The 57671-nt window shown below is 39.4% G+C and carries 62 protein-coding genes and 1 tRNA gene (2 of these 63 only partly in view); 34 read left to right on the plus strand and 29 right to left on the minus strand.

Translation table 11 applies throughout. The features are described from left to right. Positions 1-500, minus strand: partial view of an adenosylhomocysteinase gene (ahcY, locus tag C3F34_RS12415; protein WP_044739944.1) — the 5' end (the start) only. It extends 883 nt beyond the left edge of the window; the window shows 500 of its 1383 coding nt (coding positions 1-500); the start codon lies at positions 498-500; its stop codon lies beyond the left edge, outside the window. A 247-nt stretch (positions 501-747) separates the two neighbouring features. Here ahcY and C3F34_RS12420 point away from each other — a divergent pair, with 247 nt between their 5' ends. The 3 genes from C3F34_RS12420 to C3F34_RS12430 all read left to right on the plus strand — a co-directional run bounded on the left by C3F34_RS12420 (position 748) and on the right by C3F34_RS12430 (position 5857). Next, the gene (locus C3F34_RS12420) at positions 748-4140 is read left to right on the plus strand and encodes an SIR2 family protein (protein WP_104441718.1); all 3393 of its coding nucleotides are present in this window, start codon (positions 748-750) and stop codon (positions 4138-4140) included. Positions 4141-4204: 64 nt separating this feature from the next. Beyond that, a complete protein-coding gene (locus C3F34_RS12425) occupies positions 4205-4744 on the plus strand; it encodes a cysteine peptidase family C39 domain-containing protein (RefSeq protein WP_104441719.1) in 540 nt (179 codons plus the stop codon). A gap of 156 nt (positions 4745-4900) precedes the next feature. Continuing rightward, positions 4901-5857, plus strand: coding sequence for a DUF4424 family protein (locus tag C3F34_RS12430; RefSeq protein WP_104441720.1), 957 nt, complete (start codon positions 4901-4903; stop codon positions 5855-5857). Positions 5858-5917: 60 nt separating this feature from the next. On the opposite strand, the gene C3F34_RS12435 is transcribed toward C3F34_RS12430, so the two are convergent. The 4 genes from C3F34_RS12435 to C3F34_RS12450 form a co-directional block, all read right to left on the minus strand. Beyond that, a complete protein-coding gene (locus tag C3F34_RS12435; protein ID WP_104441721.1) occupies positions 5918-6430 on the minus strand; it encodes a tetratricopeptide repeat protein in 513 nt (170 codons plus the stop codon). An 86-nt stretch (positions 6431-6516) separates the two neighbouring features. Beyond that, entirely contained in the window at positions 6517-6855 is a 339-nt protein-coding gene (locus C3F34_RS12440; RefSeq protein ID WP_104441722.1) for a DUF3325 domain-containing protein, read from the minus strand. Next, positions 6852-8537, minus strand: a complete 1686-nt coding sequence (locus C3F34_RS12445) for a PepSY-associated TM helix domain-containing protein (RefSeq protein ID WP_044739950.1) — start codon at positions 8535-8537, stop codon at positions 6852-6854. Before C3F34_RS12445 ends, C3F34_RS12440 begins: the two co-directional genes overlap by 4 nt. 1 nt (position 8538) lies before the next feature. Beyond that, positions 8539-8889, minus strand: coding sequence for a hypothetical protein (locus C3F34_RS12450; RefSeq protein WP_044739951.1), 351 nt, complete (start codon positions 8887-8889; stop codon positions 8539-8541). Positions 8890-9152: 263 nt separating this feature from the next. On the opposite strand from C3F34_RS12450, the gene C3F34_RS12455 reads away from it, so the two are divergent. After that, complete coding sequence (locus C3F34_RS12455) at positions 9153-9464, plus strand: NGG1p interacting factor 3 protein, NIF3 (RefSeq protein ID WP_044739952.1); 312 nt, start codon at positions 9153-9155, stop codon at positions 9462-9464. 255 nt (positions 9465-9719) lie between these two features. Here C3F34_RS12455 and C3F34_RS12460 read toward each other — a convergent pair whose 3' ends face one another. Both C3F34_RS12460 and C3F34_RS12465 read right to left on the minus strand, forming a co-directional pair. Then, positions 9720-10502 carry a nitroreductase family protein gene (locus tag C3F34_RS12460; protein ID WP_104441723.1) on the minus strand — a complete coding sequence of 261 codons (783 nt, stop codon included), beginning with the start codon at positions 10500-10502 and terminating at the stop codon, positions 9720-9722. A gap of 114 nt (positions 10503-10616) precedes the next feature. Then, positions 10617-11417, minus strand: coding sequence for an enoyl-CoA hydratase (locus C3F34_RS12465; RefSeq protein WP_104441724.1), 801 nt, complete (start codon positions 11415-11417; stop codon positions 10617-10619). A 104-nt stretch (positions 11418-11521) separates the two neighbouring features. Between C3F34_RS12465 and C3F34_RS12470 the strand changes: the two genes are divergently transcribed. After that, positions 11522-12091, plus strand: coding sequence for a nicotinate-nicotinamide nucleotide adenylyltransferase (locus C3F34_RS12470; RefSeq protein WP_104441725.1), 570 nt, complete (start codon positions 11522-11524; stop codon positions 12089-12091). A gap of 113 nt (positions 12092-12204) precedes the next feature. Then, entirely contained in the window at positions 12205-12723 is a 519-nt protein-coding gene (locus tag C3F34_RS12475) for a YceI family protein (RefSeq protein ID WP_228155295.1), read from the plus strand. Between the two features lies 1 nt (position 12724). Here the strand turns inward: C3F34_RS12475 and C3F34_RS12480 are convergent, their stop codons facing one another. Beyond that, positions 12725-13615: a LysR family transcriptional regulator ArgP gene (locus C3F34_RS12480; protein WP_104441727.1), complete on the minus strand. Its 891-nt coding sequence runs from the start codon at positions 13613-13615 to the stop codon at positions 12725-12727. 141 nt (positions 13616-13756) lie between these two features. Between C3F34_RS12480 and C3F34_RS12485 the strand changes: the two genes are divergently transcribed. Beyond that, positions 13757-14362, plus strand: coding sequence for a LysE/ArgO family amino acid transporter (locus tag C3F34_RS12485; RefSeq protein ID WP_104441728.1), 606 nt, complete (start codon positions 13757-13759; stop codon positions 14360-14362). Between the two features lie 46 nt (positions 14363-14408). Here C3F34_RS12485 and C3F34_RS12490 read toward each other — a convergent pair whose 3' ends face one another. The 6 genes from C3F34_RS12490 to dapD all read right to left on the minus strand — a co-directional run bounded on the left by C3F34_RS12490 (position 14409) and on the right by dapD (position 18381). Next, a complete protein-coding gene (locus tag C3F34_RS12490; protein WP_104441729.1) occupies positions 14409-14867 on the minus strand; it encodes a peroxiredoxin in 459 nt (152 codons plus the stop codon). A 3-nt stretch (positions 14868-14870) separates the two neighbouring features. Next, positions 14871-15569 (minus strand): diphthine--ammonia ligase, encoded by a 699-nt coding sequence (locus tag C3F34_RS12495; protein WP_104441730.1) that lies wholly within the window; start codon positions 15567-15569, stop codon positions 14871-14873. A 72-nt stretch (positions 15570-15641) separates the two neighbouring features. After that, entirely contained in the window at positions 15642-16052 is a 411-nt protein-coding gene (locus C3F34_RS12500) for a hypothetical protein (RefSeq protein WP_104441731.1), read from the minus strand. Positions 16053-16068: 16 nt separating this feature from the next. After that, positions 16069-16737, minus strand: a complete 669-nt coding sequence (gene queC / locus C3F34_RS12505) for a 7-cyano-7-deazaguanine synthase QueC (RefSeq protein ID WP_044739960.1) — start codon at positions 16735-16737, stop codon at positions 16069-16071. A gap of 29 nt (positions 16738-16766) precedes the next feature. Then, positions 16767-17477, minus strand: a complete 711-nt coding sequence (queE, locus tag C3F34_RS12510) for a 7-carboxy-7-deazaguanine synthase QueE (protein ID WP_044739961.1) — start codon at positions 17475-17477, stop codon at positions 16767-16769. 82 nt (positions 17478-17559) lie between these two features. Next, positions 17560-18381, minus strand: coding sequence for a 2,3,4,5-tetrahydropyridine-2,6-dicarboxylate N-succinyltransferase (gene dapD, locus C3F34_RS12515; RefSeq protein ID WP_016166858.1), 822 nt, complete (start codon positions 18379-18381; stop codon positions 17560-17562). A gap of 291 nt (positions 18382-18672) precedes the next feature. Between dapD and carO the strand changes: the two genes are divergently transcribed. Continuing rightward, positions 18673-19380, plus strand: a complete 708-nt coding sequence (gene carO, locus C3F34_RS12520; protein WP_044739962.1) for an ornithine uptake porin CarO — start codon at positions 18673-18675, stop codon at positions 19378-19380. A 64-nt stretch (positions 19381-19444) separates the two neighbouring features. Here carO and C3F34_RS12525 read toward each other — a convergent pair whose 3' ends face one another. From C3F34_RS12525 to C3F34_RS12555, 7 genes are all read right to left on the minus strand, one after another. After that, positions 19445-20653, minus strand: coding sequence for an OmpP1/FadL family transporter (locus tag C3F34_RS12525; RefSeq protein WP_158654357.1), 1209 nt, complete (start codon positions 20651-20653; stop codon positions 19445-19447). Between the two features lie 191 nt (positions 20654-20844). Continuing rightward, positions 20845-21768, minus strand: a complete 924-nt coding sequence (locus C3F34_RS12530) for a CysB family HTH-type transcriptional regulator (protein ID WP_016166855.1) — start codon at positions 21766-21768, stop codon at positions 20845-20847. A gap of 50 nt (positions 21769-21818) precedes the next feature. Beyond that, a complete protein-coding gene (locus C3F34_RS12535) occupies positions 21819-22880 on the minus strand; it encodes a sulfate/molybdate ABC transporter ATP-binding protein (protein WP_044739964.1) in 1062 nt (353 codons plus the stop codon). A gap of 14 nt (positions 22881-22894) precedes the next feature. Beyond that, positions 22895-23776 (minus strand): sulfate ABC transporter permease subunit CysW, encoded by an 882-nt coding sequence (gene cysW, locus C3F34_RS12540; RefSeq protein ID WP_044739965.1) that lies wholly within the window; start codon positions 23774-23776, stop codon positions 22895-22897. After that, entirely contained in the window at positions 23773-24606 is an 834-nt protein-coding gene (gene cysT / locus C3F34_RS12545) for a sulfate ABC transporter permease subunit CysT (protein ID WP_016166852.1), read from the minus strand. Before cysT ends, cysW begins: the two co-directional genes overlap by 4 nt. A gap of 75 nt (positions 24607-24681) precedes the next feature. Continuing rightward, on the minus strand, positions 24682-25287 hold the full coding sequence (locus tag C3F34_RS12550; protein WP_044739966.1) for an alpha/beta hydrolase: 606 nt from the start codon (positions 25285-25287) through the stop codon (positions 24682-24684). A gap of 30 nt (positions 25288-25317) precedes the next feature. Beyond that, complete coding sequence (locus C3F34_RS12555) at positions 25318-26325, minus strand: sulfate ABC transporter substrate-binding protein (RefSeq protein ID WP_016166850.1); 1008 nt, start codon at positions 26323-26325, stop codon at positions 25318-25320. A 159-nt stretch (positions 26326-26484) separates the two neighbouring features. Here C3F34_RS12555 and pabC point away from each other — a divergent pair, with 159 nt between their 5' ends. The 4 genes from pabC (at position 26485) to C3F34_RS12575 (ending at position 29487) form a co-directional block, all read left to right on the plus strand. Then, positions 26485-27297, plus strand: coding sequence for an aminodeoxychorismate lyase (gene pabC, locus C3F34_RS12560; RefSeq protein ID WP_104441733.1), 813 nt, complete (start codon positions 26485-26487; stop codon positions 27295-27297). Between the two features lie 7 nt (positions 27298-27304). After that, positions 27305-28369 carry an endolytic transglycosylase MltG gene (mltG, locus tag C3F34_RS12565; protein WP_104441734.1) on the plus strand — a complete coding sequence of 355 codons (1065 nt, stop codon included), beginning with the start codon at positions 27305-27307 and terminating at the stop codon, positions 28367-28369. Positions 28370-28372: 3 nt separating this feature from the next. Then, positions 28373-28972 carry a dTMP kinase gene (gene tmk / locus C3F34_RS12570; protein WP_016166847.1) on the plus strand — a complete coding sequence of 200 codons (600 nt, stop codon included), beginning with the start codon at positions 28373-28375 and terminating at the stop codon, positions 28970-28972. 89 nt (positions 28973-29061) lie between these two features. Continuing rightward, entirely contained in the window at positions 29062-29487 is a 426-nt protein-coding gene (locus C3F34_RS12575) for a PaaI family thioesterase (RefSeq protein WP_104441735.1), read from the plus strand. An 83-nt stretch (positions 29488-29570) separates the two neighbouring features. On the opposite strand, the gene nadB is transcribed toward C3F34_RS12575, so the two are convergent. After that, the gene (nadB, locus tag C3F34_RS12580) at positions 29571-31211 is read right to left on the minus strand and encodes an L-aspartate oxidase (protein WP_171284970.1); all 1641 of its coding nucleotides are present in this window, start codon (positions 31209-31211) and stop codon (positions 29571-29573) included. A 229-nt stretch (positions 31212-31440) separates the two neighbouring features. Here nadB and C3F34_RS12585 point away from each other — a divergent pair, with 229 nt between their 5' ends. The 11 genes from C3F34_RS12585 (at position 31441) to C3F34_RS12635 (ending at position 40741) form a co-directional block, all read left to right on the plus strand. Next, positions 31441-32820 carry a Do family serine endopeptidase gene (locus C3F34_RS12585; RefSeq protein WP_104441737.1) on the plus strand — a complete coding sequence of 460 codons (1380 nt, stop codon included), beginning with the start codon at positions 31441-31443 and terminating at the stop codon, positions 32818-32820. A 161-nt stretch (positions 32821-32981) separates the two neighbouring features. After that, positions 32982-33434, plus strand: a complete 453-nt coding sequence (locus C3F34_RS12590; RefSeq protein WP_044739978.1) for an acyl-CoA thioesterase — start codon at positions 32982-32984, stop codon at positions 33432-33434. Between the two features lie 172 nt (positions 33435-33606). Continuing rightward, positions 33607-35424: a translation elongation factor 4 gene (gene lepA, locus C3F34_RS12595; RefSeq protein WP_104441738.1), complete on the plus strand. Its 1818-nt coding sequence runs from the start codon at positions 33607-33609 to the stop codon at positions 35422-35424. A 21-nt stretch (positions 35425-35445) separates the two neighbouring features. Continuing rightward, on the plus strand, positions 35446-36273 hold the full coding sequence (gene lepB / locus C3F34_RS12600) for a signal peptidase I (protein ID WP_104441739.1): 828 nt from the start codon (positions 35446-35448) through the stop codon (positions 36271-36273). A gap of 23 nt (positions 36274-36296) precedes the next feature. Continuing rightward, positions 36297-36671 carry a DUF4845 domain-containing protein gene (locus C3F34_RS12605; protein WP_044739971.1) on the plus strand — a complete coding sequence of 125 codons (375 nt, stop codon included), beginning with the start codon at positions 36297-36299 and terminating at the stop codon, positions 36669-36671. Then, entirely contained in the window at positions 36643-37335 is a 693-nt protein-coding gene (gene rnc / locus C3F34_RS12610; RefSeq protein WP_016166839.1) for a ribonuclease III, read from the plus strand. The genes C3F34_RS12605 and rnc overlap by 29 nt, the downstream gene beginning before the upstream one ends. A 6-nt stretch (positions 37336-37341) precedes the next feature. Beyond that, positions 37342-38370: a GTPase Era gene (gene era / locus C3F34_RS12615; RefSeq protein ID WP_016166838.1), complete on the plus strand. Its 1029-nt coding sequence runs from the start codon at positions 37342-37344 to the stop codon at positions 38368-38370. Positions 38371-38404: 34 nt separating this feature from the next. Beyond that, on the plus strand, positions 38405-38602 hold the full coding sequence (locus tag C3F34_RS12620; RefSeq protein ID WP_104441740.1) for an NF038104 family lipoprotein: 198 nt from the start codon (positions 38405-38407) through the stop codon (positions 38600-38602). Positions 38603-38612: 10 nt separating this feature from the next. Then, entirely contained in the window at positions 38613-39323 is a 711-nt protein-coding gene (gene recO / locus C3F34_RS12625) for a DNA repair protein RecO (RefSeq protein ID WP_016166836.1), read from the plus strand. Positions 39324-39336: 13 nt separating this feature from the next. Next, a complete protein-coding gene (gene pdxJ / locus C3F34_RS12630; protein ID WP_104441741.1) occupies positions 39337-40062 on the plus strand; it encodes a pyridoxine 5'-phosphate synthase in 726 nt (241 codons plus the stop codon). A gap of 22 nt (positions 40063-40084) precedes the next feature. Next, positions 40085-40741, plus strand: coding sequence for a tRNA-(ms[2]io[6]A)-hydroxylase (locus C3F34_RS12635; protein ID WP_026440877.1), 657 nt, complete (start codon positions 40085-40087; stop codon positions 40739-40741). A gap of 57 nt (positions 40742-40798) precedes the next feature. Here the strand turns inward: C3F34_RS12635 and C3F34_RS12640 are convergent, their stop codons facing one another. Next, positions 40799-41713 carry a hypothetical protein gene (locus C3F34_RS12640; protein ID WP_104441742.1) on the minus strand — a complete coding sequence of 305 codons (915 nt, stop codon included), beginning with the start codon at positions 41711-41713 and terminating at the stop codon, positions 40799-40801. A gap of 232 nt (positions 41714-41945) precedes the next feature. Then, positions 41946-42021 (minus strand) — tRNA-Asn (locus C3F34_RS12645). A 247-nt stretch (positions 42022-42268) separates the two neighbouring features. Here C3F34_RS12645 and C3F34_RS12650 point away from each other — a divergent pair. Beyond that, on the plus strand, positions 42269-42715 hold the full coding sequence (locus C3F34_RS12650; protein WP_104441743.1) for a hypothetical protein: 447 nt from the start codon (positions 42269-42271) through the stop codon (positions 42713-42715). Between the two features lie 44 nt (positions 42716-42759). On the opposite strand, the gene C3F34_RS12655 is transcribed toward C3F34_RS12650, so the two are convergent. Both C3F34_RS12655 and C3F34_RS12660 read right to left on the minus strand, forming a co-directional pair. Next, entirely contained in the window at positions 42760-43194 is a 435-nt protein-coding gene (locus C3F34_RS12655) for a PaaI family thioesterase (RefSeq protein WP_044740236.1), read from the minus strand. Between the two features lie 97 nt (positions 43195-43291). After that, on the minus strand, positions 43292-43537 hold the full coding sequence (locus C3F34_RS12660; protein WP_016166830.1) for a hypothetical protein: 246 nt from the start codon (positions 43535-43537) through the stop codon (positions 43292-43294). Positions 43538-43741: 204 nt separating this feature from the next. Between C3F34_RS12660 and C3F34_RS12665 the strand changes: the two genes are divergently transcribed. Next, entirely contained in the window at positions 43742-44158 is a 417-nt protein-coding gene (locus tag C3F34_RS12665) for a GFA family protein (protein WP_104442350.1), read from the plus strand. Positions 44159-44241: 83 nt separating this feature from the next. Here C3F34_RS12665 and C3F34_RS12670 read toward each other — a convergent pair whose 3' ends face one another. Next, positions 44242-45477, minus strand: a complete 1236-nt coding sequence (locus C3F34_RS12670) for a pyridoxal phosphate-dependent aminotransferase (protein ID WP_016166828.1) — start codon at positions 45475-45477, stop codon at positions 44242-44244. Between the two features lie 220 nt (positions 45478-45697). Here C3F34_RS12670 and C3F34_RS12675 point away from each other — a divergent pair, with 220 nt between their 5' ends. Continuing rightward, on the plus strand, positions 45698-45877 hold the full coding sequence (locus C3F34_RS12675) for a hypothetical protein (RefSeq protein WP_016166827.1): 180 nt from the start codon (positions 45698-45700) through the stop codon (positions 45875-45877). A gap of 40 nt (positions 45878-45917) precedes the next feature. On the opposite strand, the gene C3F34_RS12680 is transcribed toward C3F34_RS12675, so the two are convergent. Both C3F34_RS12680 and C3F34_RS12685 read right to left on the minus strand, forming a co-directional pair. After that, positions 45918-47360 (minus strand): sensor domain-containing diguanylate cyclase, encoded by a 1443-nt coding sequence (locus C3F34_RS12680; protein WP_044740239.1) that lies wholly within the window; start codon positions 47358-47360, stop codon positions 45918-45920. A 179-nt stretch (positions 47361-47539) separates the two neighbouring features. Beyond that, positions 47540-48331, minus strand: coding sequence for a hypothetical protein (locus tag C3F34_RS12685; RefSeq protein WP_104441744.1), 792 nt, complete (start codon positions 48329-48331; stop codon positions 47540-47542). A 538-nt stretch (positions 48332-48869) separates the two neighbouring features. Between C3F34_RS12685 and uvrB the strand changes: the two genes are divergently transcribed. The 8 genes from uvrB to cgtA form a co-directional block, all read left to right on the plus strand. Continuing rightward, entirely contained in the window at positions 48870-50915 is a 2046-nt protein-coding gene (gene uvrB / locus C3F34_RS12695) for an excinuclease ABC subunit UvrB (RefSeq protein WP_044740314.1), read from the plus strand. A 123-nt stretch (positions 50916-51038) separates the two neighbouring features. Beyond that, the gene (locus C3F34_RS12700) at positions 51039-51635 is read left to right on the plus strand and encodes a lipocalin family protein (RefSeq protein WP_104441746.1); all 597 of its coding nucleotides are present in this window, start codon (positions 51039-51041) and stop codon (positions 51633-51635) included. A 141-nt stretch (positions 51636-51776) separates the two neighbouring features. Then, complete coding sequence (rarD, locus tag C3F34_RS12705) at positions 51777-52712, plus strand: EamA family transporter RarD (RefSeq protein WP_104441747.1); 936 nt, start codon at positions 51777-51779, stop codon at positions 52710-52712. 276 nt (positions 52713-52988) lie between these two features. Next, the gene (locus tag C3F34_RS12710) at positions 52989-54446 is read left to right on the plus strand and encodes a glyceraldehyde-3-phosphate dehydrogenase (RefSeq protein ID WP_016166821.1); all 1458 of its coding nucleotides are present in this window, start codon (positions 52989-52991) and stop codon (positions 54444-54446) included. A 289-nt stretch (positions 54447-54735) separates the two neighbouring features. Continuing rightward, a complete protein-coding gene (locus tag C3F34_RS12715; protein ID WP_104441748.1) occupies positions 54736-55455 on the plus strand; it encodes an MFS transporter in 720 nt (239 codons plus the stop codon). Positions 55456-55468: 13 nt separating this feature from the next. Beyond that, on the plus strand, positions 55469-56143 hold the full coding sequence (locus C3F34_RS12720; RefSeq protein ID WP_104441749.1) for a hypothetical protein: 675 nt from the start codon (positions 55469-55471) through the stop codon (positions 56141-56143). A 102-nt stretch (positions 56144-56245) separates the two neighbouring features. Next, on the plus strand, positions 56246-56620 hold the full coding sequence (locus tag C3F34_RS12725; RefSeq protein ID WP_104441750.1) for a winged helix-turn-helix transcriptional regulator: 375 nt from the start codon (positions 56246-56248) through the stop codon (positions 56618-56620). 265 nt (positions 56621-56885) lie between these two features. Further along, positions 56886-57671 carry the 5' portion of an Obg family GTPase CgtA gene (gene cgtA / locus C3F34_RS12730; protein ID WP_016166817.1) on the plus strand. 432 nt of this gene lie beyond the right edge of the window, so the window shows 786 of its 1218 coding nt (coding positions 1-786); it begins with the start codon at positions 56886-56888; its stop codon lies beyond the right edge, outside the window.

Here is a 57671-nt window from a genome sequence, read left to right on the forward strand (position 1 = left end):
ACACCTGTCGTGGTTTCTTCAGTAATACCGTGAATTTTAGCTAAAACATTTGGATACTTGTCATGTACAAGTGCAGTTAAGTCACCGCCATCATCCAAAATCATATTGGCATCCCAAGGTTTGCCATTCACATTGATTTGTTGCTCTAAGCACCACATGTATTCTTCTTCTGTTTCACCTTTCCAAGCAAATACAGGTACACCAGAAGCCGCAATTGCCGCTGCAGCATGGTCTTGAGTAGAGAAGATGTTACAAGAAGTCCAACGAACTTCCGCGCCCAATTCAACCAATGTTTCAATAAGAACAGCAGTTTGAATGGTCATGTGGATACAACCAAGGATTTTTGCGCCAGCAAGTGGTTTTGCAGCAGCATAGCGCTTACGTAAGCCCATCAATGCTGGCATTTCTGCTTCAGCAAGTTTGATTTCTTTACGGCCGTAGTCAGCTAGAGTGATGTCAGCAACTTTGTAATCTGTAAATGAAGCATTAACCGCGTTCATTACGATCTCCTTAATTAAAAATAAAAATTGATCATTATGTTCGCGGATGCCGTTGTTGATTAGCACGAATCTCTAACCGAATCGTCGAGCCTAGCGATTTCACATTACTGTTTTTGAAAATCAGCCTGTGAAAAAGTCGCAGCATCCCTCGACTGCGGGCTATTGTACTTGGATTTATCTTGAGTTCCAAATGTAATTTGTACATTATGAAACCGTATAATTTATATAATGTTCATGAGTAGAATTGATGATGAAGTTTGGAAGTGTTGATATTCCAGAAAATTTGATTAAATCATTACAAGAAAACAAGGTGATTATCTTTGCAGGTGCTGGAGTTTCGATGGGAGCTCCTGCCAATCTTCCCGACTTTATTACTTTAACTCGCAAAATACTAAACTTAGATGAGCTTGAAAAATTTGATAATCCAGATCAAAAACTTGGTGAAGGTTTTGATCAAGGAGTAAGAATTCATGAGCAATGCATAAGAGTTTTAAATCAAGGTACACCAGAGCCAACAAAGTTGCATCATGACATTTTCAAACTTTTTCCTAAAAAGCCACGTATTATTACAACAAACTTTGACCTTTTATTTGAAACAGCTTTTAAAAATCTAAATCCTGATGGTGTAATCAAGAAATTTAATGCGCCAGTATTTCCGTTAGGGAACAATATTGAAGGTGTTATTTATTTACATGGCAATGTAACTGAACCAAGTTCAATGGTCTTATCAGACTCTGACTTTGGAAGAGCATACCTTTCTGAAAGTTGGGCAAAAAGATTATTAACCGATGCTTTCTTAAATTACGATTTTATATTCATTGGATATTCTTATAACGATACAATTCTAAAATATTTAACTCGTTCTTTACCTAAAAATAGGAAATCTAGACTCTATGCTTTTGCAAATATAGAAGATGGAAATATTCAGCAGGTTAATCATTGGAAATCGTTAGGGATAGAGCCTCTGATTTATCAAAAAGAAAATGGAAAGCATCTACAATTACCAGAAGCTGTAGAAAAAATTGCACATTTTTTAAATTTAAGTATTTCTAGTTATGAAGAATTTATTTGTTCTAAAGTTATAGAGTATGAGCAGAATCAATTAGAGGATGCTAAAAATTATGTAAAGTTCTTTTTAACATCAGATGATGCTTATAAACATTTTTTTAAAGTTGCAAAACCTCAAGTTTGGTTAAAAAAAATAAAAGAAGATCGGTCTTTATTTGATGCAGTAATGAAACATGAAGATGAATTCTTTCAGTGGGCTGTATGCTATTTAGATCAACATAGTGATGAATTGATGGAGTTGACCATTCAATATTCGAATTTAAAGAACAATCAGAATTTATTATGGAGAATATTTAGAAAATTAAATGATTCTCAAGAAAAAAACAGCTATTGGAAGTGGTTTTTATTTTTGGAAAAGGATTTATATGCCCAGAATAATTTGCATAACGGAGTACATTCGTGGGTTTGTAAAAAGCTAATTAATTTTGATTTAATTAAAGAGTTTGGGCGTGCATTAGAAGCTTATTTGAGTATCCAAATTAAACCTGAAATTCAATTTTCTATAAGTGAATATGAGTTTTTTTCTATAATTGAACGAGTTAAAGGAAACAGATTTTTTTATTACCAGACAGTCCAAATTTTAATAAATAAGGTAGAAGAATATGACAATATTTTGACGTTGTATGGCAAACAAAAAATACATACATCATGGACAAAGCAAGAAATTTGGGAAAAAGATAAAAATTACAGTACAGAGCTAGACTATGACTTGGTTGATGGCATTGTAGATTTGTTTTCGGAAGAAAAGTTATCTAATGATATTGTTAATCATTTTTCAAAAGAGTGTCTATCTTCAAGCAGTATCTTGCTAAAGCGACTTGGAATTTATTTATTGAGTCAGTTTAGTTCTTATGATACGGATTTTATTTACAGCTTAATAAACTTGAAGATTGATTGGTTCGATATAGAATTTAAGGCGGAAGTTTTTAAATTTTTAGAATTGCAGTACAAAAAATTATCAGATGCAAGAAAATTTGAAATCATTACAAAAGTTAAGAATAATAAAAATTTTAGTAATTACACAAAATTCCAATGGTATGCTTGGATTATTAAAAATGATCCTGATTATTCTTTAGCTCAGAAAGAATATGATTTAATTGAATTGAATAATTCTTATTATGAATTAGATGATAAACCATACTTATCATTCCGTTCATCAGGGGTATACTCTGTAATTAATATTTCACCTTTTGATGTAAATGAAATTCAGGCTAGAAATGATTACATTTGGTATTTAACTCTATTAGAGTATGATTTTTATAGACATTCTTTTAATAGTGGTAATGACTTAGGGTATGTCGGTCTTTGGCAAGAAATTGAAAAAGCAGAACCTAAGTGGCTATTAGATTTTATTAATTTTGCGATAGAAGTCACCCCTGAGCATTCAATCATTGAGAGAATAATAAGAAGGGCAAAAGGTTGGGAATTTAATCAAGAAATACATAAAAGTTTTTTTTCTATTTGTCAGCTAATACTGAGGCTGAAGGATGATAAGCAATTATATGCGCTTGCAGTTTTTTTAGATGATCTACAGCAGACTGATTACTATCTAAAAAATTTAGAGAAATATAGTGAGTGGATAGAGGTAGCTGAAATAATCCTTAATTTAAATAAAAACCAAGGATCTTCTGTTTTCGGTGATGTTGATAAATTTACTCTTAGTCTAAATAGTGTGAATGGTTTATTGGCATTGTTCGTCATTAAATTATACGAACTTTCTAAAACTGAAAAACAAATACAAAAAAAATGTGAGATGTTTATCAAGTTGTTAATTAATAAAGATAGCGAAGGTTATGGGGTAATCTGGTTTATGAGTTGCTACTCGTTTATTAAGCAACGCAATTCATTGTTTGCTCAAAAAGAGTTATTTCCGCTTCTCTTGTCAACTGATAGCAAAATTCAATTACAAGTCTGGAATGGATTTCTAAGAAATGCACACTTGGAGTTTGCAGAATTTAGAGAAATTAATAGAGAGTTCTTTAATATATTACAAGGTGCTTTAAATCATAATGATAAGCAACTTATTCGAGGTTTAACAGAATTATATGTATATAGTATTTATTTTGAATATCATGAAGATTCAATTAAGTCTTTAAGGAAATTACAGCGATTAGAAAACCAAGAAATTACGGAACAAATTTTAGAAACAGTACGGAAAATTTTGCCTAAAGAAAATGATATTGAGAAAGTTTGGTCATGGTTGGGAGAGTATATAAAAGATCGAATAAATCAAGTTAATCAACTATTAACTAAAAATGAAATTTCGAAAATTTGGTATTTGTTGACTGATCATTCAGCCATTATTGTTAATTTGAAAGAGATTGTTGTACAACTTCCTTTTAAGGAGGAGTGGGTTGGATTTTTACATGATATGTCCAGAAATCATGTAGATATTGTTTTAGGTCAGGAAAGTTTGTGGTGTGAGATTCTAGGTTTCTATCTTGATAATCAAGATGATCGAATCACTGGCTTGATTTATGATGATGAAAGAAATTTTTTAAAATCACTAATTGATCATGATTATGCGAGTATTCTTCAAACAGCATTATCAAAAAAAGGGATTCGGCTTTAATAAATCTTAATTTTATCGATCAATTTATATATCATCCGCCTCATATTATCTTGAGAGTGAACGTATGGCTTTAGAGATTCCTGATTCTTTGCTGAATCTAGAAGCGAATTGTGGTGTATTTGCCGTTTGGATGTTGTTACAGCATCATGGTACACATGTCGATATGAATGAATTGATTAAATTATGCCGACATGATCGTCAAGATGGTACATTTACCATTGCATTAGCGGTCGCTTTAAAGAAGATTGGATTTCACGTTTCTTTCCATACCGATCCTGACCCGAATATCGACCGAACCGAACGACAAAGTTATGCCGAAGCGAAAGCTTTACGTATCCCAATTGAGCCTGCGCTGAGCTACGCCCAAATTCAAGCTGCGATTGAAAATGGCAAAATGGCGATTGTGTACTATGACACATTAGATGAAGTGGGCAACCAATCTTTGGTGTATTCAATCGATGATCGGGAAATTTGTTTCTTTGACAATTTTGAACCAATGCCTGCATTGGTATTTGAACAGCAACGTAAAGCGGAAGGCATTTGCCGACAAGCGATTGTGATTGATGATCGAGATGCGAAACTTCAATCGACGATGCTGAACTGAATACATTGAACTTTGGCTTTATCTATTTTGTTAAGCTCTAGAATAGATAAAGTCATGCCGTTGAGTAGAGTTGAATATCAAGGGTGAAGTTGATTATCAATTATTGACTTGCCTATAAAGTATCGAAGAACTAAAAACAGAAGAAGGATGAATAAGATGAAATGGGGGTATGGTTTAGGGCTCTTGTGTCTGTGTGGTTGGGTCAATGCCAATGACAGCACGGGCTTTGTGGCAACAGGTGGTGTGCAATATCTGAAAAGCCCTAAAATCTCCATGCAAAGTGAAGATTTATTTGTGAGTAAAAAGCAGATTCGCGTGGATTATCAATTTAAGAACCTGACAGATCAAGATATTCAAGAAACGGTCTTATTTCCTTTACCTCGTGTCGGAAGTTCACGTGAAAGCGATTTTGCGAATACTGAACATTTGCTGCAAAGTTTTAAAATACAAGCCAATGGTAAAAGCATTCAACCACAGCAGCATGTACGGGCTTTTTTACCAACGCTGACCAAGCAAGGTGAAGTGAATTGGGAAGCTGATCCTATTGATGTCACCAGTGCTTTAAAGAAATGTGGTTTTACTGAACACGATTTGCTGTATCCGTGGAGTATGCAGCAAGATGTTGATTACAGTGGTCGGATGCTTGCCTGTAAAGAACCGCAAGTGCAGCAATTGTTAAAACCTTATCAAGCAGGTGATGAAATCTATTGGGAAGCGCAGGTTATTTATAGTTGGCAGCAAAATTTTAAAGCCAACAGTATTACGCGTATTCAGCATCAATATGCACCATTGGTCGGCGGTTCAGTGTCACTTTATCCAGAAGAAGATGAAAAAACTTACTGTATGGATAAGCACTTTAAAGCGGGACTCGCCAAAGCCAAGGCACAGCACGCGCCCTATCAAGCATTAAGTTATATTTTAACAACAGGGGCAAATTGGGCAAAACCGATAGCAGATTTTAAACTGACCGTAGAGCGAGATGCGGGGGAGTTGGTGTCATTTTGTTGGGACGGAGAAGTCAAAAAAATTAGCCCAACACGTTTTGAAATGAGGAAAAAGAATTTTCTACCAAAGCGAGATTTAGACCTTATTTTTGTTCATGTCCGTTCGTAAATAGAGGATATTAAAACAGAAACCCGTTTCAAAAAGAGTTTCTGTTTTTATTACTCAAGCTTAGCTAGCTTGTTGCGCTTTATTGTTCCATTCATCTGCTTTGGCTTCGTCAATTTCAACGCCTAAACCATGAGCATAAATACAAGCTAAGTCGCGCATGGCTTGTACTTCACCCAGCTCTGCGGCTTGTTGTACCAAGGCTACAGATTTTACAACATCTTTTTCGACCACATCGCCACGACGGTAGAAACCTGCAAGTTCTAAAATAGAAGCCGCATGTTTGACGCTACTGGCTTGCTTAAGCCAATGGTAGGCTTGTTCAAAATAATATTTTGCTTCTTCTGGATCTTCTTCTAGCAGTTCTTTTGCATAAACAGTATATCCTTCACCGAGCCAGTACATGGCTTCGACATGACCATTTGCAGCAGCTTTCAGTGCCCATTCTTCGGCAAGTTCAATGTGCTGTTCATCTTCACTTTCCATGTATAAAGTGGCAACCTCGAACTGTGCTGCTGCATTACCAGCAATTGCACGATTAATGAGTTCTGCTGAAATAGAAGGAAGTTGAGACATAGAAATTCCAAAGGCAGTCAATTAAAAAAGCCAATCCGAAGATTGGCCGAGTGATTATAGCCTAAAAGCTTTGGCGGAGTGCAGCATTAAAACCACAGTATCGTTGCACTCATGAGACTAAGCATACAAAGTGCAAGCGTAAAGGCTTTGATTTTCTGCTCAAAATAACTCAAAGATACACCCACAAATAACGCCGCAAAACTGAGGACACCTACCCAGAAACTGAGCATATTGCTGAGTTTTCCTGACAGGATACATATCACTAGACTGAAGGTGAGTAGTAGCCATCCTATGATTGTGGCGTAGCGCGTTTGTATGGTGTTGAGTTCATTGCCAAAAATCTGTTTTTGATGTTTCGACATCGAACTGGCTAAGGCAATAAAGGCTAAGCTACATAATGACCAAATCAATAAAAAGAACATCATGATGTTAGCTCCTGTGGTCGAGGAGTTGCTTTGGTTTTTTTGCCAGTTAAACCTTTATGATTTTTGACTTTGAGATAAGTCATGCCAAAGATGAATGCCAAAGCCCATGCCATGAGGTCGAAACTGGCAATCATCCATTGTCCTTCTGCAATACTGAGCCATAACGCATGACCACCTGTCAGTGCATTTAAAACAGGCAGCAAAGCAAACATGACGGTCGCGAATCCGAGTAATTCCAACCAAGCCTGACGATGGGTGCGGAAAATGGCATAAATGAGGCAACATAACCAAGTAATCAAGAAAATATTAATTTCCCAATTTAAACGTGTTTCGAGTTGTATTGGTAATAATCGGTTTGCATAAAAATAACCTGCACAAGCCAATGGTAAACCAATAATTGCCGTAATATTGGTGACTTCAACTAAGCGATAGCCAAAAGATTTATAACCTTGTTTTTGTTGTTGTGGCGCACGTTTAACACACCATAAAATAAGCCCTGTTGCGACCATTAAAGTGCCCAGAATCCCGGAACTGAATAATAACCAACGCAGGGTTAAATCTAGGCCACGTGCTTCATGTAAAACAGTCACGACATTATAAATACCCATTGGAACTGAAGTCCGATAAGGTGAATTTTGCTCTGTCGTGTTGATGCCAGTCATTCCATTAAAGGTAAACGTGGGCATAATATTTCGTGCAATGACACTTTCTGCATACAGTGCTTTAATTTCGACATTCGCCGCCGTAGTATTTGGGGCAATGATTTGAATTGAACCAATGGGATTGTTTTGCCACTGCGATGCTGCATAGTTCAACATTGGAGTCAGATCAGCCATTGGTGCCGCTTGAGGTTCTGCTTCCCTTTTATGATGTCCATGCTCACCGCGCTTTTGTTCACCCCGTCCAGAACCACGTAATTCTGATGAAGGCTTGGATAGTTGAGTATTGGTCTGTGGACGTAAATCTTTGAGAAATTCTTGACGATCTGAATAGACTTGATTAATTCCCCAAGGCATGAACATGAACATGAGCAGTAATAAACCGCTCAAGCTAATCATAATATGAAAGGGAAGTGCAAAGACTGCGGTTGCATTATGCGCATCTAACCAAGAACGTTGTCCCTTGCCCGAACGGAACGTAAAAAAGTCTTTGAAGATTTTTTTGTGAGTAATGATGCCGCTCACAATTGCAACCAGCATCAGCATGGTGGCTAATCCTACTAACCAACGAGCCCAAAGTCGTGGTAATCCGTACAGTTCAAAATGGAAACGATAGAGAAAACTGCCGCCACGTGTATCTCGTGCCTGTAAAACTTCTCCAGTTTGGCTGTCTAAACTAATACGTTCACCACCACGTCGAGCATGCGGATCTTCGCCTTGTTTACGCACCATAATTTCAGTGGTGGTTTGACGAGAGTTTGGCAGAGAAATCATCCAACTGCCTGCCTGAGGATGGTTCTTTTGCAGATAATTTAATGCAATTTGAGTTTGTTGGATTTGGGTATTATTGGCGACAGATTGATGCAGTTCTGGTTTCATCCATACGGTAATTTCATTCTGGAAAAAACTGAGCGTGCCCGTTACAAAAATGGCATATAGCAGCCAGCCTAAAATCAGACTTGCCCATGTGTGTAACCACGACATGGACTGACGAGGACCTTCAATTTTGTCATCTGGACGCATATCAAGCCCCTAAAAATTGCGAAGTTAGCCAAAGAACGAGGCATGGAATAAAAATGCCAAGGCTGGCTTTGATCGTTTTATGCACCATAAATACCCAAATAAATGCGGCGCAATGAATGCAAAAAGCCAATAGGGTTGCGGCGATTGCAGCAGTCGCTCGAGAGTCGATAAATGCTTTCGCAATAACAATTGCGGTCAGGGCTGAAAGTAGATAGCCACCGAAAATGGCTAAAACAAAACGATAAAACACCATGCAACGATATTTGAGCAAGGTCGAGTCTGTCTGCGATTTGGGTTTAATTTTGAGTGTGGGGGCTGCTATCAGCTGGTCTGGCGCACTTGAATTATTCATGAGAGAGCATCTGACGATAGAAGTTGATTAAATATTAATATAAATGATAACAATTATTATTTAATAAATAAATGTACTTTATTGAAATGTGGATGAAACATCAAAATACTTATTTTTACTGAAGTTTGATTCTCAGGTATGCAATGTCATTTTTAATTTGATGTTAGAAACCGTAGGGTATGCGAAGTAAGAGTGGTCACTTGTGTTTTAAGAAGTAATTATTCCACAATATATACACTCATAAATTTGAAAAAAGGGAACTCATGCTGAAATTAATTTACTACGTTCCAGAGAGTCACCTAGAGTCGACTAAACAAGCCATTTTTTCAGCAGGGGCTGGGGGAATTGGTCATTATGAGCACTGTGCATGGCAAGTTCTGGGTATGGGACAGTTTAAGCCTGTACAGGGGGCAGATCCATTCATTGGTGAGTTGAATCGTTTAGAACAAGTGCCTGAATGGCGAGTAGAAACGATTGTGCCAGAAGCTCATGCCAAAGCAGTGGCTCACGCGCTTAAAACCAGTCATCCTTATGAAGAACCAGCTTTTGAGTTTATTCAAATCTTAGATATTTAGCCCAAATAGCTTTTACAAACTGAAAATTAGATACACGGAAATGTCATCTGCAATTGTTTAAGACAGGACGAATTATGAAAAAAATGGTTCTGCGATGCATTGAAATGCAAACGGTATTAGCCGAGTTTTGCAGATCTTGCGCTGCTATAGTCGCACCTCAGGTTTTGCCTACTTTTCCCAAAAGAAAAGTAGGTCGAACCGAAGGTTATTCTATTAACTAGAATCTTATTGAAAAGATTCCATCTAGAAAAATCGTTAAACCTTCTGAATAAATAACTCACGATCAAAACGGTATTGTGGGAAAAATACACCGTCTTTCGCACGTTCGCCTGCTGCAATGACCATGACAGGATATTGCTGGTCATTTAGTTTTAAGATTTTTCGAACCATTGGCTCATCAAAACCTTCCATCATGCAGCTATCAAAACCATAGGCACGCAAAGCCAAAACCAGATTTTCACACGCCAACGCTGTGGTTTTACTTGCCCATAATTTAGCATCGGCAGAGTTAAAAGCAGTAACAGGCAATTGCTTATCAAATGTTCGTACCAATTTGAATGCGACTTTTTTGACGTTGCCTAACGCATTGAAATAGCCTGTTTTGTAGTTATAGGGAATGACGCGATAATATTTTTGTACCGCGGGTGGCGTTTCGGGGAACGGAAATTCACTGATGTTGCGTTTTGCCATATCATCCAAACGGTCCGTACGTGCAATACAGACAATCAGTTCAGCCGCGGTTTTTGCTGCCAATTGGTTTAGGCAGGCTTTTATCAATTGCTTTTTCTTGCTCGGGCTTTGTACGACATAAAAAGTCCACGGTTGTAAATTGGATGAGTTGGGCGCGAGCAGCGCTAAATCTAAACAGGCATCCAAAACGTCGCTAGGAATTGTGCGATCAGTAAATTTACGTACTGAACGGCGGCTTTCAATGACCTTACGGAAATTAGCAACATCAATATCTTGCGGGGCAGGCTCGTAGTAACGAGATTTACCTGATTCATCTGTAATGAAGTTAGGTTGGTTGGTATTTGTCATGAGATTTATAAATTTTAAATGTTGTCGTTTTAGAATATATCGGGTGTAGTGCCCCTGTTGTTGTATTTCAGTGAGCTAAAACAAAAGGGGCAAAATGCCCCTTTTGATACCCAATTAGTTAAATTGAGAAAAATCAGGTCTACGCTTTTGCATAAATGCAGCAACGGCTTCAGCCATTTCTGGTGAAGATACCCGTTTCATGAAAATCTCGGCTTCATGGTCAATACAGTCTACAATGCTGTTTAGATTATGTTTCATGAGTGCCTTGGTTTGACGTAAAGATGCCAAAGGTAGTGCAGCTAAAATTTGCGCTTGCTTGAGTGCAGCTGCATAAACATCTTCTTCAATACTGTTGACTAGACCCGCAGCAACGGCTTTTTCGCTGTTAAATTTTTGTGCAGTAAACAACAACTCAGCCGCTTTGTGGTAACCCGCTTGTTGAATCAGTAATTGGCTGGCTGCACCTTCAGGTGAAAGTCCAAGACTCACAAATGGAATTTGGAATAAAGCAGTTTGGTCGCTATACACAAGATCAGCATGAAGCAAAATAGTCACGCCAATACCAATCGCTACACCACGCACCGCAGCAATTAATGGTTTAGAGAAACGTGCTGCTGCTTTTAACACCACAAATGGCGGTGCATCGCCAGCTTTACCTTGTAATGGGGATTGAATGAATTGCATAAAGTCTTGCATGTCATTTCCCGCAGTGAAATCGGCATCTTCACCCCGTAAAATCACCACGCGTACATCTTTAGATTGATCCGCTTCATCAAGGGCTTGAGCAATCCATAAATATAATTCACCATACAATGCATTTTTTGCTTTTGGGCGGTTAATGGCTAAAGTCAAAATACCGTTGTCTAAATTTGCATTTAAATGTTCATGTGGTTGTTGAATACAACTGAGCGTCATCGTACTATCCTTGCTTTAAAATTTAGTTAAATTTTATGAGCCATTATGTCGTATCTTAAACAATAACGCTGCTACTGATGAGTTCATAAAAAAGTTCATTCTCTATGAAACATACATTTGATTATCTGGTATTTATTGGTCGTTTTCAGCCCTTTCATTTGGCACATATGCGAACCATTCAAATTGCATTGGAACTGAGCGACCATGTTATTTTGGCCTTAGGTTCGGCACAGATGGAACGGAATATTAAGAACCCATTTACCGCTCAAGAACGTGAACAGATGATTTTGTCGAATTTCTCTGCGGAAGATGCAGCGCGAATTCATTTTGTACATGTTGTTGATGTTTATAATGATAAAAAATGGGTGAATTTGGTCAAAAGCTTAGTGGCAACTCTAGTAAAACCTGAACATAAAGTGGGGTTGATTGGGCACTTTAAAGATGAATCGTCTTATTATTTAGAACTTTTTCCAGAATGGGAAATGGTTGAAATTGACAGTTTAGAAGGTGCGATGTCTGCAACACCGATGCGCGAAGCTTTTTATCGTGGTGAAATTTGGGAAGAGACTTTCCCGCAAGGCACGATTGCATTTTTACAAAACTTTATGCAAAGCGTGATCTATCAACAATTACAACACAAATACCAGACCCAAGACAAAACCAATCTTGAGTAAACTATATTTTCATCACCTCGTATGAGGGAATGGATATGCTACATCATGTTGAACCTTATGGAACTTCATTTCTATTTTGGTTTTCTAGGTGCGGTTATGTACTTGCCATACTTATGTCTATGCAATCTGTTCGGGCAAGTTTGTGGCATTTAACCCCCCATTCTGAAGTCAGTTTTCATATAGATACATTTGGCATGACTTTTATGAAAGGTCAGTTTGAAAAAGTCCAATCCAGCCTACAGTTTAATCCGCAACAACCTGAACAAGCCACAACCGAGGTGATACTTGATATCACCAGTATCGACTTAAATAAACCCTCATTCAAACAGATGGTTTTGGGCCCAGACCTATTTTATGTAGAAAAATATAAAACAGCGACATTTACCAGCACTCAATTTAAGGCACTTGGAGATCATCGGTATCAGATTCTCGGCAATTTGACTTTAAGAGGCGTGACTCATCCAATTTCGTTTAATGCCAAATTAGTTCCAAATTCGAATAATTCAGATCTGTTAGATGTCGAAGCGTATACCCTAATCCGCCGTAGCGATTTTGGCATGAAAAAAGCTTTCGGTGGTGTTGGTGAAAAAGTAAAGATTCAGGTGATTGGACAATGGAAAAAAAGCGACTGAATTAATTCAGAAGCTCCTGAGCTTTTTGGGTCAAGAGCTGTGTCAGTTGCTCAAGTTGGGCCGATTGTTGTTTCCAATGATGCCAATAGAGCGCTAAGTCGATGCTTAAATCTTCTGAAACTTCGATGAGTTTGCCCGACTGTAAATATGGATTTGCTTGATAGTCTGGAAGCCAGCTATAGCCTAAACCCATCACAGTTGCATCCACGAATGCAGTCGAACAGGGAATAAAAAAATGGGGGTATTGGGTTGGGTTAAGTCCAAATTTTTGCTGGATAAAGCCTGTATGCATGAAATCTTTTTCGTTGTAAATCAGGGCAGGGGCAAGACGTAAAGTCTCTCGATTTACCCCTTGTTTAAACCATTGTTGTTTAAATTGTGGTGTTGCAACAAAGCGATAATCCATTTTACCCAAATAGGCTGCGATACATCCTTTCATTGGCTTAGGTTCAGTGGTCAAGCACGCATTCACTAGCCCTGCTTCAAGTAAGTGATGTGTATGTGACTGATCATCAACTTGAAATTGCAGCACAATTTTGTTTTCAATCAAGTTTTGTTTGAGTAAGGGTAATAACCAAGTAGCAAGGGAGTCAGCATTGGTAGCAATATTGATTTGATAAAATGCAGATTCAGCGGATTTACCCGTTAAATTTTGCATTAAATTTTGTTCAAGCAATCTACTGTGCTGTAAATAGTGCAATAAAGATAGACCTGCCTGAGTAGGTCGGCAAGGACGCTCACGCACAATCAACAAATGCCCCAAGGATTTTTCTAAACTCTGTACACGCATGGTGACTGCCGAAGCCGTAATGCATAAGCGTTCGGCGGCCAAATCAAAACTGCCTGTTTCAGCGACAGCTAAAAATGCATCACATTGTTTACTATTTAGCATGGAAGGGCTCAGTTTTATTCATGAATAAGCTATGGCTATAATCTAAGATAAATTGAGTTAAATTGATATTTTTTTAGTTTTATTTAGTTAAATAAAAAATGATTGATAATGCGATGGAGCAAAAATAGAGTTGAAAAAGTCATGTTACAAACGTATTTACAGGGCATCGCGATTGGTTTTAGTCTGATTGTGGCGATTGGGGCGCAAAATGCTTTTGTTTTAAAACAGGGCTTAAAACAACAATCTGTATTTTGGGTCTGCTTTGTTTGTGCGCTGTCCGATTCAATTTTAATTTTATTAGGAATCACAGGTTTTTCTGTGGTGCTTCAGCATTACCCGTCAGTACTCGGAATGGCAAAGTGGGCAGGGGCATTATTTTTATTTTGGTATGGCTTTCAACATTTGCGTGCTGCTTTCAAATCAAATCAGGGGCTGCATGCAGCGCAGCAAAATGAGACCAATTTAGGTCAGATCTTGTTGGTATGTTTAGCATTAACTTGGCTAAACCCACATGTTTATTTGGATACCGTAGTGCTCATTGGTTCCATCTCAACACAATTTGAACAGAGTAAACTCTATTTTGCGCTGGGAACGATGACCGCATCATGGTTATTCTTTTTCAGTTTAGGATATGGGGCACGACTATTAACCCCAGTTTTTGAAAATCCTAAAGCATGGAGAGTTTTGGATGGTTTAATTGCTTTGATTATGTGGGGTATTGCGCTGTCTTTAATTTTAAGTACTTAATGATAAAAGCCGCTGAGTTGAGTAATCATTACAGCGGCTCTATTGATTAAGCTTGTAAAGCTTTTAAATCAGCAAGAACTTGTTCTGCATGTCCCGCAGCTTTGACTTTACGATATTCTTTTACGAGTTTGCCTTGATGGAAAATGAACGTAGAGCGTTCAATGCCCATGACTTGTTTGCCATACATATTCTTTTCTTTAATTACATCGAAGTGTTTGCACAGAACTTCTTCTTTATCACTGATTAAATTAATGGTTAACGCCTGTTTTTCGGTAAAGTTCTGATGGGCTTTAACCGAATCGCGTGAAACACCAATGATCGTAGTTTTCAGTGCATCAAACTGGTCTTTTAAACATGAAAAACCAACGGCCTGTGTGGTACAACCTGGTGTTGAATCTTTCGGGTAGAAATAAACAATTAACCATTCACTAGGCACTTCAGTTAAGTTGATTTCGCCTGTAGTGGTAGGGAAAGTTTGATTTGGAAGTTGAATTGTCTCTGTCATGGTTCATCCTTCAATCTGGTGTTGTTCTAGTTCAAGGGGTAAAAAGGCGTAATTTTCGTGATAGAGAATATCACCTTTCATAATGTTGAGTGCATGTTTAAAAATAGGGCCATTAATCACTGTCGTGTGAAACTCACCCGCTTCTCCGCAAGGGTCAATCCCTCTGGCTACAAGCTCTTGTATATAGTCCAGTGTCAGAATTTGTCCCAGATCTTCAATTTTCATGCCTAAGTTCAGATTGACCGTCACAATAATGCTTTGAAATCCTAGTGAAATAGATTCCTGCACAATGTCTAAACGTGGACGTTGCCAAAGTGGCATACATAAACCGAGCTGACTTTTATCGCAAACAGATTGGTTCCATTCTGCGTGTGCCATTAAGTCAATATCGCCTGTAACCAACGTTTCTGCGCCTAAGATTTGGGCTTTTTGTAGCAGTTGAATAAAATGACTTTCATAATCTTGCCAAGTGGCGGAAGCTGTAAAAATGGGTAATCCAATCGCATTGGCTTGAGCATGAATAATGTCCAAGGACATACCGTGCGAACGAGATTTCAAGCCTTGCTCTTCAAGCATCACTATTAGTGCAACGGCTTCACCCATTTGCATGGCTTGATAGAGGGCGAGGCTGCTGTCTTTACCGCCACTATAGGACGCAACAAATTTTTGACCTTGAGCGTTTGTATTCCATTCATTGCACATAGTTTCAAGTTCTATCAATTTTGTGACATAGAAAAAGCCTGCATAAAGCAGGCTTCATTCAAGTTAGGCGAATTATTTTTTCGCTTGTGCGTTTTTCATTGCAGTTTCAGTTAATGACTTTAATTTTGTCGTTAACTGAGGACCAAAGCAAGCTTGTAAGTCTTTATTCTGCTTTTGAACAAAGGCCAAGGTGCTTGGGCTTTTCTTTTGGTTAATTGCGCTTTGAATTTCCCATTTTTGAGCATTGGTTAATTTACCATCTGCTTCAACTGCACAAGTACAGTATTTGCTTACTTCAGCGCTAGATAATTTATTACCTTTAGCTGTTTCTTCTTTACAAACATTAATTAACGCAGCTTTTACATTGGTGCTTTTATAGGCTTCTTGTAATTTGTTTGACTCAGCAGCATGTGAAGCTGTTGCGAACAATGCAGCTGCAGAAACCAATGTAGAAAGAATAATGTTTGATTTTAAATTTTTCATAAACTGTACCCTGTAATTACGGTATGTAACGTGTTGGGTCTGCTACGCCTGCATCTTCAAAGCCTTGTTTGCGTAAGCGGCAGCTGTCGCATTTACCACAAGCACGTCCTTGGTCATCTGCTTGGTAGCAAGACACCGTTTGACTATAGTCTACGCCATGTTCTATACCTAAGCGAATGATATTTGCTTTGGATAAATGTAACAGAGGTGTTTCAAATTTAAGAGGTTTTCCTTCAACACCCACCTTGGTTGCCAAGCGTGCCATGTTGGCAAAAGCTTCAATATATTCTGGTCGACAGTCAGGATAACCTGAATAATCAACAGCATTGATACCAATCACAATGGCTTCTGCACCAAAAACTTCTGCTGCTGCTAAAGCATAAGATAAGAAAATGGTGTTACGTGCTGGAACATAAGTTACAGGAATACCCTCTTGGAGTTGTTCTGGTACATCAATGCTATGGTCTGTTAAAGCAGAACCACCTAAGTTACCTAAATCAATATTAATAATACGATGTTCAACACCAACACGTTGTGTTAGGGCTTTTGCAGCATCTAACTCTGTGGTAGAGCGTTGACCATACATAAAACTAATAGCCATACATTCATAACGTGCTTGCGCCCAAGCTAAACAAGTAGTTGAGTCTAAGCCGCCTGATAACAAGACTATGGCACGAGGGCGCATATGCAAATCTCCAAAATATTTAAAAGCAATTAACGACCAGTTTCATCGTTCCATAACAATTTATGTAACTGTAATTGGAAGCGAACAGGGAGATGGTCTTCTAAAATCCATTGCGCTAAATCACGCGCAAGTTGTGGTAAGCGCACAGCACCTTTTTCTACAGCAAAAGCAGGGGAGAACCAAACGGTACTGACTTTATCTTGTAGTTGGTATTGTGCAACCTGTAGTTTTGACCACTCATAATCTTCACGGTTGCAAATCACGAACTTAATCTGATCATGTTGAGTAAGATGATCTAGATTGCTGAGCAAATTACGTTGTTCTTCACCCGAAGTTGGAGTTTTAAGGTCTAAAACTTTAGAAATACGAGGGTCAACTTTAGACACATCTAAAGCACCACTGGTTTCTAAAGATACTTCACAGCCCAGATCTGCTAGACGTTGCATTAACGGTAAGGCATTCGGCTGTGCGAGGGGTTCACCACCTGTCACGCAGACATACGGAGTTTTAAAATCGAGTGTGGTTTGAATAATTTGATCAAGCGATTGGCGTTCACCACCTTCAAAAGAGTAAGTGGTATCACAATAGGTACAGCGTAGTGGACAACCTGTTAAACGGATAAATACCGTTGGCAGTCCTGCTGTATTGGCTTCACCTTGTAATGAATAGAAAATCTCCGTGATGCGTAAGCCCGCAGCCGGATCAGAAACAGGAATAGCTGAAGATCGGAGAGTATTCATAGCACAAGATAACCACAAGATAGAAAAATAAAAATCTCTACGACCATACCTGACCGTAGAGACCGAAAAGCAGTTTGAAAAATTAGTCTTCGCGTAATAATTCGTTCAAGCTTGTTTTAGCACGAGTTTTCGCGTCAACTTTTTTCACGATAATTGCAGCGTATAAGCTGTAAGTACCGCATTTAGAAGGAAGGCTACCAGAAACAACCACAGAACCTGCTGGTACGCGGCCGTAGTGGATTTCACCAGTTTCACGGTCATAAATCTTGGTTGATTGACCAATGAATACGCCCATTGAAATGACAGAACCCTCTTCAACAATTACACCTTCAACGATTTCAGAACGTGCACCGATGAAGCAGTTGTCTTCAATAATGGTTGGGTTTGCTTGTAATGGTTCGAGTACGCCACCGATACCTACGCCACCAGACAAGTGAACGTTTTTACCAATTTGTGCACATGAACCTACAGTTGCCCATGTATCAACCATTGTGCCTTCATCTACATAAGCACCAATGTTGACATAAGACGGCATCAACACCACATTTTTTGCTTGGAAGCTGCCTTTACGTGCAACAGCTGGTGGTACAACACGTACGCCCGCAGCTTTGAATTGTTCTTCAGTCCAACCAGAGAATTTAGTGTCAACTTTGTCGTAGAAACGAAGATCACAAGACTCAATTGGCTTGTTGTCGTTTAATTTGAACGATAACAACACTGCTTTTTTAAGCCATTGGTGAACAACCCATTCGCCGTCGATTTTTTCAGCTACGCGTAATGAGCCATTATCTAAACCTGCAATCGCTTGTTCTACAGCGTCACGAATTTCAGCAGAACAGTCTGCTGCTGTGAAATTAGCACGGTCTTCAAAGGCTTGTTCGATAATTGTCGAAAGCTGAGACATGATCTTCCTTCCAAAAAAATTTTGAAGATTTTACACTATATTTGCCCAAAAATAGATGAAAAATCGTCTTAGCATCGGAATTAATAATTAAGGTAGTTCAGTAAAAACCTATGTTAAATTGTATAAGTTGTTAAACAAATAAGTGTTTGCAAACTATATTTTATGAAATATGTATCAAAAGTTAACAAAAACTAAGCAAATCGTTCATAAAAAGCACCGATGTTCTGGTCTAGCATGAGTTCATCAAAACAACTTCACGATTAAAAGTTTAATCTTCTGAGGAGACCAGCAATGAAAAAATTAAGTTTAATTGCAATTGCAACAACAATGACCGCTTTTGCAGGGACTGCAATGGCAGAAGAACCTGTAATTAATGATGGTCGTGTTTCTAATCAGCTTATTCCTACTTCTGTGCGTGCTGAAGCAGGAACGACTGGATACGGTGGCGCAGTCACTTGGACCGCGAACCCTTATGTGGGCGTAACCTTAGGTTACAATGGTGGTGATGTTTCTTGGTCAGATGACTTGTCTGTTGATGGCGTAAAATACGACATGGACATGAAGAATAACCTTACATATTTAAATGCTGAAGTACGTCCTTGGGGCACAAGTTCGAACATGTGGGCAAATTCACTCTATATGGCAGCAGGTGTAGGTTATGTCGATAGTGAATATACGCTCAAATCTAAAGCAGGTAGCGGTAATATCGAGATTGATGGGACTCCAACCAGTTTTGAGTCTGTGACAGGTAAAGTTAGCTATAACAATGACATTGCACCTTACTTAGGTCTTGGTTTTGCACCTAAAATCAATGACAAGATTGGTGTGTTTGGTGAGGTAGGTGCTTACTACACAGGTAATCCACAAGCTAAACTGACAGGTGTCGGTGGTACAGCAGCGGATCAGGCGTTATTGGCTGAACACGAACGTAATGTCGAAAATGACGATAAATATGAGTGGATGCCAGTGGCGAAACTCGGTGTAAGTTATCACTTCTAAGAGATAATCTTATTCTAGAAAAACGGGCTAAATGCCCGTTTTTTATACATTCATACAATATCAGCTAAAAGTGATGTCCGATTTTTCCACCAAATACCCATGCATTATTTTGATTCACTGAATATAAAGTAGCAAGTTTGGTGTTCTCTCCCGCATGCGCTACAGTTTTGGCTTTGTTAAAGCGTAAATACTGTGTTCCTAAAGCAAAGAAGGACTGAGGTTGCCAGTAATAGAGGGCGCCTAGACCAACTCCATAGTAACCGTCGACAGGACTTAAGGTCGAAGCTGTATTACCGTTCCCTGAGTCCCAGCTCATATCAAGAGTAGAGACCCAGCGCGAACTGAATTGATGCGCAATGCCAATTTTCCCAGACCATTGATCTTCTTGATATTGAATCATGTTAAAGGAAGCAATTTCAGGGGCATATTGCGCTGCACTTTCAATAATGGCGGCAAACTGAGTCGGCTGAATGATGTAGTCACTCCAATTGACCCAGCGCAGCGAAGCATACAGCAGACTTTGGGGGGAAAGTCCTGTTTGGAAATCCAGATTGACTGAAGCGGGTGTTTCTATTGTAGTTTTATTTGCTGTCGTCAAGTGAATAGGTTGGTTCTGAATTGATTCATTTACATGCACTTGATGTTTAATTGCCGAGCGATAGGTTAGGCTACTGCGTAATGCGTATTCAGGAATTTGATAACTTAGACCTGCAAGCCAACCTAGGGCATGATCCTTTTCAAACTCTGCGCGGTATCCATTTAAAAAATAGAAACTTTGTCCGAACACATCTAAGTTGCCTTCAAAGCTTTGTATAGCGAGACCTGCATAAATTTGCCACGAAGGATTAGGCTGATAGCCAAATAGGCTAGTTATATTGTGACTGTCAAAATTGATATTTGTGGCTTCAATCTCAATGGGTCCAATCACGGTATCAGGGCGATAATGGTATTGAATATCGACACCAAAGGGTTGATCAAAGATGAGACCGAATGAAACTTTCGGGTGAGGCTGAAATTTTAAAGCTGCCTGTACAAAATTACGGTCTTCCACAAAGTTTCCGGAGGAAAAGTCAGTGACCCCAATTTCAGCCAATTCAGCTTGATTTTGGACTTGACCTGAAATATCTGCATTTAAACGGGCGAAGGTTAATTCGGCATAATTGCCTTTTTCAAAAAAAGGCCAAATAGATTGACCAGACAACTCCATGCCACCCGCTTGCAATGTGGGGGGAATAAAAATAACTATAGATGTAAATGTTCGGATCACCCACATATTAAAATACTCTGAATTATTATAAAAAGAGGTTTTGTTTTGGTGTGCGAGTGATTGTTATTGTGTGGAATTCTACAGAGTGAAGCAAGAGGTTTATGTCATTCACATTTTTGTGAATAGCACATTTGAGCATTGTGGCGTTTAGTTGAATAACATGGAGGTAATACAGTGCATTACCTCCATGTTGATTGTTATTCTTCAGGATATGCGACTTTTTTCAAAGCTTTAATATCAGTTTCTGGTGAGCAAAGTGAAATAAACTCATAACCATAACCACGCAGTAAATGTCCTTTACGTACTGCAAGCCACGTGGTGTTTACACCAAAAATATCAGTTTGAATTTGCTTTAAGCGATAATCACGCTCAGCGTCGTAAGCAACATTATTGACAATACCAACGCCCATACCGAGTTCAACATAGGTTTTGATGACATCGGCATCCAGTGCAGACATGACAATATCGACATCGATATGGGCATCTTCAAATGCTTTATCAATTTTAGAACGACCCGTGAAACCACCGTGATAAGTAATTAATGGGTAATGTGCTAAATCAGCCAATTCAATATTTTCTTTTTGTGCTAGCTCATGTTGTTGTGGGGTAATAATGCAGTGCTGCCAGTTATAAAATGGCACACTGGCCAAATTATCTTCAGTGGTCAAAGATTCTGTAGCAATACCGATATCTGCTTCGCCTTGTAACAACATTTCCGTAATTTCAACAGGGCTGGCTTGTTGCAAAATAAGGTGAACTTTAGGAAATTCTTTTTTAAATAAGTTCACAATTGGCGGCAGGACATAACGCGCTTGGGTGTGCGTAGTAGCAATGGTCAAAGTCCCTTCATCTACTTTATTAAAATCGTCGGCTAAACGTTTAATATTATCGGCATCGACCAACATCCGCTCCACAATACCGAGTAAGGCTTGTCCTGGTTCTGTTAATCCCAGTAGACGTTTACCCTTACGAATGAATAATTGAACCCCTAATTCATCTTCTAAGTCTTTAATATGTTTACTTACCCCAGATTGAGAGGTATATAAGGCAGCAGATGCTTCGGTCAAGTTGAAGTTCTGTCGCACTGTTTCTCGAATAATTCTGAGTTGTTGGAAATTCATTTCTCTATACCTTAAAGCGGATGAGGTGTTGATGCCTCACCTCTATGTCTCTATGCGACTTGATTTTCGAATAAGTGTAATGCAGTTGCACGCAACCAAACAGTTTGATTTGGTCTAAATTGGTGTAATTTTGACTCTTCTGGGCTGAGTGTGATTTCAATCAGGTTGCCCTGACGGTCTTGTAACTCGGCCAAGACTTTGCCTGCAATCCAAATTTCACGTAAGAATGTGGCTTGAATCGCATTGTCTTGGGGGTGTGTATGAATGCGTAATTCATTTGGACGTGCAAAGACAATGACATTGCCATGTGGCACATGTTGAGCAGCATCTAACTGAATACGGTCTTCACCCAGTTGAATAATGCCTTGATGATTGTGACCTTCAAATCGGTTGGCTTGACCTAAAAAGTCAAAGACAAACGGTGTAGCTGGTTTTTCATAGACTTCACGAGGCGAACCAATCTGTTCGACATTACCTTTGTTCATTACCACAATTTGATCGGCAACTTCTAGCGCCTCTTCCTGATCGTGCGTCACGAAAATTGAAGTAATGTGCAATTCGTCATGTAAGGTACGTAACCAACGACGTAGTTCTTTACGTACTTTGGCATCGAGTGCACCAAAAGGTTCATCCAGCAACAATACTCGTGGCTCAACCGCTAAGGCACGGGCCAAGGCAATACGTTGACGTTGTCCACCTGAAAGTTGAGCAGGATAGCGGTCTGATAAGAAACCAAGCTGAACCAAATCTAGTAAACGGGTAACACGTTTTTTAATTTCTGCTTCCGAAGGGCGTGTTGCACGCGGACGAACACGTAAACCAAAGGCAATATTGTCAAAAACGGTCATATGACGGAATAGGGCATAGTGTTGGAATACAAAGCCAACTTGACGCTCTCGGACATGTACATCAGTGGCATCTTGACCTTCTAAAATCACCTGTCCACCATCTGCCGATTCTAAACCCGCAATAATACGGAGTAGGGTGGTTTTACCGCAACCTGAAGGACCAAGCAAAGCCACTAATTGACCTTCAGGGAAATCTAAAGAAATATTTTTAAGTGCATGGAATGCACCGAAGTTTTTTTCAATATTTTTAACTTGAATACTCATGGCTTCATTCCTATTTAAATACTTGAACTATGGTTTTGTTTTTCCTGACGATATTCGACCCAAGTTTTTAAAATTAAGGTCACAATTGCCAGTAAAGCCAGTAAGGAGGACACTGCAAAAGCCGCGCTAAAGGTGTACTCGTTATAAAGAATTTCAACATGCAAGGGTAAGGTGTTAGTTTCTCCACGAATATGTCCAGAAACCACAGATACCGCACCAAATTCACCCATTGCTCGTGCATTACACAGAATTACACCGTAAATCAGACCCCATTTAATGTTTGGCAGGGTGACTTTCCAGAAGGTTTGCCAACCTGTAGCACCGAGAACCATAGCAGCTTCTTCTTCCTCAGTACCTTGTGCTTCCATAAGCGGAATAAGCTCACGTGCCACAAAAGGAACGGTAATAAAGACAGTTGCAAGTACAATCGCTGGGACTGCATACAGAATTTTGATGTCATGGTCGAGTAACCAATTCCCTATCCAACCTTGCGTACCAAAAATGAGCGCCAGCATTAAACCTGCAATAACGGGTGAAACAGAAAATGGCAGATCAATTAAGGTGGTTAAAATAGATTTTCCACGGAAATTAAACTTAGCGACCGACCATGCTGCCGCTACGCCAAACACTACATTTAATGGAACTGCAATTGCCGCTGTAAGTAAGGTAAGTTTGACCGCAGACAAAGTGTCTGGATCGACCAGAGCCTGAATATAAACTGCAATCCCTTGCTTAAAGGCTTCTACAAAAACCAGAATAAGCGGAAGAATTAAACAGCTTAAGAAAAAAATTAAGGCAATGCTCAGTAAAGTGTAACGGACCCAAACAGGTTCACGAGTGGCGTCACGAGACTGTAGGCGTTCAGCAAAGGCATTGCTGTTGGTAACTAAGCTCATATTGCATTTCTCCCTGTACGACGACTTGCCCATGCTTGTAATAAGTTAATTAAAAAGAGTAGTGCAAATGAAATTAACAGCATGACCACAGCAATGGTGGTTGCACCAGCATAATCATATTCTTCCAAACGAGAGATAATCATGAGGGGTGCAATTTCAGTTTTGAACGGTTGATTACCAGCAATAAAAATGACAGAGCCATATTCGCCAACACCACGTGCAAATGCCAAAGCAAAACCTGTGAGTAGCGCAGGGAATAAAATGGGTAAAATAATTTTAGTCACAATTTGCAGACGATTCGCGCCTAATGCAGATGCTGCCTCTTCGAGTTCTGTTTCTAGGTCACTTAATACAGGTTGAACAGTACGAACTACAAAAGGAATGCCAATAAAAATAAGCGCAAGCGTAATCCCGATAGGGGTATATGCCACTTGAATACCTAAAGGATCGAGATATTGTCCAACCCAACCTGTAGGTGCATAAAGTGAAGTTAACGCGATACCAGCCACCGCAGTGGGTAAGGCAAAAGGCAAATCGACCAAGGCATCGACAATGCGTTTACCTGGAAAACGATAACGAACCAAGCACCATGCCAGTAATAAGCCAAAAACAACATTAATGATCGCTGCTAAGAGTGCAGTAGTAAAGCTGAGTTGCAAGGCTTTTAAGATACGTTCAGAACTTAAAATTTCCCATAAGCCAGACCAACCAATATCTAGAGATCGAATAAAAACTGCTGAAAGTGGAATCAGTACAATTAAAGATAAATAGGCGAGGGTAAAACCTAGCGAAAGTCCAAACCCTGGCAGCACTCGGGATCGCTGCGACATGACAATTCCTCAAAATGTGAGAATACTGATCAAATAAAATCAGTAAAATAATCAGTAAATTAAATTATGCAGACCCTAGAGTGCATAGTTCAGAAAATGTGGATAATCATCAGACAGACGCATTCGAGACATTGAGCGTTCAGGAATCAGGTAGTCATAAATTTCAGGAAATGGTCCAAAACCTGATGCAACATTAATATGTCCCACTTGACCTAAATTCACTGGTTGCAGCTTCCAGCTACGTGCCAACTGTTGTGCATCTTCAAAGCTTAACCATGGATCATTTTCACTAATGAGCAAGGTTGTAGGCACCTGAATCTTCAATTGGTGAAAGAATGCTTGATAATCAGTTTTACTGTCACGTGCGAAACCCGCTTCGCCAAATCGGGCAGGATTGGCAGGTGCAACTAAAATCAACTTTTTCACATGCTTGTTTAGCTCAGGATGCAATGCTAATGCAGCCACTGTCGTTAAACAGCCAAAGCTATGTGCGACGATTTGTACATCACTTTGAAGAGGGCGCAGAGTTTTCGTAAATTGCTCTACCCAGTGATTAAGGACAGGTTGGTTCCAATCGGTCTGATTTACACGGGAGCTAGACATGAGGTTACGTTGCAACCAAGATTGCCAGTGTTGTGCTTCACTACCACCTACACCCGGTACGATTACGGTATGAATCATGACGTTGCTCCTGTGTAATTAAATAACGGTTTATTTTGCGCTATTGATTTTCACGATTTGATCGAAAATACCGCCGTTGTCAAAATGCTGTTTTTGCACTTTGGTCCAACCACCAAATTCCTTATCAATTGTCACCAGTTTTAATGGTTTGAAGGTTGTTGAATATTTTTTCAGTACGCTTGCATTACGTGGACGGTAATAGTTCTTCGCTGCGATCTCTTGTCCCTGAGGTGAATACAGGAAGTTCAGATAACCTTTCGCAAGATTTAAATTGCCATCTTTTTGCGCATTCTTTTCAACAATCGCAACAGGAGGTTCCGCTAAAATAGATAAAGATGGTGTGATAATCTCGAATTTACCTGGTTGTTCACGTACAGCGAGGTAAGCTTCATTTTCCCAAGCCAGTAATACATCTCCGATCCCGCGCTCAGCAAAAGTTGTTGTGGCACCACGGGCACCTGAGTCGAGTACTTTGGTTTGTTTGTAAATTTGACGAACAAACTCTTGTGCTTTGGCATCAGAACCATATTTGTGTTTAGCCCATGCCCATGCCCCTAAATAGTTCCAACGTGCACCACCAGAGGTTTTTGGGTTCGGTGTAATAATGTCTACACCTGGCTTAACCAAATCGCCCCAATCTTTGATTCCTTTAGGGTTGCCTTTACGAACCAAAAACACGATAGTTGATGTGTAAGGGGTCGAGTTTTGTGGGAATTTCTTTTGCCAATCTTTCGGGAGTAAGTTGGTTTTGTCTGCAATCGCATCAATATCGGCTGCCAAAGCTAACGTAACAACGTCGGCATCTAAGCCATCAATAACGGCACGTGCTTGTTTGCCTGAACCACCATGAGATTGTTTGAAGTTAATATCTTGACCTGTACGGCTTTTCCAATATTGTCCAAACTGTTTGTTAAAGTCTTCATAGAGTTCACGTGTCGGATCATAAGACACGTTTAGGAAATCCTTTGCAGAAGCATGTACTGCTGTAATTGAAATGAGTGCAGCAACAACCCCGAGTTTAAGTGTAGAAAAACGCATTTTCAGACCTCAATAATTCTAAATGTTCGTTAACATGAGCAAAGAATAGCGCTGTGTTTTTTGCAAAAAAAATAATAAAAAACGAATTTGATATGAATAAAAAAGAAATAAGTTGGATAATCTAGTCCCTAAACTACAACAGGATCTTTGGGGGTAGTTATGCTTTGTTTTAAGAATGCACAGGAAGTTACGAACGTCAGCTTACTTGATCGTGCTTTTCATTATGGCGATGGCTGCTTTACGACTGCACGAATTGTGAATAATCAGATTGAGCTGGAACGCTTACATTACGCACGTTTACAGTTGGCATGTGAACGTTTATCACTTCATGCAAACTTAACTTTGATTGCTGAAACTTTAGTAGAAATGCAACAAGGTTTTGGGTGTCTAAATGGGACTTTAAAAGTTGTCATTAGCCGTGGTGATGGACAACGCGGCTATAGTCTGCCCGATCATGTTGCCGATATCTGGGTGTTCTTCTATCCGCAAGTTGTCGACACATTTCATTACCAGAAAATTCAGTCGGGTATCTTGCAGCGTGTTATGGGCTTGAGTATGCCAAACTTGGTGGGCATAAAAACTTTAAACCGTTTAGAACAGGTCATGCTTAAACAAGAAGCCGATCAACAGGGGTTGCTAGAGGCTTTGGTGTTAGATGTACAAGGCTCAGTTGTTGAAGGGATAAGCAGTAATTGTTTCTTTCGCATAAATGACACATGGATTACGCCTGAACTTCGTTATAATGGCGTGCATGGTGTCATGCGTGCTGAAATTCTTCGTCGTATGCAGCAGCAAGATATTCCATGCGAACAGCGTTTGGTGAAATCGGAAGAGATAGTAAATATACAAAGCCTATTTTTCTGTAATGCCTTGCAGCCCATGAAAATTGCCACAGTGTTAGATCAGCAAACATTAATGGTTGAACCCTGCATTGAACTTTTTAATACCCTAGAATTGAATCAGATAGCCTAATTTTATTATGAGCAGTAAACCAAAACCGAAAAAAAAGCCTGCGAAAAAAGGCAAACCGACAGCAACATTCTCCGCTAAAAAATGGGGAATTTTTATTGGGCTATTTCTAGTTATTGTCATAGGTATTCTTTGGTCGAGTTTATTTAAGACCTATCCAGTTGAAGGGAAAAAACAGCTTTTAGCCATTGGTCAGGGGGATAGTTACTCAGGTTTGATTGATCGACTATCGAAAGAAAACAAAATTCATTTCCCTTTGATTTTAAAGCTTTATCAAAAAATCATGATTCACGAGAGCTTAAAAGCGGGTGTTTATGAAATTGATCAGGGTATTAGTGTACGTCAGGTTTTAGAGTTTATTTCTAACGCTGAAAATGCGCAGATGAATCGTGTTTTAGTCATTGAAGGCACCACCTTTAAACAACTGGTAGAGCAATTACAACAAAATCCACTGGTAAAAAAAGAGGTTTCAAACTTGCCTCAGGCTGAAATGTTGCAAACCTTGAACATTCCTTTTTCACATCCTGAAGGTTTATTTGCACCAGACACCTATTTCTTTAATAAAGGTGAATCGGACAAGAAAATTTTGACAGACTTGTACCGCCGTCAAATGAAAAATCTCGATCAAGCTTGGGAAAATCGTGCTCCGAATCTACCCTATAAAGATAAATATGAAGCACTTATTATGGCGTCGATTATTGAAAAAGAGACCAGTTTGGACAGTGAGTTACAGCAAGTTTCAGGTGTCTTTGTGCGTCGTTTGCAAAAGGGGATGCGTTTACAAACCGATCCAACCGTCATTTACGGAATGGGAGATCGCTATAAAGGCAATATTACCCGCCAAGATTTAAAAACACCGACCGCTTATAACACTTACACCATGAGTGGCTTACCCCCAACGCCTATTGCTTTACCAAGTAAAAAAGCAATTGAGGCAGCAATGCATCCAGATGACTCTGACACGATTTATTTTGTTGCCACGGGTAATGGTGGTCATAAATTTAGCGCAACCTTGGATGAACATAATCGCGCTGTCAAAGAATATTTATCCGTATTAAAGTCGAAGCAGGAGTGAAGCATGTTTATTAGTTTTGAAGGCACAGAAGGTGTCGGGAAAACCACTCTCATTCGTAAAATTCATGAGCATTTTCAACAGCAAGGCAAAGATGTCGTGCTGACGCGTGAGCCAGGCGGAACGCCAATGGCTGAGCAAATCCGTAGTCTACTTCTTGCCGTGAATCATGATGAATCAATGTCAAATGATACTGAGTTATTGTTGATTTATGCCGCGCGTGCGCAGCATTTACAACAAGTCATTGTCCCAGCCTTGCAAGCAGGTAAAACTGTTTTATGTGACCGTTTTACCGATGCAAGTTTTGCTTATCAATGTTCAGGGCGTGGCTTGGATCAAACCAAATTAAATTTATTAAACGATCATTTTGTCTCTCATATGCCGAATATTACCTTCTGGTTAGATGCTCCAATTGAAACTGGCATGGCACGTGCGCGTGAACGTGGTGCTTTAGATCGTTTTGAACAAGAGAAAGTCAGCTTCTTTGAAAAAGTCCGTGCAGGTTATCAAACGCTTTGGGAACAACAGCCTGAGCGTATGAAACGTTTAGACGCAACGCAGACACCAGAACAAGTTTTTGCCCAAGCGCTGTCATATTTGGTGTAATCGTTGATCAATTTTCCTAGTGTCGATCACTGAATAATCTTTTATAGTGGTGATCGAATAGGGAAGACGGATCATAATACGCAATGAATATGCAAAGTAAACAAGCTGAAATTATTCAATTTTTGATGCAACATTTTCCGCAAAGTTTGGAAAAATGTGAGATTGAATCTATTACAGAGCGGGCAACAACGGTCATTTATCATATTGATGATCGAGATTTGCGTCCTGGTGGTACGGTTTCAGGACCGACCATGATGACGGTTGCAGATTATGCTTTGTATATTGCGATCCTTGGGGAAATTGGCATTGTTGGGCTAACCGTGACCACTAATTTAAACATTAACTTTTTGCGTAAACCCGCAGCTTCGCAAGACCTGCGTGGTGTATGTAAACTGATGAAAGTTGGTAAATCTCTTATTGTTGGCGAAGTCTGGATCTATTCAGTGAATGAAGATGAACCTGTGGCACATGTAACAGGAACTTATTCTGTTCCACCTCAGCGCACAGTGATATAACGACTCATTTGATTTATTGTGCTTATTTAAATTTGATGGTTTAAAAGGCAGGTACAGTTCAAAATAACTGTACCTGCTGTATTTTATTCAGCATTCACTAAAGGTGTTTCAACTTGAAAGTTTGGAGGAGTGAGTACTGTTTTGCGTAGTTCAGGCGCCAATTCAGGATAGTCTAAAGTGAAATGTAGCCCGCGTGATTCTTTACGTTCCATTGCACAACGTACAATCATTTCTGAAACTAACACCAAGTTACGCAGTTCAATCAGGTTTTTACTGACTTGATAGTCTTCATAATATTCCGTGATTTCACGCTTGAGCATTTCAATACGGTGTAAGGCGCGCTGTAAGCGTTTGGTGGTACGGACAATGCCCACATAGTTCCACATAGTTTGACGTAATTCATCCCAGTTTTGCAAAATGACGACATCTTCATCGGGGTTCATGACCTGCGAGTCGTCCCATTCTGGAACTTGAGGCGAGCTATAGTTTTCAACATAATGTGATTGAATATGTGCAGCAGCACTCATGCCATAGACGAAACATTCGAGCAGAGAGTTACTCGCCATACGATTAGCGCCATGTAGACCTGTATAGGAAGTCTCACCAATCGCGTATAAACCGTGGATGTCAGTTTGACTATGCTCATCAACCACCACACCACCACAAGTGTAGTGTGCAGCAGGGACTACAGGAATCATTTCCTTAGTAATATCAATGCCTAATTCGAGTAGACGAGCATACAACGTCGGGAAATGTTCTTTTACGAAGGCTTCTGGCTTATGTGTAATGTCTAACCAGACATGACGGATACCTAAACGCTTGATTTCATAGTCGATAGCGCGCGCAACAATGTCTCGTGGAGCCAGTTCTGCACGTTCATCAAAACGCAGCATGAAACGTTCGCCATCTGGCAATCTTAAATAAGCGCCTTCACCACGCATCGCTTCAGTGATGAGGAATGAGCGGGCTTGTGGATGGTATAAGCAAGTAGGATGGAATTGGTTAAATTCCATATTTGCCACGCGACACCCTGCACGATAGGCCATGGCAATTCCATCACCAGTTGCGATATCAGGATTCGAGGTATACAGATAAGCTTTCATTGCTCCGCCACATGCCAAAGCGGTAAACGGTGCGAGGAAAGTATGAACTTGTTCGGTTTTCTCATCGAGTGCGTATAGACCAAAGGCACGATTATGCGCTTCGTCTAGACCGAGTTTTTGCGAAGTAATTAAATCTATCGCGATAAAATTTTCAAAAATCGTAATATTGTCTTTTTCTTGCGCACGTTGTACCAACGTGGTCGAAATTGCACGCCCTGTTGCATCGGCTGCGTGAATAATACGACGTTGTGAATGACCACCTTCACGGGTTAAATGTAACTGCGATTGTTCATCTAAAGTGAACTGCACGCCATTATTAAGCAGGAAATCGACAGAAGGTTTGCCGCCTTCAACGGTTTGTTTGACTGCATCAAGTTCACATAAATGCGCACCTGCAATCATGGTGTCATCAATATGCTGTTGAATGGAATCCGTTTCATCCAGAACAGCGGCAACCCCACCTTGTGCATAATAAGTGCTGGCATCGGTTAGGGTTGATTTTGCTAAAACTGCAATGTTGAAATGATGAGGTAATGACAGTGCTAAACTTAAACCTGCGCCACCACTGCCCACAATAATCACATCAAATTGATGCGTTGAGCTTAAATTAGACATTTCCATCAGCTAATTTTAAAAAAAGTTTGGTAATGACAACGCTTTTTGCGACAAAAGGCAAGTGTAAAATAGTCGAGTGCTTATCAGAAAAAGCAATCAAGTTGCTATAACTTCATCTAAAAATAAGTACTTGTTTTGCTAAAACATAATTGAACATATTATTACGCAAGAATAACGAGTTTTATGATAAAAATTTTTTGTCTAATACGTAACAATAATTGAGTGAATGAGTTTTATGAAAAGTGGCTATTTACAAAAAGGAATGTATGCTGCGGTTTTTACAATGGTGGCAGTACAAACTCAAGCCGCACCAGCAGTAGATTTTTCAAATTTAGTTGAGCAAGTTAGTCCTGCGGTTGTGAGCGTGAATGTGGTCAAAAAAATGACCCAAGAAGAAATTATGCAGCAACAAGTACCAGAGATCTTACGTCGTTTTTTTGGTAATCAAGTCATAATTCCGCAGCAGCAAGTTCCACAAGAAAAAACGGCTTATGGCAGTGCATTTTTTATTAGTAAAGATGGTTATTTGTTGACGAATCATCATGTAGTCGAAAATGCTTCAAAAGTCACGATCATGATGAATGATCGTCGTGAACTAGATGCAACGGTGATTGGTAGTGATGAACGTACCGATGTGGCATTGCTCAAAGTCAAAGGTAATCAATTTCCTGCATTAACAACGGGGAATGTGGATCAACTTAAAGTGGGTGAGCCTGTATTGGCGATTGGTTCACCGTTTGGCTTTGATTATTCCGCTTCGGCAGGGATTGTCAGCGCCAAAATGCGGAATATGATGGGTGAAACATCGGTTCCATTTATTCAAACGGATGTTGCCTTAAACCCTGGTAACTCGGGTGGACCACTATTTAACCAGCGTGGGGAAGTGGTTGGGGTCAACTCACGTATTTTTAGTGGAACAGGCGGTTATATGGGCTTGTCATTCTCCATCCCAATTGATGTCGCCATGGATATTGCCGACCAGTTGAAAAAGAATGGTAAAGTGACTCGCTCTTATCTCGGGGTATCGATGCAAGATATCGACCGTAATTTGGCAGAATCCTACAATTTGCCAAAACCTGAAGGTGCCTTAATTACCGATGTAACAGCGAACTCGCCCGCGTCCAAAGCAGGATTAAAGTCGGGTGATATTGTACTGAAATATAATGGTGCATCCATTTCACGCACGTCTGAATTACTCAATTATTTAAATCGTTCAGTTCCGAATCAAACCATTCAGCTTGAAGTGTTGCGTGATGATAAAATACGAAATATTTCAGCAACTTTAACCACAGCTCCAGATGATACGCCTGCTAAAGTGGATCAGGGCGCAGAAAGTGCTGGGCCAAAAATTGGGGTAGCAATTCGTGATTTATCACCTTCTGAGTTAGCACAACTGAACATAAAAGGTGGTGTACTGATTCAAGACGTTATGCGTGGTGGGGTAGCATCTCAAGCACGAATTCTACCTGGTGATGTGATTACCCAATTGAACAATACGACCATCAATAATTCAAAAGAGTTCATCAAAACAGTTTCAGGCTTAAAGAAAGAGAGCATTGTGCGTGTTTCACTGATTCGTGAAGGACAGCGTGCTATTTTAGGGATGCGTATTTAACAGTTTCATGTGAAATCATGACATGAACTAGTAAAAGCCAGTCTATTCAGTTTAGACTGGCTTTTTTGACTGATGTTCGGACAGTCAAATCAGCTTAAGTGTGAAAAACATATACATGGTTTTTATACATGAATGTAACCATGGACAGGACGAATAAATTAATGAGCGCGATTTTTGATTTAAATTTGACGGTAAAGCCAGAACATATTGATGTTTTGGGGCATGTCAATAATGTAGTTTATGTACAGTGGATGCAGGATATTGCAACAGCACATATTGATCAGTTAGGTTTAGGCATCCAACAGTATTTAGAGCTCAAACATGCCATGGTTGCAGTCGAGCATCATGTGCAATATCGAAAAGCAGCGTTATTAGACGACCAAATTGTGTTACGTACATGGCTAAGTGACATCAATAGTATGTATTTATTTCGTCAGTATGTTTTTTACCGACCAGCCGATCAAGCTGTGCTATTTATGGGGCAGACCAAATGGGCATGTGTTGAAATTGCAACAGGAAGACCTAAACGTATTTCGCCGACATTTTCGCAAGCGTATCAACCCTTAAATGATCAGATTAATCCATTAGATTTTTCACATAGCTATATAGTTTAAAAGCCAATTCACACATGTTTGAAAAATGTACAGGCTTAAAAACCTGAACGTTTAAACGAATTTATCACTTTTTCATTTTTGCAATCTGCTATAATCGGCAGCAATTTGTTTAACCGCTTACGCTTAGTACCTCTGCTTTGTACTTGGCACTATTTTTTTCTTAAGGTAACTCATGGCGCAAGCTAAAAAATCCGTTGATATCAATAACATCCGAAATTTTTCGATTATTGCTCACATTGACCATGGTAAGTCAACTTTGGCTGACCGTTTTATTCAAATGTGTGGTGGTTTACAAGATCGTGAAATGCAAGCCCAAGTTTTGGACTCAATGGAGTTAGAACGCGAACGTGGGATTACCATTAAAGCGGCTTCTGTGACCTTATATTATACGCATCCAAACGGGCAAGAGTATCAATTGAACTTCATTGATACCCCAGGACACGTAGACTTTTCTTATGAGGTGTCTCGTTCCTTAGCGGCTTGTGAAGGTGCATTGTTGGTTGTCGACGCTGCACAAGGTGTTGAGGCTCAATCGGTTGCAAACTGCTATACCGCAATTGAACAAGGTTTAGAAGTTTTGCCAATTTTGAACAAAATTGATTTACCGCAAGCAGAACCAGAGCGCGTTATTCACGAAATTGAAGAAATTATCGGCATTGAAGCGACGGATGCCCCAACTTGTTCTGCAAAAACTGGCTTGGGTGTCGAGGGTGTACTTGAACGCTTAGTAGACGTGATTCCAGCACCTGTGGGTGATCGTGATGCGCCTTTACAAGCTTTAATTATTGACTCTTGGTTCGATAACTATCTAGGCGTTGTATCTTTAGTTCGTATTAAACAAGGTCGTATCCGTAAGGGCGACAAAATGTTGGTTAAATCGACAGGTCAAACTCATCCAGTAACTTCAGTGGGTGTATTTAATCCTAAGCATACGGAAACAGATATCCTTGAAGCTGGTGAAGTAGGTTTTGTAATTGCGGGTATTAAAGATATTTTTGGTGCACCGGTAGGTGATACCATCACGCTTGCAGCAACCCCTGAAGTTGCTACTTTACCGGGTTTCAAAAAGGTTAAACCACAGGTTTATGCAGGTCTGTTCCCGATTGATTCAAGTGATTTTGAACCGTTCCGTGAAGCATTGCAAAAATTACAAATCAATGATTCGGCATTGTTCTTTGAACCAGAAAGTTCAGATGCCTTAGGCTTTGGTTTCCGCTGTGGCTTCTTGGGCATGTTACATATGGAAATTGTTCAAGAACGCCTTGAACGTGAATACGATCTTGATCTGATTAGTTCTGCGCCTACGGTCGTGTACGAAGCATTAACCAAAAAGGGTGAAATAATTTATATCGATAGTCCATCAAAAATGCCTGATGGTTCAACGGTAGAAGATTTACGTGAGCCAATTGCTGAGTGTCATATCCTTGTACCGCAAGAATACTTGGGTAATGTGATGACCCTATGTATTGAGCGTCGTGGTGTGCAAAAGGACATGAAGTTCTTGGGTAATCAAGTCTCGATTACTTTTGAAATTCCAATGGCTGAAGTCGTAATGGATTTCTTTGACAAACTTAAATCATGTTCACGTGGTTTTGCATCGCTAGACTATAACTTCGTACGTTTCGAAAGTTCATCTTTAGTTAAGGTTGATGTCTTAATTAACAGTGAAAAAGTAGATGCCTTGGCTATGATTTGTCACCGTCAAGATGCTCGCCATCGTGGCATTGCATTAGTTGAAAAGATGAAGGATTTGATTCCACGCCAAATGTTTGATGTCGCAATTCAAGCTGCAATTGGGGCACAAATTATTGCGCGTTCAACTGTAAAAGCGATGCGTAAAAACGTATTAGCTAAATGTTATGGTGGTGACGTTTCACGTAAGAAGAAACTTCTTGCTAAACAGAAAGAAGGTAAGAAACGCATGAAACAAGTGGGTAGTGTAGAAATCCCGCAAGAAGCGTTCTTGGCTGTGTTGAAAGTAGAAAGATAAGAATTAGAGGTTGTTTAGCTCATGGATTTTGATTTTAATTTAATACTCGTGCCTGCCACCCTGATTTTTTTCTTGGTGTGGTTACTCGATAAGTTTGTATTAAAACAAAGACAAACTAAGGGAAGGGGTAATGAAAACTTCATTATTACATGGGCTTATGACTTCTGGCCTGTATTGGCGGTGGTTTTGGTTTTACGCTCATTCTTGTACGAACCATTTAATATTCCGTCAGACTCTATGGTGCCAACTTTAGAGACAGGTGACTTTATTCTAGTAAATAAGTTTGACTACGGTATGCGTTTACCCATTGTGAATAAGAAAATTCTCGAAGTTGGTGAACCAGCACGTGGCGATGTTATTGTCTTCCGTTATCCACCACAACCGACTATTAGCTATATTAAGCGTGTTGTGGGTTTGCCAGGTGACCATATTATTTATGATCATGGTCAGTTAACGATTAATGGGAAAAAAGTTGCGAAAGTCCCAGTGGAATTTAGTCGTGAGAAAGATGCCTTAGATACACCGACTTCGATTTATCATAAGGAAACTTTGGGCGAACATACCTTTACAATGCGTGAGTTGGAAGGGGTGAATGTTGCTCGTCAAGCACCATTTATTAATTATATTGAAAATGGTAAATACTCAACTGAAAATGGTTTATATTGGGAAGTGAAAGTTCCTAAAGGGCACTACTTTGCGATGGGGGATAATCGTGATCAAAGTGCTGACAGTCGTTTTTGGGGATTTGTACCTGAAGAGAACTTAACTGGGCGAGCATTCTATGTTTGGATGCATAAAGAGCCTGGCTTTAAACTGCCGTCATTTAGTCGTAACGGCAAAATTGATTAATTGACCGAAATGGAAAATAAAAAATGCGTCGAAATCAAAAAGGTGCATCATATATTGGTATTTTAATTGCAGTTATAGGTTTTGCTTTTTTAGCAAAGGTTGCAATTGCAGTTTGGGGACCCTATTGGGATGATCGTGTGATTGATAGTCAGATTACAGAATTACTGCAAAGTAGCCCTGCTGATATCAGTCCATCGAAATTTTCAAGCCAAATGGGGCAGCGTTTAGATATGAACAATGTTCGCGATATTAAATTTGAAGACATTGCTCAAGTGACCAATGTTGATGGTTTGCAAGTGAAAAAGAGTTATGAGGTAAGAAAGCCTTTCTTACTGAATATTGATTTAGTGTTAAAGTTTGAGAAAAGTTTTGATCAAAGGTCAGCCCAAACTAAGTGATATTCGCTTGGTGAATCGCATTGGTTATCAGTTTAAGCAAGCTGAGTTACTTCAGCTTGCTTTAACGCACCGTTCGGTAAGCCATAAATATAATTACGAACGCTTAGAGTTTCTAGGTGACTCGTTATTAGGAATGATTATCGCCAATTATTTGTACCATGCTTATCCACATGAAAATGAAGGTCGTTTGACGCGTATGCGAGCGACCTTGGTTCGGCAAGAAGCATTAGGTAAAATCGCAAATGATTTAAAACTCAGCACCAGCTTAATTTTAAGTACAGGTGAGTTGAAGTCTGGTGGGCATCATCGTGAGTCGATCTTGGCAGATACGGTTGAAGCGATTATCGGTGCAATTTATGTGGATTGCGCTGACTTAACTGTATTAGAGCGTATCGTGCTAAAATGGTATGAACCTTACCTAGATCATATCGAACCGACAGATCAACTGAAAGATCCTAAATCAAGATTGCAAGAATATTTGCAAGCACGTAAGAAGCCGCTTCCTATTTATGAAGTGGTCGATATACAAGGTGATGCGCCTAACCAACATTTCAAGGTGAATTGTACGGTTGAGGGCTTACCTCTATTTAAAGGTGAAGGTTCAAGTCGTCGTTTTGCAGAGCAAGCTGCAGCGGCGGATATTTTAAAACTTTTGGAGCAGTAATCTGCCATGTCAAATTCTTCCGATCACAACGATGCTGATCACGAGTCGCAAAGCGACACTAATGATTTAATTAGCCAGTTTTTTAGTGAACAAGGCACTACCATTCCTTCTGATTTCAGAAGTGGCTTTGTTGCAATTGTTGGTCGCCCAAATGTGGGTAAATCAACATTGATGAATCACTTACTGGGACAAAAACTTTCAATTACTTCACGTAAACCGCAAACTACGCGCCATAAAATTGTCGGTATTGATTCACGTGAAAAATCTCAGGCGGTGTTTGTTGATACTCCAGGGATGCATAAAAAAGAAGTACGTGCCATCAATAAAATGATGAACCGTGCAGCTTCTTCTGCATTGCGTGACGTAAACTTGGTCATGTTTGTTCTTGATGCAGACAAGTGGACTCAAAACGATGAACTTGTTTTGGAAAAACTTCAAAATGCAGAAATGCCAGTGATTTTAGTGATTAATAAAATTGATACGCTTGAAAATAAAAATCATGCATTACCCTTGATTCAAGAGCGTGCAAAATTAATGAATTTTGCTGAGATTGTTCCTGTTTCCGCACTTCGTGGGGCAAACTTGGAACATCTGCGTGATACTATTGAAAAATATTTACCTTTCCAGCCACCAATGTATTCATTGGATCAATTAACAGATCGTTCTGAGCGTTTCTTGGCTTCGGAAATTATCCGTGAAAAAATTATGCGTCAGCTCGGTGAAGAGCTTCCGTATGATTTAACGGTTCAAATTGAATCATTCCGTATAGAAGATGCTGTTGTACATGAAAAAACAGGCAAACTTAAACCTGCATGTACTTATATTGATGCGACAATTTTTGTGGATCGTCCAGGACAAAAAGCAATTGTGATTGGAGAAAAAGGTTCAAAATTGAAGAAAATCGGTATGGATGCCCGTGTCGATATGGAAAAAATGTTTGAACAAAAGATCATGTTAACGCTTTGGGTGAAAGTGAAAGGTGGTTGGTCTGACGATGAGCGAGCACTGAAAAGCTTAGGTTATAGTGATATCTAAGTCTTCATAAAACAAATCTTATAGGGATAGTGTTATGGTCAAAGTATTTGCAGTTATAGCTTGTGTGTTGTTTTTGCAAGGTTGTATCTACAAGATCGTTACTGTCCCTGTAAAGATTGCTTATAAAACCACAAAAGGCGTGGTGAAAGGAACCGCAGCAGTGGTTGGTGCTGTTATCCCAGATGGGGATGATGAGGACAGCGAAAAGAATGATAAAGATAAGAAAGATTAGTTAATTTCTCATGCGTAACGAAGTACTGCATGGTTATTTAATTCACCATAGAAAATACCGTGAACGTAGTCATATTGTGCATTTATTTACCCAAGAGCATGGGCGAGTTGATGGTATTTTAAGACAAACTCCAGCTCCACAATATCAACCGTTGCGTCTACAAGCATCAGGAAAGTCTGAACTCAAAAATTTCAGTAAATTGGAAATTATGCATCATCCCATTTTCTTTTTTGGCGATGCTTTTTTTTCAGGTTTTTATCTAAATGAAATTTTATTACGCTTATGTCCGCTCGAAGTGGAAATGCCTGAAACTTTTCGGCAATATTCCGCAACCATTCAGCATCTACAAACACTCAATAATCACGCTAATCCAGCACTATTTTTAAGACAAATCCTACGCCAATTTGAACATGCATTATTAGAGGAATTGGGTTATCCACTTGATTTTACAATTGATGCAAATCAAGAGGCGATTCAAGTACATCAAAACTATGCTTTTCAGTTAAATGATGGCTTTATTCCCACTGTTCGGGCTTCATCTTCTACGCTGTTGGGTGAACAGATTCTGAGTATGCAGGATTATGAAAGTGGTAGGGAATTTAACCTAGAACAGTTACAATTATTGTCGAAGCTGTATAGGCAAATGATTACATCCTTGTTGGGAGATCGACCGTTGAAAAGTCGCCAGCTTTGGATTCAAAACACTCAATCTAAAACATGATTAGGAAAAAATGATGGCTGCTTTGCTTGGTGTAAATATTGACCATGTTGCAACTTTGCGACAAGCACGTGGAACAACGTATCCAGACCCAGTTAATGCTGCTTTAATTTGTGAGCAAGCGGGTGCTGAAGGAATTACACTGCATTTGCGTGAAGACCGTCGTCACATTCAAGATGATGATGTGCGTCGTATGCGTCCAGTATTAAAAACTCGTATGAATTTGGAGCTTGCTGTAACGCCTGAAATGATTGCATTTGCGAAAGAGATTCAGCCACAGCATGTGTGTTTTGTACCAGAAAAGCGTCAAGAAGTAACCACGGAAGGTGGGCTGGATGTGCTTGGTCATTTTGAAGAAGTAAAAGCGGCGACACAAGAACTTATTGCTATAGGCTGTGATGTTTCGCTTTTTATTGATGCAGATTTTGCCCAAATTGATGCTGCTGTTGCATGCGGAGCACCAACCATTGAAATTCACACAGGGGCTTATGCAGATGCTGAAACGCCTGAAGCACAGCAATATGAGTTGGATCGTATTGTGAAAGCTTCGCGCTATGCCGCCGAAAAGGGGTTGGTGGTGAATGCTGGTCATGGCTTAAATCTAGAAAATGTTACCCCGATTGCACAAATTCCTGAGATTCATGAATTGAATATTGGTCACTCTCTAATTGCAGATGCTGTATTTGTTGGTTTGGCGCAAGCTGTGCAAGAAATGAAAGCAGTGATTAAAGCTGCACGTTAATTATCTATTTTAAGATTCAAATATGTCGAATATAAATTACGATGAACTAATGAAGCCAGTCATTGGCTTCTTGGGTTGTACTACGCCACAAGCTTGGTTGGATGAAGCATTGAATCATCTTGAGATTCTGATGCAAGACCATGCCAATTGTGAAAAAAAAGCAGCAGGTACGGCAATGAACCTGATGTTTCGTTACAGCTTCTTTACGGATCTTCAAGTGAAGCTGGCTCAATTGGTGCGTGAAGAAATGCTGCATTATGAGCAAGTGCTTGAGTTTATGAAGAAGCGTGGTCAAGCGTGGTCAAACTTAAGTGCTGGGCGTTATGCGGGTGGATTGCGTAAGGAAGTTCGCACTTATGAACCAGAAGCCTTAATTGATATTTTGATTATTGGAGCTTTTGTAGAGGCACGTTCTTGTGAGCGTTTCTATGCACTGGCTCCGCTTGTGGATGATGAGTTAGGGCGTTATTACCGTTATTTACTTAAATCTGAATCACGGCATTTTGAGGATTATTTGACTTTGGCACTAGATGTTGCACGAACAGGAAAATTGAAGGATCCTGAAGAAGATATACAGCAACGCATTGAACATATTCGTGAAGTTGAAGCAAATCTGATTCTATCGCCTGATGAAACTTTCCGCTTCCATAGTGGTATTCCAGCCATAGTTGCAGCGTAACGTTAGATCATGGTGTTTCAACTGGATGAACCACCATGATTTTACTGAATCTTTTTTTTAATCAGGTTTGCGGAAAAAAAGTCCAATACCAATCAAAAAAATAAGACCAGTTTGCATGAAAAAGGCAGTATTAAATCCTGCATAAAATTGCTGTGCATAGCCTGCAATCATCAAGGCTCCAATCCCATAAAAAAGCATGTATAAGGGTCTAGAGAAAGCATAAAGCACACCAGATAAGCTAAGAAAAAAACATCCTATAGTCATGTAGTGCAGATCCCAAATGACACTATGGACGGCAAATAATATACAGACCAATAATCCAATAGAAAGATTCCGATAACTTTGAAACCCTCTGTCAATACGATAGAAATAAGCGACAAGTAAGGGAATGAAAAGTAATAACAATGGAAAATAAGTTAGCTTGTTACGTCCTAAAAAGAAGCTTGAAGGCTTGGAGGTAATTGGGTTTTCATTAAAGCTTAATCTAACCCAACCATTTTGATAACCTTTGGGTATTTGGGCATTCACTAAAAATTGTAATTGTTGCGCGTGTACAACAGGAAGTACATAGGCATCGCTATGTCCATAAAAGTACCAAGATTGATTGGTTTGGATAGCTTGATAGTCAGTGTTATTTGCTGTATTGAAGTTAAAAAATGGAGTAGGGGTAGATTGAGATGATAAGGATGTACAGGCTTGTATTAATGTCCCATTGGTACAGATAGGTAGGACATAAAATTCAGCATCTTTACGAGAGCTCTGTTGACCACCAAAATCCAAATAAAAATGGAGTTGGCTGCTTTGATTATTAAATGTAGTGGATGGGCTAAGCCAAGCACGATCTCCTAAACTTTTGGTTAATTCATTCAAGTTCAAATTAGTTTCAATTACATTTGAGTCAAATTGACCTATAGGAATAATCCATTGTTGTGTGGCGGGAATGGGTTGATTATTAACAGCATCATATAACACTGGTGGGGGTGTTACTCAGTTGTTCGACTTTACCTTGTGGATGACAACTGACTAAGACAAGACCGATCAGAATAAGAAAGCTGATGAGCACAATGCTGAAAATTTTGAGCCTGCGCAAGGTTGAATGGTGTGTCGAATTCATATACTGAACTTTTTATAAAGAATATAAGATATTTTTTTCATTATTTAGGCATAAAAAAGCCCGCTTTAATGCTGCGGGCTTTTTTGTATTTGGCTCTCCAACCTGGGCTCGAACCAGGGACCTGCGGATTAACAGTCCGTCGCTCTACCGACTGAGCTATTGGAGAATCTGAGTGCGATTATAAGCAGATTTTAAAGTAGGTCAAGCATTACTAGCATAAAAAGAGAGATTTTAAAGTTGTATGTTTTATATTTGAGCAAATGAAAAGAATTTATAGAAAAAATTAACTTTTGACTTGTACTTTGAAAAAAGCGTTGTTAGATTAATTGAAGAAAGTTGTTGAGGTATAAACCTTAACAGTGTGGATTTAAACCAACTTGCCAGCACTAAAATGGCTAAATCGGAGTAAGCGAATGAATACGCTCAGCATCCCTGAAATTTTTTCTCAATTGTCATATTATCAAGAAAACTATTTATCTTTGATTCAGCAGCCAGAATTGTATTACACGGCTGTGGAAGGAGCTTTTGTATCTATACAACCATTTGCTACGGTGCAATTATATTTAGGTGATTTATTGCAACTGTGGTTTTCAGAAAAGTGGTTGGTTGAATCTGAACGTGAAAGTTGGATTGCAACATATTTTTCTGAGCAGACCGAAGCGCAAGAACGTGTTTATATTTATGCTTTAGAAGGCAAACTCTGGTCTAAGCCATTACAAGCTCAAGCTTGGTCGAAATCACAGCATGCGTCATGTACTGTTCAGCTAGAACGAACTCTGAAATATTATTGCTATTACAAAGCTTTAACTGCACCACAGTCGAAATTAAAATCTGTGCAAAAAACCTTTCATCATGTTTAATTTAATATTATTGCACAACACCAAGGGGTGTTGTGCAATCGCATTTACGCGCGAATAATCATGCATGTGGCTGTCGCATGCGCATAGAGTTTTCCTTCTTCATCTATGATTTTTCCTTCAGAAATCCCCAAATTCTTACTCATGTTGATGACCGTTCCAATCGCAATGAGTTCTTTATTTTGAGGAATTGGACGGCACATTTTAATATTAAGATCGATGGTGCCATAGCCGACACCTGCCTCAAGCATAGTGTGAACTGCACAACCTGTTACTGAATCAAGTACTGTTGCTGCAAAGCCACCATGTACGCCACCTAAGGGGTTTAAATGGCGCTGATCTGCCTTGGCTTTAAAATGAATGCTACCAAGTGTGACTTCATAGGGTGCCATAGGGATCGTTTCACTGATACTCGGTGCAGGTACTTTTCCAGCACACATGGCTTCGAGCAACTGTAATCCAGTCATTTCTTTTATGTTCATTTGCAATCCTTTAATTTATCAAGTTCTAAAAAGGAACTATATGGTTAAGATAATAGTGAGCGCAAAATGAAGTCAAGTGAAGATGAAGACTGGGGGGTTACGCATCTAGCTCATAAATTTTATCGAGGCTATCTGCTCCCGTTAAAATATGTAGAGAAATGCGTTCACCTGTTGCCCAAGTGGCTTGATCAGAGTTGAAGTCAACATCAACAATATCTAAATCACGGCAAAGGGTTAAAGCACTTTCGATAACGATAAACTGCGGTGAACGGGCTTTTAAGCATTTAGCAATGTAACGTTTAATATTTTGTTGTCGGTATACATCGATAATCTTATAGCGCATGATGAACTCATAGGCATTTAGCTGTGTGTGAGCGTATATTAGAAGATCGAGCCAAAGGTTGCTATGCTTAATGTGTTGCGAAATGTTTGATTCATAAAAATAAATAGGGTTTACATTTATTTATAAAGTGTAAGCAGTAGAATGAGTAAAATTATTTTTTAATACACATTGATGAAAATTAAAATAGTTCAAGAGGTGTCAAAAATGAAAAAAAGGCATGCGCAGTGTTTATGTGGGACAACACAATTTGAAGTAAATTTAGCAAATTATCAAGTTCATGTGTGTCATTGCTCGCTTTGTCGTCGGCAAAGTAGTGGCTTACTTATGACGATTGATGTAAAACCTGAAAGTTTGGTTTTTTTAAAACAGGATCAATTGGGAGTTTTTAAATCATCGGAATGGGGTGAACGTGGTTTTTGCAAGCAATGTGGGACCACTTTGTTTTGGCGTATGCACGATCATAGTTATTGTAATATTAATGTGTTTGCACTGGATGAATTGCCTAAAGAGCTGAGTTTAGACATGGAAATTTACATTGATAATAAACCCGATTTTTATTCATTGAATCAGCCAACTAAAAAATTAACAGAGGCTGAAGTGGTGGCGATGTTTAACCCCTAAATATCTGTCGATAGTTATAAGATATAGAAATAAAAAAGAGCTCAACTGTTGTAGAGCTCTTTTTTACAAAATAATGGATGGGATTATTTTGCCGCTTTTTCAGCTTCAATCGATGCAATTGCAGCGTCTACGCCTTCAATTGAATCTGCTGCTTTCTTGATACGAGCAAGTGCATCTACAAGTACTTCATCAGCAGTTGCGTAAGAAATACGCATGAAACCACCAAGACCGAATGCATCACCAGGAACTACGGCTACGCCAGTTTCTTCTAATAACCATTCAGAGAATTCTGTGCAAGATTTTAAACCTTTTGCACGAATTAACGGACGGATGTTGGCATAAGCATAGAATGCGCCATCAGCAGGTAAGCATGAAATACCGTTGATTTCGTTTAAGCCATTCACAACTAAGTCATGACGACGTTTGAATGCTTCAATCATTGGCTCAAGTACATCTTGAGGGCCATTCAATGCAGCTTCAGCAGCAACTTGCGAAATAGAAGTTGGGTTAGAAGTTGATTGAGATTGAATTTTTTTCATTGCGCCAATGATTTTTGCAGGACCCGCTGCATAACCAATACGCCAGCCAGTCATTGCATAAGCTTTAGACACGCCGTTTAATACGATTGTACGGTCATATAAGTCTGGGGCAACAGTGGCGATGTTGTAGAACTCGTCATCCCAACGGATTGGTTCGTACATGTCATCAGATGCAACAAATACTTGTGGGTGTCGACGCAATACTTCAGCTAAAGCTTCAAGTTCAGCTTTGGTGTAGATCATGCCTGTTGGGTTAGATGGGCTGTTCAGTACCACTAAACGAGTTTTTTCAGTGATCGCCGCTTCTAATTGTTCTGGTGTAATTTTGAAACGCTGTTCTTCACCACATTTCACAATGACAGGTGTACCTTCAGCGATGATTACCATATCTGGATAGCTAACCCAGAAAGGCGCAGGAATAATCACTTCATCGCCTTTGTTTAACAAAGCTAAAGCTAAGTTAAAGAAAGATTGTTTACCACCGCAAGAAACCAAAATTTGGTTTGCTTGGTAGTCAAGGTTATTGTCGCGTTTAAGTTTTGCAATAATTGCTTTTTTAAGGCCTGGCGTACCATCTACAGCGGTATATTTAGTAAAACCGTTGTTAATTGCTGCAATAGCAGCATCTTTGATGTGTTGCGGGGTGTCGAAATCTGGTTCACCAGCTCCCAAACCAATGACATTTTTACCAGCAGCTTTAAGTTCAGCAGCTTTGTTAGTCACAGCTAGTGTAGGGGACGGTTTGATGGCATTTACACGATCAGATAGACGTACGTCCACGGCGTTATTCCTTCTTATGGAGGGTAAAAAATAAAAAGCATATTATCTTAGCCTAAAAAGAGTGACTGCGTCGTTTAAAAAAAGTACAAATTCATAAAAAAGCGTAAAATAAATCTTTTTTGCTTTGAAAGCAGGCAAAAATTATTAAGTGGTAGGAAGTCACTCGCAACTGAGCGTAAAAAACTTTAAACTACTGTCAGATTTTATTTGAGTCATGGTCATGAGTAAGCAACAGCCTACGAATAAGCCATTGGTGAAACTCCCATTCCCAATGCCAGCAACTGATGAGCAATCGTCAGACTCAGCTGCCCATAATCAGGTGCGTCCTAAACCTGAGCAATACGCAGATCGAACTTGGATGCCTCCACGTGGTACACGACGTTCGATGGGTAAACGTTAAAAAAAGAAGTGCACATGCACTTCTTTTTTTATGAACAAAATTAACGTATGCGACGTTCATTGTGTTCATAATACTGTTCTTTATTTAGATACATCATTTGATCTGCGCGTTTAAGCATGTCTTCAACACGTTCATGTGCTTTGATAGTTGCATGTCCAATCGATAAGCTAATCGGTTGACTGGCATAAAATTGATTATCGACATGTAGCAGTTCTTGCAAACTCTGCAAGCAGTTGTGTAAGGCTGCTTCATCTGCACCTGGCAAAAGTACCACTAATTCATCACCACCTATTCGGGAAGCAGAATATAAAGTATTTTGAATGAGCTGATTTAATATACCGCCCATGCGTCGAAGTAGTCCATCACCAACATCATGTCCTAAACTGTCATTTACTTCTTTTAAGCCATTCATATCTAGAAAAATGCAGGAGACTGGACGTAAAGGACTACGTTCCAAGCGATTCATTTCTTCGGTGTAAAATGAGCGATTGTAAAGTTTGGTCAAGACATCATGTTTGCCCAAATATTCCAGATAATTTTCGGCTTTTTTTCTTGCTGTAATATCGGTCAGAGCAACTTGCACCATGCTCCAATCATCTTTGTAGTCTGGGAAAACGGTAAATTGTAGTAAGACATGTCGGATACTGCCATCAAGGGCATAATTTACGGCTTCCCGTTGATGATGAATGTTGCCATTCCATAATTCAATTAATTGCTCACGGAACGTTTGTACCATTTCTTTCGCAAAAATTTTATGGGTATTTTTGAATAGAGTATCTTTGTCAGCCGCGCCAAATAAATCAAGTGTTGCTTGGTTGACATCAATGATAATAATGTCCTGAATACATTGCAGAATAAAATCATGATGTACATCTAAGAAGGTTTGAAAATCCTGAATGCCCATGTGCTTGAGTTGATCTAGACGATATTTGATTCGGCTGAAATCTTCGACCCACAAAGAGGTTGGAGAATATTTAAACCTTGATTCAGCAAGTAGTCGGTTTTTTTCTTCTAATCGACAGGCTGTTTTATATGGTGTGATATCTTCAGTTGTGATTAATAGTAGTGATAAATCATGTTCATGCCCAGGAATAACTGTACCTCGTAACTGAATATCTAAGCGTTGTCCTGAAATGGTGTAATTGACTGTACTACTGATAAATTCAGTATGACCTTCCCATAAACTGATTAATTCTTGAATATGAGTTTTGGCCATGTCTTGTTTGAAGATGAGATCCAGATTTTGTTGTAAGTGAGCCAAGTCTTGAGCCTGAAAGAGCTCTAAAGTTTTGGTGTTGACTTGTAGAATTTTAATTTTACGTGCGCAGTCTAATACGCGAAATTCATCTTCGAGTAAAAAGTGTTGGAGGTCTTGGATACCTTGTGCTCGCCAGAGATCAAATTGTTTTTTGACCTCGCTAAAGTCTTCTAGCCACATGGCGATGGGGGATAATTCAAAAATTGAGGAATCTAATAATTCCATGGATTGCTCGTATTTATTATTTAAGTTGAACTTAGTATAGGGATAATTTTTTCATTTTTAAATCATGTGATTAATAAAAGCATTAAATCTAAATTGGTGATGATTTTGGCATTAAACTTGCCACAAAATGGGGTTGTCTGAACGTATTTTCATTGCAACCCCATATTAATACAGTTGAATTAGTGAGCTGCTTTTCGGGCTTTATTCTCAGGTTTAGGTGCTGCTATTTCGCGTTGATGATTCCAGACATCGAGGAAATCTTGTTCATTGATGTTGTAAAGCTCAAGTAATGCAAGCACTACACCGCCAATCACCATGCGACTTTCTAAAGGTGAATCTACCTTGAAGCCTTGTGCATCTAATCGGTGCAAAATATCTTCAATTTCAAAAATACGATCTCGCCCATTACTGTCGGTTGGATACATTGGTGTATTTAAAATGATTTGTGCCAGACTTTTTTCATTTTCTGCCAATGGAAGCTGTTCAATCACTTGATCAAGTGGTTCATTGGGGAATATGACGTGATCTTGCAAAACAGCTTTTAAGAATGCTTGGCGTAATTTAGGTAAAGTTTGCTCCACAAAAGGACGGAATGAAACAGGGAAAATGACGTTATGAGAAATGCCTTTAAACATCGGTGCAATTTCTTCAACTTTATAACCTGCAACACCACAGCCTACGGAAGTAATGAAATATTTGGTTTTAGGATGATGCTTGGTATAAATTTTAAAATCATCAATATAATGTTGAATTTGGGATAGTGGCATTTGTTGTAAATGTTCATTCATGGTGGGAATGGCATAGCTTTGACCTGCCCAGCCACGCCCTGAACCTTTCATGGCACCAAAATGTAATAAGGCAATTTTAGCAGCACCGCCCGCATGCGTACCCGCCAGATTACTGCCAAAAACAAACACGGTATCTTCAGGTAAACTTTTTACAATTGTTTCATCGTGGTAATGGTAGCGCATAAGTATTTTATCTAATCATCATTATTGATTCATGTTGCAACTGAATAGAGCATGGGTCAAGCGTAAATAAACAAATCACCATAGAAAAAAATAGCTCAGTACACCACCAATAAGCCAAAATAATATCCCTAAAGCCGCTAAACGTAACTGTTGCTTTATAATTGTCCAATTGTCATTTTTCTCCATTTGGATATCCTTTAAAAGTATTTTTGATAAATTCCAAATAAAACAAACAATAAATAGCATGCACCCATTACAAATGCTACCTCCCCAAAATAGCTGAGTTGGTTGTTGAAAGCAGTTTGCTCAAAGTCTTTCCTTTTCGATTTTTGTAATTTTTTCTGCTGAAGTTGTAATCGTCGTTGTGGTATTTTATCGTAGGGCATTTTCAAACCAAACTAATTAGGAGTATGTTAGAACTTGTTATTCTTATAGCCTAATAGTCGTTCTAATGATTGTAAATCAAAAAAATAAGATTGAGTAAATGCCAATAGCCCCCATACTATGTTAAGTCATAAGTGTACCGAAGATGGAAACCATGCAAGAGCGTCAAAAACCTGTGCAAGATAACCAACAACCTTTTGATTTGGTGACTCAGTTTCAACCTGCTGGGGATCAGCCGCAGGCGATTGAAAAACTGGTACATGGTGTTGAGCAAGGTTATCGCAATCAATTATTACTTGGTGTAACAGGGTCTGGTAAGACGTATACCATGGCGAACGTGATTGCTCGGACGCAACGTCCCACTATTATCATGGCGCATAATAAGACGCTTGCAGCCCAGCTTTATGGCGAATTTAAAGCATTTTTCCCGAATAATGCGGTTGAGTATTTCGTCAGTTATTACGATTACTATCAACCTGAAGCTTATGTGCCGTCTTCAGATACTTTTATTGAGAAAGATGCTGCCATTAATGATCATATTGATCAGATGCGTTTGTCTGCAACGCGGGCTTTACTTGAGCGCCGCGATGCCATTATTGTCGCTTCGGTTTCTGCTATTTATGGTTTGGGTGATCCGAATGCCTATATGAGCATGTTGTTACATATTGTACAGGGCGATCGAATGAACCGAGATGACATCATTCGTCGTCTGGTTGAAATGCAATATAGCCGTAATGAATTGGAATTTTTACGTGCGACTTATCGTATCCGTGGTGAAATTATTGATATTTTCCCCGCCGAATCGGATCAACATGCGATTCGAATTGAACTGTTTGATGATGAAGTCGATTCCATCCGTTGGTTTGATCCATTAACAGGAAAAATGATTAGAAAAGTCCCACGTGTCACTATTTATCCGAAAAGCCATTATGTAACACCCAAAGATAATCTTGAGCGTGCGATTGGTACCATTCGAGAAGAACTCAAAGATCGTCTTGTATTTTTCCGTGAACACGACAAATTGCTAGAAGCGCAGCGAATTGAACAGCGTACCCGTTATGATTTGGAAATGATGCAGCAGTTGGGTTATACCAATGGCATCGAAAACTATTCGCGTCATTTATCTGGAAGACCATCTGGGGAAGCACCACCTACTTTATTTGATTATGTGCCTGATGATGCCTTGTTAATTATTGATGAATCACATGTGACTGTGCCACAAATTGGCGCTATGTATAAGGGTGACCGTTCGCGTAAAGAGAATCTGGTGAACTATGGCTTCCGTTTGCCAAGTGCGCTAGATAACCGTCCAATGAAATTTGAGGAATGGGAGCGCATTGTTCCGAGTACCATTTATGTGAGCGCAACCCCAGCAAAGTATGAATTGGAAAAATCGGAACAAGTGGTTGAACAAGTGGTGCGACCAACAGGATTGGTTGATCCTGAAATTGAAATCCGTCCAGTATTGACACAAGTCGATGATGTGCTGTCTGAGATTAATATCCGTAAAGAGCTCAATGAACGTGTTTTGGTGACGACATTAACCAAGCGAATGGCGGAAGATTTGACCTCATATTTAAAAGAATATGGTGTGAAAGTCGCATATTTACATTCAGATATTGATACGGTTGAGCGCGTCAAAATTATTCACGAATTACGTTCAGGTATTCATGATGTTTTGGTTGGGATTAACTTGTTACGTGAAGGCTTAGACATGCCGGAAGTGTCTTTGGTGGCAATTTTAGATGCTGATAAAGAAGGCTTCTTGCGCTCAGAACGTTCTTTGATCCAAACCATTGGTCGTGCTGCACGTAATTTAAAAGGTAAAGCGATTTTGTATGCTGACCGTATCACCGACTCTATGCAAAAGGCGATTGATGAAACTGACCGTCGTCGTGCTAAACAAATTGAGTTTAATTTAGAACACGGGATTACACCACGAAGCGCTGTGCGTCAGGTTGTCAAAGAAATTGACACAGGTGAAGTACTCAATGATGATCAGATTGAAGCCAATATTGCAGATCAGGCACAAGCCTTATCGGCAGATGAACAACATATTTTGGCGAATCCGAAATTGTTCAGTAAACATATTACTAAACTAGAAAAAGAAATGTTGAAAGCATCTAAAGAGTTGCAGTTTGAGCAAGCAGCACGTTTACGTGATGAAATTGTGCGGTTGAAAGCACAGTTGTTGCAATAAAGTCACAAACTTTTTGCAGCAAAATCATTACATAACGCTACAGTGTGTAGGATCAAAGCCCGTTATTTTTTAAAGAAATTACATTCGGGCTTGGTCCAGATCAATCATTTAAAGGATGTTGTTATGAGTGAAAATCATCTTCCTAAAGCAAGTTGGCGTATAACAAAAATAGTCATTGGTGGGGCGATTTTAGTGGGGTTGGGGGCTGCGACTTTGGCATATGCGCAAACCAGACCCATGCCTGTGGTTGAAAAAGTCGAATTAGACCGCTATTTGGGAGTGTGGTACGAGATTGCTCGGAAGCCTATGTACTTTCAAAATAAATGTGCGCGTGATGTATCTGCGACCTATACCTTAAATGAAAATGGCAATGTGAGTGTGGATAACCGTTGTTATTCCAAAGAGGGGATTTTGCAGCAAGCCTTAGGTGAAGCCTTTGTGCAAAATCCGCCATTTAATTCGAAGTTACATGTCAGTTTTTTACCCGAAGCCGTGCGTTGGATCCCTGTTGCACGAGGCGATTATTGGATTTTGAAAATCGATGATGACTATCAAACAGTGTTAGTCGGTGAGCCGCGCCGTAAATACATGTGGGTGCTGTCACGTACACCAGAAGTAAAACCAGAAGTTATGAATGAATATTTAGAATATGCTAAAAGCTTGGGCTATGATTTGAGTGATTTAATTCGAACAGCACACACTAAAGGCAAAGCAGAATAATTTTAAGACCTAGAATAGATCTTGAGGATAGATTATACGAACACATTCAAAGTTGTGACTTGTGTGAAAGTTATTCTAATCATGACGTATTTTATTTAACTTATCGCTATACTAAGCCCAGCAAATAGTTTGGGTGAAAAGATGTATAAAGGCGTAGCACTGTCGGTATTGGCATCCGTCACATTTGGCGTGCTTTACGGCTATACAGAATTTTTAAAACCTTTAGATAGTGAGCAGACTTTTGCTTGGCGTATGTTGTCGACATTGCCTTTTTTAACCCTATTTATGTGGTGGTCAGGCGAACTCAAGCTTATTGCCGAACTATTCAAAAAAGTACTCCAAAATCCAATTTATCTCCTTTGGTTGTTCATCAGTTCACTGTTATGTACCTCGCAGTTATGGTTGTTTCTCTGGGGACCAATCAATGGGCGGGGTTTGGCGGTATCTTTAGGATATTTTTTACTGCCTTTGGTTATGGTGCTGATTGGTTGTGTCTTGCATAAAGAGAAACTTTCCCGTTGGCAACTATTGGCTGTAATTCTTGCGGCACTGGGTGTCATCCATGAGATTTGGCGTATAGGTAGTGTCGCGTGGGAAACATGGTATGTTGCCTTGGCTTATCCTTTATATTTTTATTTACGCCGACGCTTTAAATCCGATCACTTGGGTGGTTTTTGGTGGGATTTATTTTTAATTCTTCCAGTCGCTTTTTATCTGTTATCGCATGCAGAAGCTTTAAGTGTCATATCACATTACCCGCATTTAATCTGGGCAATTATTGGTTTGGGTTTTTTAAGCGCACTTGGTCTGGGAAGTTATATCCTAGCAAGCCGTTTTTTGCCGTTTATTTTATTTGGTCTGCTTAGTTATTTAGAACCTGTATTGTTGGCGACGGCATCAATTGCTTTAGGTGAGCAAGTTGCGCCAGAAGAATGGCTGACTTACATCCCAATTTGGTGTGCAGTTTTGGTCTTGGTGCTTGAAGGGTGTTTACATCTATATAAACAACAGCGTCAGAAACAAAACCTCGTCCGTAATATTGATAAAGCAGAAACACGCTTAAATGATCAAGATTAGTTGTTCTATTAAGGGCGTTTAGGCTAGCTAAGAATCCACAAAATGAAGGGATTCTCATGTTCTCTTTTGGGGGTTAAAAGAAAGTCAGATTTATTGAAATTTGGCAGGAAAAGTACAATCATCATAAAAATTACAACTATTTTGTAAATTTATAATGAATATGTAGGAAAATAGCAGCGACTGAACCAGCTTTTGATTCAAACTTGGCGCTAAATCCTTTACAATCGTTGGGTTTTAAAATTTATGCTTAGATTAAATTAATTAGAGGACGTATCTGTGAGCAAAGAGACTATCATCGCCCTACACGCAGAACACCAAGGTCGCTGGAAAAACCGTGAAGAAATCGCGGAACAAATGATCGCTTTGATCGGTCAGCTTTACCGTGAAAAAAATATTGTGGTTTCAGTGTTTGGACGTTCTTTAGTTAACCGTTCAGTTATGCAAATTTTAAAAGCACACCGTTTCACTCGTATGATGGACGTTGAGCTTTCAGTTGTACACACGTTCCCAATTCTTCAAGCGTTGGCTAAAATTGAAAATATCGGTACTGCTGAAATTGATCTAGGCAAATTAGCTGTTGCATTTAAAGAGCAAGGTGGCGATGTTGATGCATTTGTTGCAGCTGCTGTTAAATCTGTAGAAGGTCGTGCGACTTCAGTAGAAGGTCGTGACGTTGTCCTTTACGGTTTTGGCCGTATTGGTCGTATCCTTGCACGTTTAATGATTGGTCAGTCTGGTCTTGGCCGTGGCTTAAACCTAAAAGCGATTGTAGTTCGTAAGTCATCTGACGGTGATTTAGAGAAACGCGCGTCTTTATTGCGTCGTGACTCAATTCATGGTCCATTCTCTGGCACTATTTCTGTAGATGAAGAAAACGAAGCAATTATTGCTAACGGTCAATTCATCAAAGTTATTTATGCATCTAATCCAACTGAAGTTGATTATACTGCTTATGGTATTACCAATGCGTTAGTGATTGACAACACGGGTAAATGGCGCGATGCAGAAGGTCTTGCACAACACCTTAAATGCCCAGGTGCTGCACGCGTAATTTTAACTGCACCTGGTAAAGGTGAGATGAAAAACGTGGTGTTTGGTGTAAACCAAGCAGACATTCTGGATGAAGACCAAATCATCTCAGCTGCAAGCTGTACAACCAACGCAATCACACCAACATTGAAAGTATTACATGACAAATACACAGTGTTAAATGGTCACGTTGAAACAGTTCACTCGTTCACAAACGACCAGAACTTAATCGACAACTACCACAAAGCAGACCGTCGTGGTCGTGCTGCAACATTGAACATGGTAATTACTGAAACTGGCGCGGCGAAAGCAGTTGCGAAAGCACTTCCAGCACTTCAAGGTAAATTGACAGGTAACTCTGTACGTGTTCCAACACCAAACGTTTCACTTGCGATTTTGAACTTAACTTTAGATAAAGAAGTGGATCGTGAAGAAGTAAACGAATACATCCGTCAAATCTCAATCAGTTCAAACCTTCAAGGTCAAATTGGTTACACCAACTCAACTGAAGTTGTATCTTCTGACTTCATCGGTTCACGTACTGCGGGTGTGTTTGATGCACAGGCAACGATTACTTCAGGCAACCGCTTAACTGCATACGTATGGTATGACAATGAAGTGGGTTATAGCTGCCAAGTATTACGTATTGCTGAACAAATGGGCGGCGTAAGCTATCCAAAAGTTCCTGCTGAAACAAATGCATAATTTGTTCGGTTAAGAAAAAAAGAGCTTCAGAAATGAAGCTCTTTTTTTTGTATCAAAACTTCCGACATTCTTTTTTGAATTGACCAAAATAATAAGATGCATTCATATTAGGTCAATGCCATAATTCCGACAAAATTAGTAGTATTAAGCCAAGCGCGCTATGTTAGTGTCGCTTTTTCATCTCAAAATAAATGTGATCATTACTCGATTGGAATTAAAGACAGTAATGGTCGATAGAACGACTCAAATGAATTGAGTCTATTAAAAACGAACTTAAAGGATTAAGTCATTGCAAATAAAAAAAGTGCTTGCTGGTTTGGCATTTTTGAGTCTAGCAACCCTCAGCGGTGTCTTACTTGCAATTTGGATCTTTCAACATTTCAGTATTTATATTCCTCTGAACAATCAAGCTGTGAATATTGACTTGCAAGAGCCATTACAGGCCAAAGTTAAAATACATGATGCCTTAGATGTGGATGTCTCTGGGCGAATTCGCGCTGAAATTCCAATTCAAGAACAGCTTGAGATTCCACTGGCGCAGACACTTACCCCACGCGTGTATTTTGATAATCAAGTGCCAATTAAAACTATGATTCCTGTGCGAGAAGCTCTGAAAGTGCAGCAAAATTTACCCATCGATACGCGTGTAAATGTGATGATCATGGGGAAAAATATTAGTCTGCCGTTAAAAGGCTCAATCCCGATCAATCTTGATGTGCCGATTCAGATTGATGTGCCATTAGAACAAAATGTACATCTGAAATTTGATGCCCCAGTGCGAACGGTATTGAAAGAAAATCTGCATATTCCTTTAAATGCAACGTTAAAGACCGAAATACCAGTGCAAGGGCAATTAAATGTACCCATTAAGACAGCCCTTAATGCCACCGTAGATGTGAAAAATACCTTGCCCGTAAAAATTCAGAATGGACAACTCAAAGTCCCTTTAAATACGGTAAAACTTTCGTCTCCTCTATACGAACAACCACAGTTGGTTCGAGCTGAATAGGAGGGATAAGCAGGTGTGTTTTTCTTATCGCTTTTGGTGTTTGAGCTTTATTGGGTTGGTCGCTACGATTGCGCTTTTATTTTGGTTGTACTTGAATGTGATTGCATCGATGCAAATTTCAGCACACCGCTCCGAAATTATATTGCCAACATCTTTGCCGACTCAAATTCACGTGGGCAATTATTTGGATATTCATTCTAAAGGGCAGTTGAATACAAAAATTGATATTGATCGGCAATTGGAGTTGCCGTTAAAAGGAAAATATCTCGCCGATTTACAGTTTGAAGTGGAAACGCCGATTACTGTGAATCTTGACTATCAAACCATGATCCGTATTGATCAGTTGATGCCTGTGGAAACGACTACAGATTTAATTTATCAAAATCGTTTGTTGCCTCAATTCCCTCTGAAATTAAATATTCCAGTTAAATTGGACGTACCTTTCCATTTAAAGCGAGAGTATACCATTCCTGTGAAGATTCAATTTGATGGTCCCGTGTATTTTGAATTTAATGAACCTGTTGGTTTACACGTCGTTCATCATTTTGCACCACAACTCAATTTGAATGATCCAATGAAGATGGAGCGCATCGCAAGTTTTAATGCCACCATGTACAACGCCGTACGAAAAACCTCAGCCAATTTAGAACTGAATATGCATTTGCCTGTACGGAATATTCATCCTTGAGTAAAGAATGCAACGCTTCCTTGATGGTTAAAGATTAATCTGGTAGCTTACCTATTGAAAGTACGTATAAGAAAAGTAAGCTGATTAAAGTAAGGGGAATACATGAGTACCTATGCAACCAGTAATCTATTGGGGCAAGTTCTTTCAACTGCTTGCCCATCACGCGAAATACTTGAGCATCTTTCCAGTAAATGGTCGTTGTTGGTGTTGCATTGTTTAAGTGAAGGTGTACACCGCTTTAGTGAATTAAAAATAAAAATTGAGGGGATTAGCGAAAAGATGCTGTCGCAAACCCTGAAAACATTAGAGCAGGATGGTTTTATTCTACGGACAGTTTATCCGATTGTGCCACCGAAGGTTGAATATCAATTGACAATTTTAGGCTCGCAGGCTGCGGAAAAAGTGAATGAGTTAATTTTTTGGATAGAGCGAAATTTATCTGAAATCTTAGAACAGAAACCTAAAATAAACATTTAAATAAATGATCTACTTGGTCGTTTAACTTTAGGCATTAAGCCGCATTGAGATTAATCTCTATCTTAAGAATCTTAATTAAATTAAAGTTTAATGTTTCAACTATGCTTAAGTTCATTGTGTATAAATTAATGTAAAACAAGTATAAAAATAACTAGACCTATAAAAATAATGCGTGAAATTCATATTTAGTTGAATAATACTATTCGAGAAATTCTTTAAAATGTGGCAGAATAAGCGGTTTTAAAGATTTTAGAGGATTGGCAGTATGCGCTTTGTTGATGAAGCAGTCATTACCGTAGAGGCTGGCGACGGTGGCAATGGCGTAGCCAGTTTTCGCCGTGAAAAATTTGTACCTTTTGGTGGGCCAGATGGTGGAGATGGTGGTCGTGGTGGCAGCATTTATATTCAAGCTGACGACGACACGAGCACACTGGTAGATTATCGTTATACCCGTAAATTCCGTGCAGAACGGGGTAAAAATGGTTCAGGCGCAAACTGTGCTGGTCGTGGCGGACAAGATGTCATTCTCAAAGTTCCAGTTGGTACAACCATTGTAGATACCGACTCTGGCGACATTATTGGCGATTTGGTAGAAGATGGTCAGAAAATTCTAGTGGCTTCTGGTGGTGATGGTGGTTTAGGAAATACACACTTTAAATCATCAACCAACCGTACACCGCGTAAATGTACGCATGGTTTTAAAGGTGAATTCCGCGAAATTCGTTTAGAGTTGAAAGTATTGGCAGACGTTGGTCTATTGGGTATGCCAAATGCGGGTAAATCAACCTTTATTCGTGCAGTTTCAGCAGCAAAACCAAAAGTTGCAGATTATCCATTTACTACGATGGTACCAAACTTAGGTGTTGTCGATGCAGATCGTCACCGTTCATTTGTCATGGCGGATATTCCTGGACTAATCGAAGGTGCTTCGGAAGGTGCAGGTCTTGGTATTCGTTTCTTAAAGCATTTGGCACGTACGCGTATCTTATTGCATATTGTAGATGTACAGCCTATTGATGGTTCGGATCCTGCATATAATGCTAAGGCGATC

This window comes from Acinetobacter sp. ACNIH2 (genome assembly GCF_002934965.1).
Classification (GTDB): Bacteria; Pseudomonadota; Gammaproteobacteria; order Pseudomonadales; family Moraxellaceae; genus Acinetobacter; species Acinetobacter tandoii.

Excerpts from the sequence above, each read along its gene's own strand:
- C3F34_RS12500 (WP_104441731.1), bottom strand. The coding sequence starts at position 16,052 with ATGAAAAATTTAAAATCAAACATTATTCTTTCTACATTGGTTTCTGCA.
- C3F34_RS12635 (WP_026440877.1), top strand. The coding sequence starts at position 40,085 with ATGTCGAATATAAATTACGATGAACTAATGAAGCCAGTCATTGGCTTC.
- C3F34_RS12440 (WP_104441722.1), bottom strand. The coding sequence starts at position 6,855 with ATGATGTTCTTTTTATTGATTTGGTCATTATGTAGCTTAGCCTTTATT.
- C3F34_RS12535 (WP_044739964.1), bottom strand. The coding sequence starts at position 22,880 with ATGAGTATTCAAGTTAAAAATATTGAAAAAAACTTCGGTGCATTCCAT.
- C3F34_RS12555 (WP_016166850.1), bottom strand. The coding sequence starts at position 26,325 with ATGCGTTTTTCTACACTTAAACTCGGGGTTGTTGCTGCACTCATTTCA.
- C3F34_RS12495 (WP_104441730.1), bottom strand. The coding sequence starts at position 15,569 with ATGTGCAATGAATGGAATACAAACGCTCAAGGTCAAAAATTTGTTGCG.
- C3F34_RS12605 (WP_044739971.1), top strand. The coding sequence starts at position 36,297 with ATGCGTCGAAATCAAAAAGGTGCATCATATATTGGTATTTTAATTGCA.
- pabC (WP_104441733.1), top strand. The coding sequence starts at position 26,485 with ATGCTTTGTTTTAAGAATGCACAGGAAGTTACGAACGTCAGCTTACTT.
- dapD (WP_016166858.1), bottom strand. The coding sequence starts at position 18,381 with ATGTCTCAGCTTTCGACAATTATCGAACAAGCCTTTGAAGACCGTGCT.
- cysW (WP_044739965.1), bottom strand. The coding sequence starts at position 23,776 with ATGAGCTTAGTTACCAACAGCAATGCCTTTGCTGAACGCCTACAGTCT.
- C3F34_RS12450 (WP_044739951.1), bottom strand. The coding sequence starts at position 8,889 with ATGAATAATTCAAGTGCGCCAGACCAGCTGATAGCAGCCCCCACACTC.
- C3F34_RS12445 (WP_044739950.1), bottom strand. The coding sequence starts at position 8,537 with ATGCGTCCAGATGACAAAATTGAAGGTCCTCGTCAGTCCATGTCGTGG.
- C3F34_RS12480 (WP_104441727.1), bottom strand. The coding sequence starts at position 13,615 with ATGCTAAATAGTAAACAATGTGATGCATTTTTAGCTGTCGCTGAAACA.
- C3F34_RS12575 (WP_104441735.1), top strand. The coding sequence starts at position 29,062 with ATGCAAAGTAAACAAGCTGAAATTATTCAATTTTTGATGCAACATTTT.
- cysT (WP_016166852.1), bottom strand. The coding sequence starts at position 24,606 with ATGTCGCAGCGATCCCGAGTGCTGCCAGGGTTTGGACTTTCGCTAGGT.
- C3F34_RS12675 (WP_016166827.1), top strand. The coding sequence starts at position 45,698 with ATGAGTAAGCAACAGCCTACGAATAAGCCATTGGTGAAACTCCCATTC.
- C3F34_RS12435 (WP_104441721.1), bottom strand. The coding sequence starts at position 6,430 with ATGTCTCAACTTCCTTCTATTTCAGCAGAACTCATTAATCGTGCAATT.
- C3F34_RS12420 (WP_104441718.1), top strand. The coding sequence starts at position 748 with ATGATGAAGTTTGGAAGTGTTGATATTCCAGAAAATTTGATTAAATCA.
- lepB (WP_104441739.1), top strand. The coding sequence starts at position 35,446 with ATGGATTTTGATTTTAATTTAATACTCGTGCCTGCCACCCTGATTTTT.
- C3F34_RS12655 (WP_044740236.1), bottom strand. The coding sequence starts at position 43,194 with ATGAACATAAAAGAAATGACTGGATTACAGTTGCTCGAAGCCATGTGT.
- C3F34_RS12475 (WP_228155295.1), top strand. The coding sequence starts at position 12,205 with ATGTCTATGCAATCTGTTCGGGCAAGTTTGTGGCATTTAACCCCCCAT.
- carO (WP_044739962.1), top strand. The coding sequence starts at position 18,673 with ATGAAAAAATTAAGTTTAATTGCAATTGCAACAACAATGACCGCTTTT.
- pdxJ (WP_104441741.1), top strand. The coding sequence starts at position 39,337 with ATGGCTGCTTTGCTTGGTGTAAATATTGACCATGTTGCAACTTTGCGA.
- C3F34_RS12590 (WP_044739978.1), top strand. The coding sequence starts at position 32,982 with ATGAGCGCGATTTTTGATTTAAATTTGACGGTAAAGCCAGAACATATT.
- C3F34_RS12620 (WP_104441740.1), top strand. The coding sequence starts at position 38,405 with ATGGTCAAAGTATTTGCAGTTATAGCTTGTGTGTTGTTTTTGCAAGGT.
- C3F34_RS12725 (WP_104441750.1), top strand. The coding sequence starts at position 56,246 with ATGAGTACCTATGCAACCAGTAATCTATTGGGGCAAGTTCTTTCAACT.
- C3F34_RS12660 (WP_016166830.1), bottom strand. The coding sequence starts at position 43,537 with ATGCGCTATAAGATTATCGATGTATACCGACAACAAAATATTAAACGT.
- C3F34_RS12460 (WP_104441723.1), bottom strand. The coding sequence starts at position 10,502 with ATGACAAATACCAACCAACCTAACTTCATTACAGATGAATCAGGTAAA.
- C3F34_RS12425 (WP_104441719.1), top strand. The coding sequence starts at position 4,205 with ATGGCTTTAGAGATTCCTGATTCTTTGCTGAATCTAGAAGCGAATTGT.
- C3F34_RS12430 (WP_104441720.1), top strand. The coding sequence starts at position 4,901 with ATGAAATGGGGGTATGGTTTAGGGCTCTTGTGTCTGTGTGGTTGGGTC.
- C3F34_RS12680 (WP_044740239.1), bottom strand. The coding sequence starts at position 47,360 with ATGGAATTATTAGATTCCTCAATTTTTGAATTATCCCCCATCGCCATG.
- uvrB (WP_044740314.1), top strand. The coding sequence starts at position 48,870 with ATGCAAGAGCGTCAAAAACCTGTGCAAGATAACCAACAACCTTTTGAT.
- C3F34_RS12490 (WP_104441729.1), bottom strand. The coding sequence starts at position 14,867 with ATGACAGAGACAATTCAACTTCCAAATCAAACTTTCCCTACCACTACA.
- mltG (WP_104441734.1), top strand. The coding sequence starts at position 27,305 with ATGAGCAGTAAACCAAAACCGAAAAAAAAGCCTGCGAAAAAAGGCAAA.
- lepA (WP_104441738.1), top strand. The coding sequence starts at position 33,607 with ATGGCGCAAGCTAAAAAATCCGTTGATATCAATAACATCCGAAATTTT.
- C3F34_RS12550 (WP_044739966.1), bottom strand. The coding sequence starts at position 25,287 with ATGATTCATACCGTAATCGTACCGGGTGTAGGTGGTAGTGAAGCACAA.
- era (WP_016166838.1), top strand. The coding sequence starts at position 37,342 with ATGTCAAATTCTTCCGATCACAACGATGCTGATCACGAGTCGCAAAGC.
- C3F34_RS12700 (WP_104441746.1), top strand. The coding sequence starts at position 51,039 with ATGAGTGAAAATCATCTTCCTAAAGCAAGTTGGCGTATAACAAAAATA.
- C3F34_RS12685 (WP_104441744.1), bottom strand. The coding sequence starts at position 48,331 with ATGCGCTACCATTACCACGATGAAACAATTGTAAAAAGTTTACCTGAA.
- C3F34_RS12455 (WP_044739952.1), top strand. The coding sequence starts at position 9,153 with ATGCTGAAATTAATTTACTACGTTCCAGAGAGTCACCTAGAGTCGACT.
- recO (WP_016166836.1), top strand. The coding sequence starts at position 38,613 with ATGCGTAACGAAGTACTGCATGGTTATTTAATTCACCATAGAAAATAC.
- C3F34_RS12530 (WP_016166855.1), bottom strand. The coding sequence starts at position 21,768 with ATGAATTTCCAACAACTCAGAATTATTCGAGAAACAGTGCGACAGAAC.
- rarD (WP_104441747.1), top strand. The coding sequence starts at position 51,777 with ATGTATAAAGGCGTAGCACTGTCGGTATTGGCATCCGTCACATTTGGC.
- C3F34_RS12465 (WP_104441724.1), bottom strand. The coding sequence starts at position 11,417 with ATGACGCTCAGTTGTATTCAACAACCACATGAACATTTAAATGCAAAT.
- tmk (WP_016166847.1), top strand. The coding sequence starts at position 28,373 with ATGTTTATTAGTTTTGAAGGCACAGAAGGTGTCGGGAAAACCACTCTC.
- queC (WP_044739960.1), bottom strand. The coding sequence starts at position 16,737 with ATGCGCCCTCGTGCCATAGTCTTGTTATCAGGCGGCTTAGACTCAACT.
- queE (WP_044739961.1), bottom strand. The coding sequence starts at position 17,477 with ATGAATACTCTCCGATCTTCAGCTATTCCTGTTTCTGATCCGGCTGCG.
- C3F34_RS12525 (WP_158654357.1), bottom strand. The coding sequence starts at position 20,653 with ATGTGGGTGATCCGAACATTTACATCTATAGTTATTTTTATTCCCCCC.
- C3F34_RS12485 (WP_104441728.1), top strand. The coding sequence starts at position 13,757 with ATGTTACAAACGTATTTACAGGGCATCGCGATTGGTTTTAGTCTGATT.
- C3F34_RS12665 (WP_104442350.1), top strand. The coding sequence starts at position 43,742 with ATGAAAAAAAGGCATGCGCAGTGTTTATGTGGGACAACACAATTTGAA.
- nadB (WP_171284970.1), bottom strand. The coding sequence starts at position 31,211 with ATGGAAATGTCTAATTTAAGCTCAACGCATCAATTTGATGTGATTATT.
- C3F34_RS12470 (WP_104441725.1), top strand. The coding sequence starts at position 11,522 with ATGAAACATACATTTGATTATCTGGTATTTATTGGTCGTTTTCAGCCC.
- C3F34_RS12585 (WP_104441737.1), top strand. The coding sequence starts at position 31,441 with ATGAAAAGTGGCTATTTACAAAAAGGAATGTATGCTGCGGTTTTTACA.
- C3F34_RS12650 (WP_104441743.1), top strand. The coding sequence starts at position 42,269 with ATGAATACGCTCAGCATCCCTGAAATTTTTTCTCAATTGTCATATTAT.